The sequence below is a fragment of the Skermanella stibiiresistens SB22 genome (assembly GCF_000576635.1).
Taxonomy (GTDB): Bacteria; Pseudomonadota; Alphaproteobacteria; order Azospirillales; family Azospirillaceae; genus Skermanella; species Skermanella stibiiresistens.
Map to the genome: position 1 here is coordinate 1 of NZ_AVFL01000011.1, position 56,911 is coordinate 56,911.

54 protein-coding genes (1 of these 54 cut by a window edge) are annotated in these 56,911 nt (G+C 68.0%); 29 read left to right on the forward strand and 25 right to left on the reverse strand.

All coding sequences use genetic code 11. From position 1 onward, the window contains the following. The 9 genes from N825_RS15890 to N825_RS38930 all read left to right on the forward strand — a co-directional run. Positions 1-1,039 (forward strand): VWA domain-containing protein (locus N825_RS15890; protein WP_037453827.1); only part of this gene is annotated, 1,039 nt, incomplete at its 5' end. Between the two features lie 10 nt (positions 1,040-1,049). After that, complete coding sequence (bchO, locus tag N825_RS15895; protein WP_037453830.1) at positions 1,050-1,910, forward strand: alpha/beta fold hydrolase BchO; 861 nt, start codon at positions 1,050-1,052, stop codon at positions 1,908-1,910. 108 nt (positions 1,911-2,018) lie between these two features. Next, positions 2,019-2,942, forward strand: a complete 924-nt coding sequence (locus N825_RS15900; RefSeq protein ID WP_037453833.1) for an alpha/beta fold hydrolase — start codon at positions 2,019-2,021, stop codon at positions 2,940-2,942. Beyond that, positions 2,939-3,988: a Nal1-like putative serine protease gene (locus tag N825_RS15905; protein WP_051512438.1), complete on the forward strand. Its 1,050-nt coding sequence runs from the start codon at positions 2,939-2,941 to the stop codon at positions 3,986-3,988. Before N825_RS15900 ends, N825_RS15905 begins: the two co-directional genes overlap by 4 nt. Positions 3,989-3,997: 9 nt before the next feature. After that, positions 3,998-4,219, forward strand: coding sequence for a hypothetical protein (locus N825_RS15910; RefSeq protein WP_037453834.1), 222 nt, complete (start codon positions 3,998-4,000; stop codon positions 4,217-4,219). Between the two features lie 46 nt (positions 4,220-4,265). Continuing rightward, the gene (locus tag N825_RS15915) at positions 4,266-5,792 is read left to right on the forward strand and encodes a phytoene desaturase (protein ID WP_037453838.1); all 1,527 of its coding nucleotides are present in this window, start codon (positions 4,266-4,268) and stop codon (positions 5,790-5,792) included. Continuing rightward, complete coding sequence (locus N825_RS15920; RefSeq protein ID WP_037453840.1) at positions 5,773-6,837, forward strand: phytoene/squalene synthase family protein; 1,065 nt, start codon at positions 5,773-5,775, stop codon at positions 6,835-6,837. Before N825_RS15915 ends, N825_RS15920 begins: the two co-directional genes overlap by 20 nt. After that, on the forward strand, positions 6,830-6,970 hold the full coding sequence (locus N825_RS39780) for a hypothetical protein (RefSeq protein ID WP_198038352.1): 141 nt from the start codon (positions 6,830-6,832) through the stop codon (positions 6,968-6,970). The genes N825_RS15920 and N825_RS39780 overlap by 8 nt, the downstream gene beginning before the upstream one ends. 72 nt (positions 6,971-7,042) lie before the next feature. After that, positions 7,043-7,222: a hypothetical protein gene (locus N825_RS38930; RefSeq protein ID WP_157619275.1), complete on the forward strand. Its 180-nt coding sequence runs from the start codon at positions 7,043-7,045 to the stop codon at positions 7,220-7,222. Positions 7,223-7,244: 22 nt separating this feature from the next. Here the strand turns inward: N825_RS38930 and N825_RS15925 are convergent, their stop codons facing one another. Both N825_RS15925 and crtD read right to left on the reverse strand, forming a co-directional pair. Next, entirely contained in the window at positions 7,245-8,114 is an 870-nt protein-coding gene (locus tag N825_RS15925) for a carotenoid 1,2-hydratase (protein ID WP_037453842.1), read from the reverse strand. Next, complete coding sequence (gene crtD / locus N825_RS15930; RefSeq protein WP_063833837.1) at positions 8,111-9,691, reverse strand: 1-hydroxycarotenoid 3,4-desaturase CrtD; 1,581 nt, start codon at positions 9,689-9,691, stop codon at positions 8,111-8,113. The genes N825_RS15925 and crtD overlap by 4 nt, the downstream gene beginning before the upstream one ends. Positions 9,692-9,839: 148 nt before the next feature. On the opposite strand from crtD, the gene N825_RS15935 reads away from it, so the two are divergent. The 11 genes from N825_RS15935 to pufC all read left to right on the forward strand — a co-directional run bounded on the left by N825_RS15935 (position 9,840) and on the right by pufC (position 20,508). Next, positions 9,840-10,700, forward strand: a complete 861-nt coding sequence (locus N825_RS15935; protein ID WP_037453844.1) for a polyprenyl synthetase family protein — start codon at positions 9,840-9,842, stop codon at positions 10,698-10,700. 11 nt (positions 10,701-10,711) lie between these two features. Continuing rightward, positions 10,712-11,968, forward strand: a complete 1,257-nt coding sequence (locus tag N825_RS15940) for an acetylserotonin O-methyltransferase (RefSeq protein ID WP_245613135.1) — start codon at positions 10,712-10,714, stop codon at positions 11,966-11,968. A gap of 91 nt (positions 11,969-12,059) precedes the next feature. Next, positions 12,060-12,995 (forward strand): chlorophyll synthesis pathway protein BchC, encoded by a 936-nt coding sequence (gene bchC, locus N825_RS15945; RefSeq protein ID WP_037454148.1) that lies wholly within the window; start codon positions 12,060-12,062, stop codon positions 12,993-12,995. Further along, entirely contained in the window at positions 12,992-13,981 is a 990-nt protein-coding gene (locus tag N825_RS15950; protein WP_037454152.1) for a chlorophyllide a reductase iron protein subunit X, read from the forward strand. Before bchC ends, N825_RS15950 begins: the two co-directional genes overlap by 4 nt. After that, positions 13,974-15,389, forward strand: a complete 1,416-nt coding sequence (bchY, locus tag N825_RS15955) for a chlorophyllide a reductase subunit Y (protein ID WP_051512439.1) — start codon at positions 13,974-13,976, stop codon at positions 15,387-15,389. Before N825_RS15950 ends, bchY begins: the two co-directional genes overlap by 8 nt. Then, positions 15,383-16,930 (forward strand): chlorophyllide a reductase subunit Z, encoded by a 1,548-nt coding sequence (bchZ, locus tag N825_RS15960; protein WP_084164777.1) that lies wholly within the window; start codon positions 15,383-15,385, stop codon positions 16,928-16,930. The genes bchY and bchZ overlap by 7 nt, the downstream gene beginning before the upstream one ends. Before the next feature lie 30 nt (positions 16,931-16,960). Then, positions 16,961-17,239: a light-harvesting antenna LH1, beta subunit gene (gene pufB, locus N825_RS15965; protein WP_342666025.1), complete on the forward strand. Its 279-nt coding sequence runs from the start codon at positions 16,961-16,963 to the stop codon at positions 17,237-17,239. Positions 17,240-17,248: 9 nt separating this feature from the next. Beyond that, positions 17,249-17,440, forward strand: a complete 192-nt coding sequence (pufA, locus tag N825_RS15970) for a light-harvesting antenna LH1, alpha subunit (RefSeq protein WP_037453847.1) — start codon at positions 17,249-17,251, stop codon at positions 17,438-17,440. 98 nt (positions 17,441-17,538) lie between these two features. Further along, positions 17,539-18,363, forward strand: coding sequence for a photosynthetic reaction center subunit L (gene pufL / locus N825_RS15975; RefSeq protein WP_037453849.1), 825 nt, complete (start codon positions 17,539-17,541; stop codon positions 18,361-18,363). A gap of 10 nt (positions 18,364-18,373) precedes the next feature. Next, positions 18,374-19,348 carry a photosynthetic reaction center subunit M gene (gene pufM / locus N825_RS15980; protein WP_037453850.1) on the forward strand — a complete coding sequence of 325 codons (975 nt, stop codon included), beginning with the start codon at positions 18,374-18,376 and terminating at the stop codon, positions 19,346-19,348. Next, positions 19,345-20,508, forward strand: coding sequence for a photosynthetic reaction center cytochrome PufC (gene pufC / locus N825_RS15985; RefSeq protein WP_245613136.1), 1,164 nt, complete (start codon positions 19,345-19,347; stop codon positions 20,506-20,508). Before pufM ends, pufC begins: the two co-directional genes overlap by 4 nt. Positions 20,509-20,571: 63 nt before the next feature. On the opposite strand, the gene N825_RS15990 is transcribed toward pufC, so the two are convergent. From N825_RS15990 to N825_RS16005, 4 genes are all read right to left on the reverse strand, one after another. Continuing rightward, positions 20,572-20,964, reverse strand: coding sequence for a type II toxin-antitoxin system VapC family toxin (locus N825_RS15990; RefSeq protein WP_037453851.1), 393 nt, complete (start codon positions 20,962-20,964; stop codon positions 20,572-20,574). Next, on the reverse strand, positions 20,964-21,218 hold the full coding sequence (locus N825_RS15995; RefSeq protein ID WP_037453855.1) for a type II toxin-antitoxin system VapB family antitoxin: 255 nt from the start codon (positions 21,216-21,218) through the stop codon (positions 20,964-20,966). Before N825_RS15995 ends, N825_RS15990 begins: the two co-directional genes overlap by 1 nt. 425 nt (positions 21,219-21,643) lie before the next feature. Next, positions 21,644-23,809, reverse strand: a complete 2,166-nt coding sequence (locus tag N825_RS16000) for a S8 family peptidase (protein ID WP_037453857.1) — start codon at positions 23,807-23,809, stop codon at positions 21,644-21,646. A gap of 381 nt (positions 23,810-24,190) precedes the next feature. Beyond that, complete coding sequence (locus tag N825_RS16005; protein WP_037453858.1) at positions 24,191-26,272, reverse strand: prolyl oligopeptidase family serine peptidase; 2,082 nt, start codon at positions 26,270-26,272, stop codon at positions 24,191-24,193. Positions 26,273-26,638: 366 nt separating this feature from the next. On the opposite strand from N825_RS16005, the gene N825_RS16010 reads away from it, so the two are divergent. Further along, complete coding sequence (locus tag N825_RS16010) at positions 26,639-27,031, forward strand: GxxExxY protein (protein ID WP_051512440.1); 393 nt, start codon at positions 26,639-26,641, stop codon at positions 27,029-27,031. 30 nt (positions 27,032-27,061) lie between these two features. Here the strand turns inward: N825_RS16010 and hemA are convergent, their stop codons facing one another. The 14 genes from hemA to bchF are packed head-to-tail and all read right to left on the reverse strand — an operon-like array spanning position 27,062 to position 42,477. After that, the gene (gene hemA, locus N825_RS16015; RefSeq protein WP_037453864.1) at positions 27,062-28,282 is read right to left on the reverse strand and encodes a 5-aminolevulinate synthase; all 1,221 of its coding nucleotides are present in this window, start codon (positions 28,280-28,282) and stop codon (positions 27,062-27,064) included. Between the two features lie 39 nt (positions 28,283-28,321). Then, complete coding sequence (puhE, locus tag N825_RS16020) at positions 28,322-29,089, reverse strand: putative photosynthetic complex assembly protein PuhE (RefSeq protein WP_051512441.1); 768 nt, start codon at positions 29,087-29,089, stop codon at positions 28,322-28,324. A 17-nt stretch (positions 29,090-29,106) separates the two neighbouring features. After that, a complete protein-coding gene (gene acsF, locus N825_RS16025; RefSeq protein ID WP_037453867.1) occupies positions 29,107-30,183 on the reverse strand; it encodes a magnesium-protoporphyrin IX monomethyl ester (oxidative) cyclase in 1,077 nt (358 codons plus the stop codon). Beyond that, positions 30,180-30,482: a hypothetical protein gene (locus N825_RS16030; RefSeq protein WP_245613137.1), complete on the reverse strand. Its 303-nt coding sequence runs from the start codon at positions 30,480-30,482 to the stop codon at positions 30,180-30,182. Before N825_RS16030 ends, acsF begins: the two co-directional genes overlap by 4 nt. Continuing rightward, complete coding sequence (gene puhC, locus N825_RS16035) at positions 30,479-30,943, reverse strand: photosynthetic complex assembly protein PuhC (RefSeq protein WP_037453870.1); 465 nt, start codon at positions 30,941-30,943, stop codon at positions 30,479-30,481. Before puhC ends, N825_RS16030 begins: the two co-directional genes overlap by 4 nt. Then, entirely contained in the window at positions 30,940-31,623 is a 684-nt protein-coding gene (gene puhB, locus N825_RS16040; protein ID WP_051512442.1) for a photosynthetic complex putative assembly protein PuhB, read from the reverse strand. The genes puhC and puhB overlap by 4 nt, the downstream gene beginning before the upstream one ends. Continuing rightward, positions 31,620-32,399 carry a photosynthetic reaction center subunit H gene (puhA, locus tag N825_RS16045; RefSeq protein ID WP_037453873.1) on the reverse strand — a complete coding sequence of 260 codons (780 nt, stop codon included), beginning with the start codon at positions 32,397-32,399 and terminating at the stop codon, positions 31,620-31,622. Before puhA ends, puhB begins: the two co-directional genes overlap by 4 nt. Positions 32,400-32,438: 39 nt before the next feature. After that, positions 32,439-33,860, reverse strand: a complete 1,422-nt coding sequence (locus N825_RS16050) for a BCD family MFS transporter (protein ID WP_037453877.1) — start codon at positions 33,858-33,860, stop codon at positions 32,439-32,441. Next, complete coding sequence (bchM, locus tag N825_RS16055) at positions 33,853-34,542, reverse strand: magnesium protoporphyrin IX methyltransferase (protein ID WP_037453880.1); 690 nt, start codon at positions 34,540-34,542, stop codon at positions 33,853-33,855. Before bchM ends, N825_RS16050 begins: the two co-directional genes overlap by 8 nt. Continuing rightward, a complete protein-coding gene (gene bchL, locus N825_RS16060) occupies positions 34,542-35,468 on the reverse strand; it encodes a ferredoxin:protochlorophyllide reductase (ATP-dependent) iron-sulfur ATP-binding protein (protein ID WP_084164779.1) in 927 nt (308 codons plus the stop codon). Before bchL ends, bchM begins: the two co-directional genes overlap by 1 nt. After that, on the reverse strand, positions 35,465-39,157 hold the full coding sequence (locus tag N825_RS16065; RefSeq protein ID WP_037453883.1) for a magnesium chelatase subunit H: 3,693 nt from the start codon (positions 39,155-39,157) through the stop codon (positions 35,465-35,467). The genes bchL and N825_RS16065 overlap by 4 nt, the downstream gene beginning before the upstream one ends. Further along, positions 39,132-40,676, reverse strand: coding sequence for a ferredoxin:protochlorophyllide reductase (ATP-dependent) subunit B (gene bchB, locus N825_RS16070; protein ID WP_037453885.1), 1,545 nt, complete (start codon positions 40,674-40,676; stop codon positions 39,132-39,134). Before bchB ends, N825_RS16065 begins: the two co-directional genes overlap by 26 nt. Then, a complete protein-coding gene (locus N825_RS16075; RefSeq protein WP_037453886.1) occupies positions 40,667-41,965 on the reverse strand; it encodes a ferredoxin:protochlorophyllide reductase (ATP-dependent) subunit N in 1,299 nt (432 codons plus the stop codon). Before N825_RS16075 ends, bchB begins: the two co-directional genes overlap by 10 nt. Continuing rightward, entirely contained in the window at positions 41,962-42,477 is a 516-nt protein-coding gene (gene bchF / locus N825_RS16080; RefSeq protein ID WP_037453888.1) for a 2-vinyl bacteriochlorophyllide hydratase, read from the reverse strand. Before bchF ends, N825_RS16075 begins: the two co-directional genes overlap by 4 nt. A gap of 240 nt (positions 42,478-42,717) precedes the next feature. Here bchF and N825_RS16085 point away from each other — a divergent pair, with 240 nt between their 5' ends. Both N825_RS16085 and ppsR read left to right on the forward strand, forming a co-directional pair. Next, entirely contained in the window at positions 42,718-43,629 is a 912-nt protein-coding gene (locus tag N825_RS16085; protein WP_211098394.1) for a cobalamin B12-binding domain-containing protein, read from the forward strand. Between the two features lie 249 nt (positions 43,630-43,878). Beyond that, positions 43,879-45,279: a transcriptional regulator PpsR gene (gene ppsR / locus N825_RS16090; RefSeq protein WP_037453890.1), complete on the forward strand. Its 1,401-nt coding sequence runs from the start codon at positions 43,879-43,881 to the stop codon at positions 45,277-45,279. Positions 45,280-45,303: 24 nt separating this feature from the next. Here the strand turns inward: ppsR and N825_RS16095 are convergent, their stop codons facing one another. Beyond that, positions 45,304-46,302, reverse strand: a complete 999-nt coding sequence (locus tag N825_RS16095) for an aldo/keto reductase (protein ID WP_037454182.1) — start codon at positions 46,300-46,302, stop codon at positions 45,304-45,306. A gap of 114 nt (positions 46,303-46,416) precedes the next feature. Here N825_RS16095 and N825_RS16100 point away from each other — a divergent pair, with 114 nt between their 5' ends. The 4 genes from N825_RS16100 to N825_RS40795 all read left to right on the forward strand — a co-directional run bounded on the left by N825_RS16100 (position 46,417) and on the right by N825_RS40795 (position 50,179). Beyond that, a complete protein-coding gene (locus N825_RS16100) occupies positions 46,417-47,343 on the forward strand; it encodes a LysR family transcriptional regulator (protein ID WP_037454185.1) in 927 nt (308 codons plus the stop codon). Between the two features lie 29 nt (positions 47,344-47,372). Continuing rightward, positions 47,373-48,152, forward strand: a complete 780-nt coding sequence (locus tag N825_RS16105) for an OBAP family protein (RefSeq protein ID WP_037454188.1) — start codon at positions 47,373-47,375, stop codon at positions 48,150-48,152. Positions 48,153-48,200: 48 nt separating this feature from the next. Continuing rightward, positions 48,201-48,980: an SDR family oxidoreductase gene (locus tag N825_RS16110; protein WP_037453893.1), complete on the forward strand. Its 780-nt coding sequence runs from the start codon at positions 48,201-48,203 to the stop codon at positions 48,978-48,980. A gap of 299 nt (positions 48,981-49,279) precedes the next feature. Next, positions 49,280-50,179: a 2Fe-2S iron-sulfur cluster-binding protein gene (locus N825_RS40795; protein ID WP_037453896.1), complete on the forward strand. Its 900-nt coding sequence runs from the start codon at positions 49,280-49,282 to the stop codon at positions 50,177-50,179. A gap of 421 nt (positions 50,180-50,600) precedes the next feature. Here the strand turns inward: N825_RS40795 and N825_RS16125 are convergent, their stop codons facing one another. Beyond that, positions 50,601-52,763 (reverse strand): heavy metal translocating P-type ATPase, encoded by a 2,163-nt coding sequence (locus N825_RS16125; RefSeq protein ID WP_037453899.1) that lies wholly within the window; start codon positions 52,761-52,763, stop codon positions 50,601-50,603. 90 nt (positions 52,764-52,853) lie between these two features. Between N825_RS16125 and N825_RS16130 the strand changes: the two genes are divergently transcribed. Then, a complete protein-coding gene (locus N825_RS16130) occupies positions 52,854-53,282 on the forward strand; it encodes a MerR family transcriptional regulator (RefSeq protein WP_051512445.1) in 429 nt (142 codons plus the stop codon). Positions 53,283-53,287: 5 nt separating this feature from the next. On the opposite strand, the gene N825_RS16135 is transcribed toward N825_RS16130, so the two are convergent. Further along, positions 53,288-54,808 carry an SLC13 family permease gene (locus N825_RS16135; protein ID WP_084164781.1) on the reverse strand — a complete coding sequence of 507 codons (1,521 nt, stop codon included), beginning with the start codon at positions 54,806-54,808 and terminating at the stop codon, positions 53,288-53,290. A 293-nt stretch (positions 54,809-55,101) separates the two neighbouring features. On the opposite strand from N825_RS16135, the gene N825_RS16140 reads away from it, so the two are divergent. After that, positions 55,102-55,653, forward strand: coding sequence for a PRC-barrel domain-containing protein (locus N825_RS16140; protein WP_063833839.1), 552 nt, complete (start codon positions 55,102-55,104; stop codon positions 55,651-55,653). 117 nt (positions 55,654-55,770) lie between these two features. Here the strand turns inward: N825_RS16140 and N825_RS16145 are convergent, their stop codons facing one another. Beyond that, the gene (locus N825_RS16145) at positions 55,771-56,640 is read right to left on the reverse strand and encodes a nucleotidyl transferase AbiEii/AbiGii toxin family protein (protein ID WP_037453902.1); all 870 of its coding nucleotides are present in this window, start codon (positions 56,638-56,640) and stop codon (positions 55,771-55,773) included. After that, positions 56,628-56,911, reverse strand: the end of a protein-coding gene (locus N825_RS16150) for a restriction endonuclease (protein WP_037453906.1). It continues 805 nt past the right edge of the window; only the last 284 of its 1,089 coding nucleotides appear in the window; its start codon lies beyond the right edge, outside the window — the gene reads right to left on this strand; its stop codon occupies positions 56,628-56,630. Before N825_RS16150 ends, N825_RS16145 begins: the two co-directional genes overlap by 13 nt.

Genomic DNA, 56,911 nt, shown 5'->3' on the forward strand with positions numbered 1-56,911 from the left:
GGGTCGCGCCGAGGTCGAAGCCGCCGACGCGGCGCTGGCGGCCCGGCTGGTGCTGGCGCCTCGCGCGACGGCTCTGCCCGACCAGCCGCACGAGCAGGAACAGCCCGACCAGCCGGAGCCGCCACCACCTTCCGACGGCGACCCGGGACAGGACCAGGAGCGGGAGCTTGAGGATGTCGTGCTGGACGCCGCCCGCGCGGCGCTGCCCGACGACCTGCTGAAACGCCTTGGCGCCGCCGGCGGTCTCAGCCGGCATTCCGGCAAGGCCGCCCCCATCGCCCACCCCACCAGCGGGCGGCCCGCTGGCAGCCGACGCGGCTCGCCGCGATCGGGTGCCCGCCTCAACGTCATCGAAACCCTGCGCGCCGCGGCGCCCTGGCAGCGCCTCCGCGCCACGGGTGGCGCCGCGGCGGCGGGCCTGATCCAGGTCAGACCCGAGGATTTCCGGATCGCCCGGCTGAAGCGGCAGGGCCGCACCACCACCATCTTCGTCGTGGACGCCTCCGGATCGTCGGCCTTCCACCGGTTGGCGGAGGCCAAGGGCGCCGTGGAACTGCTGCTGGCCGACTGCTACGTCCGCCGCGACGAGGTGGCCTTGGTCAGCTTCCGGGGCAAGACCGCCGAGCTGCTGCTGCCTCCCACCCGCTCGCTGGTGCGGGCCAAGCGTTGCCTCGCCGCCTTGCCCGGCGGCGGGGGCACTCCCCTGGCGTCAGGCATCGACGCCGCCGCCGATTTGGCCGACGCGATCCGTCGCCGGGGTGGCACCCCAGCCCTGGTGTTGCTGACCGATGGCCGCGCCAATATCGGCAGGGATGGCGCCACCGGCCGAACCGCCGCCGAGAGCGACGCCCTGGTCTCCGCGCGCCGCGTCGCCGCGGCGGGGTTGCGGGCGTTGCTGGTCGACACCTCCGCCCATCCGGATCCGGCGGCGCGGCGGCTGGCCGACGGCATGCGGGCACCCTACCTGCCGCTGCCACGCGCCGACGCCGCCCTGATCTCGCGCGCCGTCCGCGCGGCCGCGCCGTCATCCTCCGCATGAGAAGGCCGGCATGAGAAGACCGGCTTGGGAGCGCGAGGGCCGGGGCTGGCCGAACCGGGAGGCGAGCGCCTTCGTCACCGCCTCCGGTCTCCGCTGGCACGTCCAAAGGATGGGGCGGGGGCCCGTGCTGCTCCTGCTCCATGGCACCGGAGCGGCCACCCATTCGTGGCGCGACGTGATGCCGTTGCTGGCCCGCGACTTCACCGTCATCGCCCCCGATCTGCCCGGTCACGGCTTCACCGATCCGCTGCCCAGCCACCGGCTGTCCTTGCCCGGCATGGCCCGTGCGGTCGCGGGCCTGCTCGACACGCTCCAGCTGTCGCCGGACCTAGCGGCCGGACATTCCGCCGGGGCGGCCGTCCTCGTCCGCATGGCGCTTGATCGCCTGATCGAGCCCCGCGCCATCGTCTCGTTCAATGGCGCGTTCCTGCCGTTCAAGGGGGCGGCCGGGCACCTTTTCGCGCCGCTCGCCCGTCTGCTGGTGCTCAACCCGCTGGCGCCGCGCCTGTTCTCCTGGCGTGCGGACGCCAAGGCGATCGACCGGCTGATCCGCAACACCGGCTCCGTGCCCGACCGGGCCGCGCTGGAGTTCTATGGCCGGCTGATCCGCTGTCCCGGCCATGTCTCCTCCGTGCTGCGCATGATGGCGAACTGGGATCTTCCCCCGCTCGCGCGCGATCTCCGCCGGCTGGGGCCGAAGCTCATCCTGGCGGCGGCGGCCGGCGACCTCGCCATCCCGTTCGAGCAGACGGAACGCCTCCGGGGCCTCCTGCCCAGCGCGATCGTCGAGCCGCTGGGCCGTCTCGGCCACCTCGCCCACGAGGAACGCCCCGATCTCGCCGCCGACCTGATCGCGCGTCATTCCAGCTAGGCGCTGTCCCCCAAACCTCTGGCGAGGCACGTTTTCATCCCCATGTTGTTGATCTCGCATGACGTTCGAGGAGAGCGCTCCGATGGGGCACGACAGCGGGTATCTTTCATGACGCGCCACCAGACATTGCCACCGGCGCTCGAGGGCGACCTGCGGGAAACCAACCGGCGGGCCGGACGGCTGGCTTATCAAGTGGCTGGAAACGGCCCGCCGATGCTGCTGATCCACAGCATCAACGCCGCCGCCTCCGCCTACGAGGTGCTGCCGATCTTCGACCGGATGAAGTCCAGTCATCGCGTCTACGTGGTGGAATTGCCGGGCTATGGCCATTCGGACCGTTCCGACCGTTCCTACGACATCCGCCTGTTCACCAACGCGATCCTGGACATGCTCGACGTGATCGCCGAGGACGCCGGTCCCGGCACGCCGGTCGACGCGCTGGCGCTGTCGCTGTCGGCCGAGTTCGTCGCCAGGGCCGCCGTGGAGCGGCCCGAGCGGTTCCGCACCCTGACGCTCGTCACGCCGACCGGCTTCAGCAAGGGCTCGACCAAGGCCCATGGCGGCATCCGGACCAAGGCGTCCCGCGAGGTGCCGGGCGTCTACCGCGCCATCAGCTTCCCGCTGTGGGGGCGGGGGCTCTACGACCTGCTGGTCAGCCGGCGCAGCATCCGGTACTTCCTGGAACGCACCTGGGGTTCCAAGAACATCGACGACGGCATGGTCGATTACGACTACCTGACGTCCCATCAGCCGGGCGCCCGTCACGCGCCGTTCGCCTTCCTGTCTGGCCGCCTGTTCAGCCGGGACATCCGCGATCTGTACGAGCGTCTGACCCTGCCGGTCTGGATGCCGCACGGCACGCGCGGCGATTTCAAGGACTTCAGCGGCGTCGACTTCATCGAGAACCGGCCCAACTGGCGCCGCCAGGCGTTCGACGCCGGCGCCCTGGTTCACTTCGAATGGCCGGACGACTTCGCGGCGTCCTACAGGGCCTTCCTGACGGAGATGGCGCGCCAGGAGGTCGCGGTTTGAAGCTCGCCTCCGTCCGGGAACTGAAGGCGGAGGTGTCCGCGGAAATCCTCGCCCCCTTGCTGAGGGAGGCGCGCGAGGCCCGCAGCTTCGGCTTGGCCGCCAGCCCGATGCGGCGCGCGGTCAAGCGGGATCGCGGCGTGGCGCTGGGCATCGCGCGGGGAGCAAGCCGCGACCAGTACAAGCTCGCGGTCCGCATCCAGCGCCGCACCTTCGAGGACGACGCGGAACTCCACCGGCGCCTGGAGGCGGCGACCCACCAGGAGATCGATATCCGCTATGTCGGGCGCATCGCCAAGCGGGCGGAAAAGGCCCCCGTCGTCCATGGTCCCCCTCCGCCCTGGTTCCGGCTGCGCCAGAGGCCGCTGCTGATCGGCTGTTCCGTGGCGCATCACGCCGTCACCGCCGGCAGCCTGGGCGGCTTCTTCCGCCAGCGTGGCACCGGCCAGCCGGTCCTGCTCAGCAACAACCACGTGCTAGCCAACGAGGATCAGGCGAAGGCCGGCGACGCCGTGCTCCAGCCCGGCGCCTTCGACGGCGGACGCCGCTTCAAGGATCGTATCGGCACGCTTTTGCAAGCGGTGCCGATGAGCGCCACCGAGCCCAACACGATGGACGCCGCCATCGCCGGTCTCGCCGAGGGCGTGCCGTTCGACCCGCGCACCGTCACCGGCTTCGGCCTGCTGCGGGGCGTGCGCGACCGGCCGATCGAACCCGGCGACGAGGTGGTCAAGCTCGGCCGCACCACCGGCCTGACGCGGGGCCGGGTCACCGCGATCGAGCTGGATGACGTCGTGGTGGATTACGACAAGGGCCAGATCAGCTTCGACCGCCAGATCGAGATCGAGGGAACCGGCACCGCCGCCTTCAGCAGCGGCGGCGACAGCGGCTCCCTGATCCTGGACGCCGAGGGCGATGCCTGCGCGCTGCTGTTCGCCGGCAGCGACCATGGCGGAAGCAACGGCAAGGGGGTGACCAACGCCAACGACCTGACGTTGGTGATGGAGGCCCTGAATTTGGAACTGGCGCTCGATGACTTGAATGCTTAGATTAAAAACATGTCGAATGTGTCGATAGATCAGGCGAGGCGCGTCAAACCAAAGGCGGGCGAATTGGCCCGCCGCTGCGGGACCGTGTCCGGCGTCGGCATCACCAAACTCGGCGACTCCTACGCGGTCAAGGTCAACCTGTGCGAACCGGTTCCCACCGCCTCGCTGCCCGACGCCATCGACGGCGTCACCGTCGTCTACGAAGTGATCGGTCGCACGGCGGCTCGGTAACTTCCCGCGTTGACACATGTCAACTTCATGTTACGCTTGATGCGTCATGAACAAGTTGACACCCTCCGCGACTCTCCCCCTGGACCGATCCAGCCCGCGCGCCGTCGTCATCGGCAGCGGCTTCGGTGGCTTGGCCGCCGCGATCCGCTTGGCCTGCCGGGGCTACAGGGTCACCGTGCTGGAACGGCTCGACGCGCCGGGCGGCCGGGCCTACGTGTATCGTCAGGACGGCTTCACCTTCGACGCCGGCCCTACCATCGTCACGGCGCCTTTCCTGCTGGAGGAGTTGTGGCGGATGTGCGGGCGGAGCATGGCCGAGGATGTCGAGCTCAGGCCGATCTCGCCATTCTACCGCATCCGGTTCGATGACGGGCGGGTGTTCGACTACTCCGGAGATGACGCCGCCATGCGGGCGGAGGTCGCCAAGTTCTCCGCCGCCGATGTCGCCGGATACGAACGGTTCCTGAAGGCCAGCGAGGCGCGTTACCGCATCGGGTTCGAGCGTCTGGGCGACGTGCCGTTCAACGACTGGACCGACATGGCGCGGGTGCTGCCCGATCTGGTCCGGCTGGCCGGCCACCGCTCCGTTTACGACCTGGTCCGCCGCCACGTACGCGACCCCCATCTTCGCGTCGCGTTCAGTTTCCATCCGCTGCTGGTGGGCGGCAATCCCTTCGCCACCACCTCGATCTACAGCCTGATCGCCTTCTTGGAGCGTCGCTGGGGCGTCCATTTCGCCATGGGCGGCACCGGCCAACTCGTGCGCGGACTGGTCGGCTTGATCGAGGGGCAGGGGGGCGAGGTCCGGTGCGGCGCCGAGGTGTCGAGGATCACCGTCGCCAATGGCAGGGCGACCGGGGTCAGGCTGGCGTCGGGCGAGGAGATCGCCGCCGACATCGTCGTCTCCAACGCCGACAGCGCCTGGACCTACCGCCACTTGATCGCACCCGAGGATCGCAAGCGCTGGACGGACCGGCGGATCGAGCGCGCCCGCTATTCCATGAGCCTGTTCGTCTGGTATTTCGGCACCCGCCGCCGTTACGAGGACGTGGCGCACCACACGATCCTGCTGGGGCCGCGCTACCGCGAACTGCTGGACGACATATTCCGGCGGAAGGTGCTGGCGCCCGACTTCAGCCTCTACCTGCACCGTCCGACCGCCACCGATCCCTCGCTGGCGCCCGACGGCCGCGACGCCTTCTACGTGCTGTCTCCCGTGCCCCATCTGGACAGCGGCACCGATTGGGCGACAACGGCGGAGACCTACCGACAAGCCATCGAACGCCATCTGGAGAAAACCTTGCTGCCCGGCTTGAAGGACCAGATCGTCACCTCGCGCGTCCTGACCCCCCAGGACTTCCACGACCGCCTGCTGTCGGTCAAGGGCGCCGCCTTCGGCCTGGAGCCGGTGCTGACCCAGAGCGCGTGGTTCCGCCCCCACAACAAGAGCGAGGATATCGACCGCCTGTATCTGGTCGGCGCCGGCACCCATCCCGGCGCTGGATTGCCCGGCGTGCTCTCCTCCGCCCGCGTGCTCGACAAGGTGGTGCCGCATGCCGCGGCCTTGGTCTGAACCAGTCTCCCCTTCAGCCGTCCCGGTCGCCACCGCGGCCGATTTCGCCGCTTGCCGCCTCGTGCTGCGCCGTGCCTCCCGCACCTTCCACGCGGCCTCGCTGCTGTTGCCGTCGCGGGTGCGCCAGCCGGCGTCGGCCCTCTACGCCTTCTGCCGCTTGGCCGACGACGCCGCCGATCTCGGCGGTGGGGACGCGGCGGCGCTCGATGGCATGCGGGAACGCCTCGATCTCGCGTACCGAGGCCAACCGTTCGATCACCCGGTCGACCGCGCCTTCGCCGACGTGGTCGACCGCTTCGCCATCCCCAAGACGCTGCCGGACGCGTTGTTCGAGGGGTTCGACTGGGACTTGGCCGGACGCCGCTACGGCGATCTGGCCGAGCTGAAATGCTACGCCGCCCGCGTGGCCGGCACGGTCGGCGCCATGATGGCGGCCTTGATGGGGGCGCGCGACGCCGACGTGGTTGGCCGCGCCTGCGATCTCGGCATGGCGATGCAACTGTCCAATATCGCCCGCGATGTCGGCGAGGACGCGCGCGCCGGTCGCCTTTACCTGCCGCTGGACTGGCTGCGGGAAGCCGGGATCGACCCCGACGCGTGGCTGGCCGCTCCCCGGTTCAGCCCGGCTTTGGGCGACGTGATCCGCCGGTTGCTGCGGGTGGCGGACGATCTGTACCGCCAAGCGGAGCGCGGCATCGGACAGTTGCCTTCCACCTGCCGCCCCGGCATCCACGCCGCCCGCCACCTCTACGCCGAGATCGGCCGCGAGGTCGAGCGCGCCGGGGGCGACAGCGTCACGCGCCGCGCCGTCGTTCCGGCAAAGCGCAAGGCCCTGCTGCTCGCCCGCGTCATGATGGGCGACGAGCAACAAGCTCGATCCCATTGGCCCGTCCGGACGGCGGGTGTCGAACAGAGCCGGTTCCTGGTCGACGCGGTCGCGGCCGCCGCCGTCCCGATCCAGCCCGCCGATCCCGTGGTCTGGCTACTCCTGCTGTTCGAGCGCCTGGAGCGGGGCCAGCGGCTGGCGCTGAAGCGCGATGCCTGACGGTTGGTTCGCGGTGGCGGAGATGCTGCTGGTGTTCGGCGGCGTGCTCGCCTTCGCGGTCTGGCAGATCGTGTCGGTCAACCGGGCATCGCGCGAGGATCGCCGCCGCCGCGACGAAGATAATCGGCAATGAAGGCCAGTCGCGGGAACCATGGACCCAAGGATCCGGTTCTCGAACGGTGTTGGTCAAACAAGGATTGGGAGAGTGACGATGGAAGACTCGGGCAGCGGCAACTATGTTTGGCTCTTGGCCGCGATGACGCTGATCATCGTGTTCGCCGTGGTGATCTATCAAGCCGTCCGCACCAAGCGGAAGCAGCAAAAACTGGGTGAGGACGGTCCCGGCAGCAGCGTGCGCATGCCGGGTGACGACCGCCGTCCCTGACCCCTTCCCGAAAGCCGCCCTGTCACCCCAGGCGCGGCATCCGGAACGGCAGCATCGCCTGCACCCATCCGGCGCGGAAGCGGTCGAGCGACAGGCTCTCATGGATCGCCGTCGCCGGTCTCGACCCGATATGGGTCGCGAGCACTGAGCGGGCGTAGAACGGCGCGTCCACCAGCGTCTCCGTCACCGTCACCGGCTGGCCCGGATCGGCGCGGGTTGGGCGGGGGATCCGCCACCACCGGCTGGCGGGCAGCGTCACCCGGGGAAGCGGTTCGAACGGTTCGACGGTCCCGTCCTGGCCGATCATCAGGGCCAGCGCCAAGTGCGACCCGACCCGGCGATCGACATTGTACAGGACGGCGCTGTCGCCGCCGAAGTCCGCCCGGCACCAATCCCATTGGCTGAAGGCATCCTCGAGCGCCTCGTCACCGGCGTTGGTGTCGAGGTACCCCGTGCCCGACCACCGCGTTCCGGGTTGATCCAAGGCCACCTCCACCCGGCACCGGGGCGAGATCGGCCACCACCGGTGCCGTCCCGCGTCGTCCAGCGCGAAGGCTCGCGGGGTGAGCGCCGGCGGATGGACCCGGATGGTTCCGCGCACCCGCGAGGGCACCGGCATGGTGGTCTCGTCCACCCGGATCGTCAGCGAGGTCCCATCCCAATTTAGCGAGCTTGGCCCGATCGTCAGCGACGAGGCGTCGCGCCGCGTCTTGCCCCGGCCGCGTTCCGTCATGCACCAGCGCGCGCCGCCGGCTCCCGTCAGCACGACGTTGACGGTGCAGTGGTTCAGCGGATCGCCTCGGCCCCGCCGTCTCGCCCAGGCGTAATAGGGCGAGAAGACGCTGCCGATGAAGGCGATCACCGTCAGTCCGTGGCGTCCGTCCTCGCTCAAGGCGTCGACATACCACCAGGCGTAGCCGTTTTGGGTGACGGGGCGGTCGAACCGGAGCGACGCGAACCCGTGAGCGGTGACGCCAAGCCCGGCGCCAAGTCGCGCGTCACCGCCTCCGCCGCCATCCGCCCGGAAAGGGCCACCATCGGCACTCCCGGCCCCGGATGGATGCCGCCCCCCGCCAGATAAAGTCCCGGTATCCGGCTGCGCGCCGTCGGGCGGCTGAACGATGTTTTCCAGCCGTGCGACGCCGGGCCGTAGAGCGCTCCTCCCGTCGCCGGAAACAGCCGGTTCCAGTCGCGCGGCGAAGCCGCCACCATCCTGTCCGGTCGGGTTGTCACGCGCAGGCCGCAGCGTTCCAGGATGCCGAATGTACGAGTCGCGCATTGGTCGATCTCCGTCGCGTCGAAGGGATGGGTGTCGCCGATGGCCGGCGCGTTGATCAGGCAAAAAAGCCGCTCCGGCCCGCCCGGTGCCGTCCCGTCATCGTCGCGGTCCTGGGCGCAGACATAGACGGTGGGCGAGCGCGGCGGTCTTGAACGGTCGAGGATGTCGGCGAATTCCGCCGCGTAGTCGTCGGAGAAGAAGACGGTGTGGCGCGCCAGCGGGAAACCCTCCGCCTCGGCCAGCAGGCTCCAGGTGATCGCCGACAGCGAGCGGGCGTTTGGATCGATCTTGGGCACCGCCCCGGCCGCCGTCCGCCCCAGCATCCCGGAAGCGAGCGCCGCCGGATCGGCGTTGACGACGACCGCGTCAGCCTCGATCCGCTCGCCGGATGCCAGCGTGACGCCGGAAGCCCTGCCGCCCGTCACCTCGACCGATCGAACCTCCGCGCCATACCGGAACACGGCGCCCCGTTCGGCGGCCAGACCGGCCAATGCCTCCGCCAGCCGCGCCATGCCGCCGTCCACCAGCCAGACGCCCTCCTGCTCGACATGGGCCACCAGCATCAGCGTGGCCGGCGCCAGGAAGGGGGACGAGCCGCAATATGTGGCGTAACGGCCGAACAGCTGGCGCAGCCTCGGATCCTTGAAATAGTCGCCCAGCGCCTTCCACAGCGTCTCGAACGGCCGGATGCGCCACAGATCGCCGAGCCCCCGCAGGCCGACCGCTCCGACCAGCCCGCCGACGCTGGGTTCGGCGCTGCGGATGAACGAGCTTTCCAGCGTGCGCCATGTCCGCGCCGCCTCCGCCTGGAAGCGGCGGAAGCCATCCGCCTCGCGGGCGCCGGCGAAGGCGCCGATCGCGTCGGCCGAGCGCTCGCGGTCGGCGAACAGGTCCAGCCGCGATCCATCGGTCCAGGCGTGGCGCGCCAGCACGCCGGCGGGTCTCAAGGTGACGTGGTGGTCCAGATCGGTGCCAGCCTCGGCGAAGATGTCGTCGAAGATCCGGCGCAGCGTGAACACCGTTGGTCCCGCGTCCAGCTTGGCGCCGCCGACCTCGATCTCCCGCATCTTGCCGCCGGGCCGGTCGGCGCGCTCCACCACGGTGACTCCGAGCCCCCGGTTCGCCAAGGACAGGGCCGCGGTCAGCCCCGCGATGCCGGCTCCCACCACGATGACGCGTTTCTGGCCCAACGCCGTTCCCTCCGCCTACCTCTTCGAGCCCCGTCAAAATGTCGTTGAACCCGACAATGATGAGTGTCAATGTTATATGACACTCAAGCGCGACAATCTACCTTTACAACAGGTTGACGGTACAACAAAGCGCGGGCGGGAGGTTGCCATGGATGTCGTGACGCGGATCGAACAAGCCCTTGATGGGGCCGTGAGGGAGGCGGAATCCTCCGGCGCTCCCCCCAGGCTGGCGGCGGCGATGCGCCACGCGGTCTTCCCCGGTGGGGCCCGCATCCGGCCCCGCCTGTGCCTGGCCGTCGCCAAGGCCTGCGGGACCGAGGACTACCCGACCGCCTTCGCGGCGGCGGCGGCGATCGAGCTGCTGCATTGCGCCTCGCTGGTCCACGACGATCTGCCCTGCTTCGACGACGCGGCGGTCCGGCGCGGCAAGCCCTCCGTCCACCGGGCGTTTGGCGAGCCGCTGGCGGTCCTGGCCGGGGACGCGTTGATCGTGCTGGCGTTCGAGACGCTGGCCCGCGGCGCCGTCGCCCAACTGCCAGCCCTCCTGCTCTGTGTCGGACGCTCGGTCGGCATGCCGTTCGGCATCGTGGCGGGTCAGGCGTGGGAGAGCGAGCCCCGGGTCGATCTCGCCCGCTATCACCGCGCAAAGACCGGCGCCCTGTTCGCGGCGGCCACCGTCGGCGGAGCCGCGGCGGCGGGCGTCGAGTCGGATTGCTGGCGCTCCCTTGGCGAGAAGCTGGGCGAGGCCTTCCAGGTCGCCGACGACATCCGCGACGTGGCCGGCGATCCCGACGATCTCGGCAAGCCGGTCGGACGCGACGCCGCCCTGAACCGCATGAGCGCCGCCCGCGAGCTTGGCATCGACGGCGCGCTGGACCGCTTGGACCTGCTGGTCGCCGAGGCGGCCGACTCGATCCCGCGCTGTCCCGGCGGCGCCGAACTCCGCACCCTGATCCGCCTGGAGGCGCAGCGGTTCCTGCCCAAGGAACTGGTGCGGGTGGCGGCATGAGGCCCACCGACATGCAACACGCACCCCCCCATTCATCCCACCATTCCACTCATCCCAGCGCGCATCACGGGACGCACGCCCGCAAGCTGTCGCGGGTCTGCGCGCCCCGCGTCGGGCTGGCCCAGATCGGCTTGGGGCTCCCCAGCGTCGATGAGATGGTCGACCGCTTCTGGTCCGTCCGTGACCGGCTCATGGCGAGCGCCAGTTTCCGCCGCTGGGCGGCCGCCTTCCCGCTGACCCGCCCGATCGCGCGCCGCCGCAGCCGCGACCTGTTCGACCTGTGCGCCGGCTTCGTCTATTCGCAGGTGCTGCTGGCCTGCGTCCGGCTTCGCCTGTTCGACATCTTGGCCGAACACTCGATGACGGCGCACGAACTGTCGCGGCGGCTTGGCATGGCGGAGGAAGCGACCGAGCGGCTGCTGCGCGCGGCGGTCTCGCTCCGGCTGCTGGCCCGGCGCGGCGACGACCGCTTCGGTCTCGGTCCCCTGGGCGCCGCCCTGGTCGGCAATCCCGGAGTCGCCGCGATGGTCGAGCATCACGCCATGCTCTACGACGACCTGCGCGATCCCGTGGCCTTGCTGCGGGGCGAGGGCAAGACGGCGCTGTCGTCCTACTGGCCCTATGCCGGAGCCGGTCATCCGTCCGACCTGACCGCTGGCGACGTGTCGTCCTACACCGCGCTGATGGCGGCGTCCCAGCCGCTGATCGCGGAGGAGGTGCTGGGGGCCTATCCCCTGAACCGGCACCGCCGGCTGATGGATGTCGGCGGCGGCGACGGCGCTTTCCTGGCGGCCGCGGCCGAGCGGGCTCCGGATCTGGAGGTCGTCCTGTTCGATCTGCCCGCCGTCGCGGAACGGGCGAAACTCCGCTTCCAGTCCGCGGGCCTTCAGGATCGCGCCACGGTGATCGGCGGCGACTTCCTGTCCAATCCGCTCCCCAAGGGGGCCGACGCGCTCTCCCTGGTCCGCGTGCTGCACGATCACGACGATTGCGAGGCGCTGACCATCCTGCGGGCGGCGCGTCAGGCGCTGGCTCCCGACGGGACGCTCCTGATCGCCGAGCCGATGGCCGAGGCTCCGGGGGCGCACCCGGTCGGGGACGCTTACTTCGGCTTCTACCTGCTCGCCATGGGACGCGGCCACGCGCGGACACCGCACGAGATCACCGATCTGCTCCAGCGCGCCGGCTTCAGCTCGGTCAGGCGTCACGCGACGGCCATGCCGCTGCTGACCGGTGTGATAACCGCAAGTCCCGCCAAGTCAGCGTAAGTTTTACTTGACGTTCAAAACTGTCAATATAAACTGACAGTAAGAATAAGGCACTGCGGTGCCATGACAATACCCTGCAATGGGAACCGGGATGGAAACGCTCGCAGTCGTGATCGACGAGCCCGAACGGCTCGCTCTGAGGACACTCGACCTGACTCCGCCAGAAGCTGGCGATGTCGTGGTCGAGACCTTGTGGAGCGGTATCAGCACCGGAACGGAGCGTCTCCTCTGGCTGGGCCAGATGCCGGCCTTTCCCGGGTTGGGTTATCCGCTGGTTCCCGGCTATGAAACGGTCGGCCGCGTCATCGCGGCGGGAGCCACTTCGGGCCGGCGGGAGGGTGATTTCGTCTTCGTCCCCGGGGCCCGCTGCTTCGGAGCGGTCAGGGGTTTGTTCGGCGGTGCCGCCGCCCAGCTCGTGGTGGCTGGCGACCGTGTCCTCCTGGTTGACGAAGGGTTGGGCGAGCAAGCCGTGCTGCTGGCCTTGGCGGCCACCGCCCACCATGTCCTCGACGTCGGAGGAACGCCCGACCTGATCGTCGGCCATGGCGTCCTGGGCCGCCTGCTGGCCCGTCTCGCCCTCGCCAAGGGCGCCGCGGCGCCGACCGTGTGGGAGCGACATCCGCTCCGCTCCGACGCGGGGGCGGGATACGCGGTGATCCACCCGGACGCCGATCCGCGCCGCGACTATCGCGCCATCTTCGATGCCAGCGGCGACGCGGGGTTGCTCGACACCCTGATCGGCCGGCTGGCGCGGGGCGGGGAGATCACCCTCGCCGGGTTCTACTCACAGCCGCTGTCCTTCACGTTTCCGCCCGCCTTCATGCGCGAGGCCCGCATCCGGGTCGCGGCGGAATGGACACCCGACGACCTGCCGGCGGTCAGGCGGCTGATCGAGGGCGGGCGCCTGTCGCTCGACGGCCTGATCACCCACCGCCTGGACGTCGCCCAGGCCGACGACGCCTATCGGACCGCCTTCGGCGATCCCGCCTGCCTCAAGATGATCCTGGATTGGAGACGCCGTTCATGACCGACACGACACTGCTGGACCGCCTGCGGACCGAGGCGTCGATCGAGCCCGACCCCGTCCCGACGGCGCCGCCCACCAAGGAGACGCAGATCATCGCGATCTACGGCAAGGGCGGCATCGGCAAGAGCTTCACCCTGGCGAACCTGTCCTACATGTTCGCCCAGCAAGGCAAGAAGATCCTGCTGATCGGCTGCGATCCCAAGAGCGACACGACATCCCTGCTGTTCGGTGGCCGGGCTTGTCCGACCATCCTGGAGACCTCGACCCGCAAGAAGCTGAGTGGCGAGCCCGTCGCTGTCGGCGATGTCTGCTTCAAGCGCGACGGCGTCTACGCGATGGAACTGGGCGGACCGGAGGTCGGCCGCGGCTGCGGCGGCCGGGGCATCATCCATGGCTTCGAGCTGCTGGAGAAGCTGGGGTTCCATGACTGGGGTTTCGACTACGTGCTGCTCGATTTCCTTGGTGACGTGGTGTGCGGCGGCTTCGGCCTGCCGATCGCCCGCGACATGTGCCAGAAGGTCATCGTGGTCGGCTCCAACGACCTGCAATCGCTCTACGTCGCCAACAACGTCTGCTCGGCGGTCGAGTATTTCCGCAAGATGGGCGGCAATGTCGGCGTCGCCGGCATGGTGATCAACAAGGACGACGGCACCGGCGAGGCGCGCGCCTTCGCGGAGGCGGTCGGCATCCAGGTGCTGGCCTCGATCCCCGCCGACGACGACATCCGCCGCAAGAGCGCCAATTACCAGATCGTCGGCCGGCCCGGTGACCGCTGGGGGCCCTTGTTCGAGGAACTGGCGCGCAATGTCGCCTGGGCGCCGCCGGAATGGCCGCGGCCCCTGACCCAGGATGGCTTGCTGGGACTGTTCAAGGGCGACGTGGTCGGACGTGGCGTCGTGCTGGAACCGGCGACGCTCGAGGACATGTGCGGCATCGCCGCCGCGGCCGCCAAACCGTCCCTCGAAGTGATCTACGACGATGTATGACGACACCGCACCCAGCTGCCATGGCGGCAAGGCGGAGCTTCGCCAAGCGGCCAAGGCGGCCGGCCTCACCGAGACGATCGAGCGCTACGCCGCCGATTATCCGATGGGACCGCACGACCAGCCGCAAAGCATGTGCCCGGCCTTCGGCTCCCTGCGGGTGGGGCTCCGGATGCGGCGCACCGCCACCATCCTGTCGGGCTCGGCCTGCTGCGTCTATGGCCTGACCTTCACCTCGCACTTCTACGGAGCCCGGCGCACCGTCGGCTACGTCCCGTTCAACTCCGAGTCATTGGTCACCGGCAAGCTGTTCGAGGACATCCGCGAGGCGGTGTTCAAGCTGGCCGATCCCGCCCTGTACGACGCGGTGGTGATCATCAACCTGTGCGTCCCGACGGCGTCCGGCGTGCCCCTGCGCCTGCTGCCGAAGGAGATCGACGGCGTCCGGATCATCGGGATCGACGTGCCGGGCTTCGGTGTCCCGACCCACGCCGAGGCCAAGGACGTGCTGGCCGGCGCCATGCTGGCCTATGCCCGGCGCGAGGCCGAGCAGGGACCCGTCCAAGCGCCGCGCGCCGGCCGGTCGGAGCGTCCAGCCGTTGCCCTGCTGGGGGAGATGTTCCCGGCCGATCCCGTCGGCATCGCCATGATGCTGGAGCCGATGGGCCTGGCGGCGGGCCCCGTGGTGCCGACCCGCGAATGGCGCGAGCTTTACTCGGCACTCGCGTGCCCGGTGGCCGCCGCGATCCATCCGTTCTACACCGCCTCGATCCGCGAGTTCGAGGCGGCGGGCCGCGCCATCGTCGGCTCCGCCCCGGTCGGCCATGACGGCACGGCCGATTGGCTGGATGCGATCGGCGCCGCCTTCGCGGTGCCGCGCGCCGGGATCGACGCCGCCAAGGCCAAGGTCCTGCCGGCGATCCGGGGCGCCTTGGAGCGCGCGCCCGTCAAGGGCCGGATCACCCTGTCCGGCTACGAGGGCTCCGAATTGCTCGTGGCGCGCCTGCTGGTCGAAAGCGGCGCCGATGTCCGCTATGTCGGAACCGCCTGTCCCAGGACGCGCTGGTCGGAGGCCGACCGCGACTGGCTGCAGGCGCGCGGCGTCATGGTCCAGTACAGGGCCTCGCTGGAACACGATCTGGCGGCCCTCAAGGAGTTCCGGCCCGACCTCGCGATCGGCACGACCCCGATCGTGCAGCGCGCCAAGGAGATGGCGATCCCGGCGCTCTACTTCACCAACCTGATCTCCGCCCGCCCGCTGATGGGCATCGCCGGCGCCGGGGCGCTGGCCCAGGTGGTAAACGCCGCCCTGTCGAACACGGCGCGCTTCGACGAGATGCGGGACTTCTTCGATCCCGGCCCAGCCCAGTCCCTCGCAGATCAGGCCATTGGGGAGCGCGCGGCATGCTGATCCTCGACCACGATCGCGCCGGTGGTTACTGGGGCGCCGTCTACGCCTTCACCGCGATCAGGGGATTGCAGGTGATCATCGACGGCCCCGTCGGCTGCGAGAACCTGCCGGTGACGGCCGTCCTGCACTACACCGACGCGCTGCCGCCACACGAGTTGCCGATCGTGGTGACCGGCCTGGCCGAGGAGGAGTTGGGCCGTCACGGCACCGAGGGCGCCATGAAGCGCGCCCACGCCACCCTCGACCCCAAGCGCCCCAGCGTCGTCGTCACCGGCTCGATCGCCGAGATGATCGGCGGGGGAGTGACGCCCGAGGGCACCGGCATCCAGCGCTTCCTGCCGCGCACCATCGACGAGGACCAATGGCAGAGCGCCGACCGCGCGCTCAACTGGCTGTGGACCGAGTTCGGTCCCAAGCGCGGCGTCATGCCGAAGCGGAAGCCCCGCGCCGCCGGCGACAAGCCGCGCGTCAACATCATCGGGCCGATGTACGGCACCTTCAACATGTGGTCCGACCTGGCCGAGATCCGCCGGCTGGTGGAAGGCATCGGGGCCGAGATCAACCTGACCTTCCCGCTCGGCAGCCACCTGGACGACGTGACCAAGCTGGCCCAGGCCGACGCCAACGTCTGCCTGTACCGCGAGTTCGGCCGTCTTCTGTGCGAGACGCTGGATCGGCCCTATCTCCAGGCGCCGATCGGCCTGCACTCGACCACCCGCTTCCTCCGCTCGCTCGGCGAAATCCTGGAGCTGGACCCCGAGCCATTCATCGAGCGGGAGAAGCTGACCACCATCAAGCCGGTCTGGGACCTGTGGCGCTCGGTCACCCAGGACTTCTTCGGCACCGCCAGCTTCGCGATCGTCGCCAACGACACCTACGCCCGGGGCGTCCGGCATTTCCTGGAGGAGGAGCTGGGACTGCCCTGCACCTTCTCGGTGTCGCGCCGCGCCGGAGCCAAGACCGACAACGAGGCCGTCCGCGAGATGGTCCGGACCCGCACGCCGCTGATCCTGTTCGGCAGCTACAACGAGCGCATGTACCTGGCCGAGATCGGGGGCAGGGCGGTGTTCGTCCCGGCATCCTTCCCCGGCGCCATCATCCGCCGCCACACCGGCACCCCGTTCATGGGCTACGCCGGGGCGACCTGGCTGGTGCAGGAGGTCTGCAACGCCCTGTTCGACGCGCTCTTCCACATCCTGCCGCTGGCGACCGAGATGGACAAGGTCGAGGCGACACCCGCTAGGCTGGAGCCCGAACTGCCCTGGGACGACGAGGCCAAGGCCGACCTCGACCAGATCGTCGAGGCGCAACCGGTCCTGATCCGGATCTCCGCCGCCAAGCGCCTGCGCGACGCCGCCGAGCGGCATGTCCGCCGGCTGGGCGACGCCCGCGTCACGGCGGCCCACGTCGCCGAGGCGGCGCTGGACGAGCGGATCTCCGGGCAGCCCGAAACCAACTTTTCCCATTCCCCTCAGCGGGAACCCGAATTCGCCGGCGCGCATGACGTCCGGCGACCGCCGCGCGGTCCTCGCGCTGTATAGGCCGAACGGCTTTCATAAGGAGGTACATGAATGTCTGACACCATGAATGAGGGTCGGCGCACGCCCAGCGATAGGGGAACGCCCGACGTTTCCCTATCGGGGCTCACCGACCCCGAGGCCAGGGAGTTCCACAAGATCTTCATGCAGAGCTTCGCCATCTTCGTCGGCGTGGCGTTGCTGGCCCACATCCTCGTCTGGCTGTGGCGTCCCTGGCTGCCGGGTCCGCAGGGCTACTCGTCCCTGATGGACGGCACGTTGCGCGACGGCGTGACGGTTGCCCTCGAGTCCTTCAAGAGCTTTGTCGCATAGGAGGTTGGCATGTGGCGCGTATGGCTTCTTTTCGATCCGCGCAGGACGCTGATCGCCTTGTTCACGTTCCTGTTCGCCCTGGCTTTGCTGATCCACTTCATCCTGCTCAGCACTGACAGGTTCAACTGGCTGGAAGGCCCAAGCTCCGCCCGCGTCGGAGCGATGAGCCAGCAGATGGCCCCCCTTCCCGCGGCCAAATGACCGCATCGGGAGCTTTGCGCGGCGGGTGAGGCCGGGTTGGAACCCGGCTCCACCCGCCGCGGGTGGGGCTCGCGTTTCCTGACCTGGGGGATCCGACCATGGCCATGCTGAATTTCGAGAAAAAATACCGCGTTCGGGGCGGGACGCTGATCGGGGGCGATCTCTTCGACTTCTGGGTCGGGCCGTTCTATGTCGGCTTCTTCGGTGTCACGACGATCTTCTTTTCGTTCCTAGGAACGGCCCTGATCCTCTACGGCGCCGCCATCGGGCCGACCTGGAACGTCTGGCAGATCAACATAGCGCCCCCCGACCTGAAATACGGCCTGGGCGCCGCACCGCTCAAGGAAGGCGGATTGTGGCAGCTGATCACGATCTGCGCGCTGGGAGCCTTCATCTCGTGGGCGATCCGGCAGGTCGAGATATCCCGCAAGCTGGGCATGGGCCTCCACGTGCCCGTCGCCTTCAGCTTCGCGATCTTCGCCTACATCTCGCTGGTCGTGATCCGGCCGGTCCTGCTCGGCGGCTGGGGGCACGCCTTCCCCTACGGCATCCTCAGCCATCTGGATTGGGTGTCGAACGTCGGCTACCAATACCTGCACTTCCACTACAACCCGGCGCACATGCTGGCCGTGAGCTTCTTCTTCACGACCACCTTCGCGCTGTCGCTCCACGGCTCCCTGGTGCTGGCGGCGGCCAACCCTCCCCACGGCGAGCGCGTCAAGACGGCCGAGCACGAGAACACCTTCTTCCGCGACACCATCGGCTGGTCGATCGGCACGCTCGGCATCCACCGGCTCGGCCTGTTCCTGGCGCTCAACGCCGGGTTCTGGAGCGCGGTGTGCATCATCATCAGTGGCCCCTTCTGGACCCGTGGCTGGCCGGAATGGTGGAGCTGGTGGCTCGACCTGCCGATCTGGCGCTAAGGAGGCCGCGATGGCGGAATATCAGAACATCTTCACCCAAGTTCAGGTCCGAGGGCCCGCCTATGCCGGCGTGCCCCTGACGCGCGGACCCTGGGTCCGCGCCTGGAAACCCAAATTCGTCCACCTGCTCGGCCGCATCGGCGACGCGCAGGTCGGGCCGGTCTACCTGGGTTGGACGGGACTGGCGTCGCTGCTGTGCGGCTTCATCGCGTTCGAGATCATCGGCCTCAACATGTGGGCCTCCGTCAACTGGGACCCGGTCCAATTCCTACGGCAGCTGCCGTGGCTGGCGCTGGAACCGCCGGCGCCCGGCTATGGCTTGCGGATACCGCCGCTCAACGAGGGCGGCTGGTGGATCATCACCGGCTTCTTCCTGACCACCTCGATCATGCTGTGGTGGCTGCGCACATATCAAAGGGCGCGGGCGCTCGGCATGGGCACACACGTCTCCTGGGCCTTCGCGGCGGCGATCTGGCTGTACCTGGTGCTGGGCCTTATCCGTCCGGTGCTGATGGGAAGCTGGGGAGAGGCGGTGCCGTTCGGGATCTTTCCCCATCTGGATTGGACGGCGGCGTTCTCGATCCGCTACGGCAACCTGTTCTACAACCCGTTCCACATGCTCTCGATCGTCTTCCTCTATGGATCGACGCTGCTGTTCGCGATGCACGGCGCCACCGTCCTGGCGATCAGCCGGTTCGGCGGCGAGCGCGAGGTCGAGCAGATCACCGACCGCGGCACGGCGTTCGAGCGTGGCGCCCTGTTCTGGCGCTGGACCATGGGCTTCAACGCGACGGCGGAATCGATCCACCGCTGGGCGTGGTGGTTCGCGGTGCTCTGCCCCCTGACCGGTGGCATCGGCATCCTGCTGACCGGCACCGTGGTCGACAATTGGTACCTGTGGGGCGTCAAGCACGGCTTGGCTCCGATGTATCCGCAGGTCTTCCCGGTCGTGCCCGATCCCGCACTCCTGCCAGGGAGGCCATGATGGGAAAGATGACCCACCGGGAGGCTTTCTGGGACCTGATCCTCCGGATCGGATTGGTGGCGGCCGCGGTGTTCGGCGTTGGCATGCTGTTCACCATCGAATACCCGCCGGTCGAGACGATCCAGCGCGGTTTCCGCGGTGTTGGCTTGGTCCAGAACTACCATCCCGACACCGTGGAGGCTCAACTCGCCGCCAACCAGGTGCCCGAGGCGATCGAGCCGGCCGACCCCGACAGCGGGCCCGCGACGGAGGTCTATCAGAACGTCCAGGTCTTGGGCGACCTGACGGACGCGCAGTTCATCCGGGTGATGACCGCCATGACGGAATGGGTGTCTCCGGAACAGGGCTGCACCTATTGCCACGCCGAGGGCGAGGAGTTGTCGTCGGACAGCCTCTACACCAAGGTGGTCGCCCGCCGCATGCTCCAGATGACCCGGGACATCAACACCAACTGGCAACCCCACGTCGCCCAGACGGGAGTCACCTGCTACACCTGCCACCGCGGCCAGCCGGTTCCCGCCAACATCTGGTTCACCGATCCGGGCCGTCCGCACACGGCGGGTCTGCTCGGCAATCCCGCCGGCCAGAACGGTCCCGCTCCCGCCGCCGGTCTGGCGTCGCTGCCATCCGATCCACTGACGCCCTTCCTGATGGGCGGCGGCAAGGACGCCGGCATTCGGGTCAATTCCGACACGGCGCTGCCGTCCGGCAACCGCCAATCGATCAAGCAGGCGGAATGGACCTACAGCCTGATGGTCAACATGTCGGATTCGCTGGGCGTCAACTGCACCTACTGCCACAACAGCCGCTCCTTCCGCGACTGGGAGCAAAGCTCCCCGACCCGGGCCTCGGCGTGGCACGGCATCCAGATGGTCCGCGACCTCAACGCCAGCTACCTGGAACCCTTGCAATCCGTCTTCCCGCCGCACCGCCTGGGCGCGCTGGGCGACGTCGCCAAGGTTAACTGCTCCACCTGCCACGCCGGCGTCTTCAAGCCCCTGTTCGGCGTCAGCATGCTGAAGGACTATCCCGAACTGGCGAAAGCCGGCGGCGTGACCGGCGTCCCGGTCGACCCGGCCCCCGCGGCGGTCCCCGAACCCGGCCCCGCCCAAACTCCGGGCGCCGCGCAACCGCCCGGATCGGGCCAACCGGCCCAGTGATGTTCGGCTGCGGAGGGTAGTGTAAGGGCCGGAGTCTCGGACTCCGGCCCAAACCATTTTCAGTCAGTTGATCGACGAACACAGGTCCGTCCGACTGAAGTCATCGCCCTTGAACACGAGGCTGGCGCCGCGGACCTTCGCCAGCGCATAGGAGAAGCAGTCGCCATAGTTCAGGCCAGCCGGATGGCGGCCCTTGCCGTATCGACGCCAAGCGGCCCTGGCCATTTCCGCCTGTTCCTGATCCACCGGCACGATTTCGATGCCCGCACGGTAGATGAACAGGTCCAACTCCCGCCCTCCAGCCTCGCCCTTGCGGGTTTCGATCACCATGGAGGCTTCGAGCAGGCTCGCGGCGGACATCAGGCGAGGCGATCCGCCCGCGATCGTATCGGCCAACAGCGCCGCTTCAGGTTCCTTCAGCAGAATGGCGATGACGGCCGAGGTGTCGATGACCATCAGCCCGGCAATCCGTGTTCGTCATAACCAAGGATCTCTTCGGCACTTCTGGCGTCCAGATCGGGTAGGGCGCTGCAACGATCACCGATAGCCAGCATCTCAGCCGCCAGCCTACGGCCCGACTTATCGCGTTGAACCCGCTGAAGCCGCTCTTCGGCAGCCTTTCGGACGGCGGTCGTGACACCTTCACCCGTGACGGCCGCAAGCTCGCGGACGATCTTCTCGGTGTTTGGATCCTTGATGTTCAACGGCATTCCGGCACCTGGGCAGAATTTATCCACCTTTAAAGATAACGCACGTTTGGAGTTGCCGCAACCGCATGTGTCTCGATGGGAATTTCCTGGTCACGATGAATATATCTGACGTCGTTTTTGCTCGATATGAAACGGCAAGAACTTGTATCCGCCAAAGCTCATTCATGCGAAGTATTTTTTATCACAGATGAAGAGGATATACAGGATGCACACAGATCCCACGACGTCGATTCTGATCGGCTTCGCGGGAGTTCATGAGGCTGACTGGATCTGTGTCCATCCTGTGAATCCTCTTTATCTGTGTTGAATTAAACGCTCCGGATAAGCCCTTCCGATGCTGGCGAAAGCGCGGGCGAGGGAAGACCGATACCCTCGCCCAACCGCACCCTCCGGCCCATCGACTGGGTGAGGCGGGGTGGTGGATCTCAGAACCTGACCAGATACCTGACCGCCGTGGCGAAGGCGGGGCCGGCGCCATCATCATGGCCGGGGGAGGTTTGCATCAGGCCGCCGAAGTTCAGCTCGCTATCCTCGTCCAGCATGATCCGGTACGCCAATTCGATGTCGATCTGGCGGCCGCTGGGCGTCAGGCTGGCTGATGTGGTTTCGCGGAGCACCTGACCGTCATCGGTCCTGCCGACGGGAGCGTCGATCCCGGCGCTGCCGGACGAGACGCGGAGCGGCTGGGCGACACTCAGCGACAGCCTGTCCCGGTCGGCCAGCACGTCGTTCCGGGCCAAGCCCAGCTGCCAGCTATCGCTCCGCACGCCGGACAGGCTCCGGATCAGTCCCGATCCCAGCCGGGTATCCGCCGTCACGCCGTATTGCCACGTCCCGAAGGCTTCGACCGGCCCCAGGTTGGCGGCGGCGAACAAGGCGGTGAAGCGCGTATTGACCGGCTGGCCGAAGGCGAAGGCGGAATCCCCGCTGCTGTCCAGTGCCGAGCCGCGCTCGGTCAATTCACCGAACTGCACGCCGACATGTCCGGCGCCCCAGGTCTTCCTCATCTCCGCCATCACGACCTGCCGGTCACCGTGGTCGCCCCAAGCTCGGTCGGCGCCGCGGCGCCAGCCATCGCCCTCCTGTCGCAGAGCCACGCCGGCGGCCATCGACAAACCGTCACCCAAATCCGTCCGCAGCGAGACGTTCCGCCCGGCGTCGGCGATGCCGAGGAAGGCCGACCGCGCTGGATCGCCGGAGATCGGATCTACCGTATTCCCCTCGACGGCGGCCAGGCCGAAGCGCGCCGCCATCGGCCGGCCAGAGGCGATGCCGATCTCGGTCCCCGGTGTGACGCTCGATGTGAACGCGAAACTGCGGCCCGATCCCGCCCGCTCCGGAACCTGGACTCCCCGATCGGCGCCCCGGTCGGCGAAGCTGGCGTAGCCGCCGGCACCCACGGGGGCGCCGACGAAATCCATGCCCTTGTCGCCCCCGACCCAACCCTCCAGCCCGTGCCCTGGCTGGGCGCGGGCGATCCGCGCCGTCACGTCGGCGGAATAGGCCCGCTGGTACTCGTCCAGCATGATCGTCCGGCCCAAGGTGGCGTTGGCCGACAGCGCGTCGCCGAACGCCGCCCCCAGCCGCAGGGTCGTGGCGGTCGCCTCGGCCCCCGTCGTCGCGGCCGCGGCCGTGGTCGTGCCGGTCGGGATCGAACTGGTGCCGACGGGCGCCATGGCGCCGGCGACGTTGAGCAGGCCCCTGCCATAGACGGCGTCGGTTCCGGGCGCTCCCAGATCGGTCGCGGTGCGGAGGATCAGATCGACGATTTGCGTCCCGGTCAGGTGCGGGAAGGCTTGCCTGAGCAGCGCGGCGGCTCCGGACACATGGGGAGCCGCCACCGACGTTCCGGTCGCCGTGACCGCGTCGCCGTCATTGTCGACGGCCCGGATCATCTCGCCGGGAGCCACCACGTAGGAGTTCGCCAGCGCGCCCGCCCGGTTGGAGAAGCTGGAGATCGTGTTGGACGCTCCGACCGAGCCCACCACGATGCCGTGGCCGGTGGTGGCGTCGCCGGTGACCCCCAGCGCGATCAGGTTCGTCACGGTGTCCTTGCCGTCGTTGCCGGCCGAGGCCACCAGGATGATGTCGCGGTTGGCGGCTTGCTTGAAGGCGTCGGCGAGACCGATCGGCACGAACCCCTCGCCCCCCAGCGAGTAGTTGATGACCCCGACGCCGCTCTCGGTGGCGTGGCGCGTCGCCGCCTCGATGTCGGAGGTGAAGAACTCGTTGGCGGCCTTCCCCGTCGCGGAATAGGCATCGGCGCGGATCGCCAGGATCTTCGCGCCGTAGGCGACGCCCTGGGTCTGGACACCGTTCTTCCGCGCCCCGATCACCGCGGCCACGACGGTGCCATGCCCGTCGGCGTCGGTCAGCGACTGGCCCGCGCGCTCCTTGACGATATCGGTCGACCGGCCGTCGATCGCGCCGGAGAACTCCGCCAGACCGGTGTTGACGCCGGTATCGACGATCGCCACCACCTGTCCCGTGCCGTCGATGTTCTTGGCATAGGCGGCGCCGGCCCCGATCTGCTGGAGACCGGGATTGAGCCGGTATTCGGAGGTGTCATACGCGTTGGCCGGTGGTGTCACCGGGGTTTGCGGTGGGGTGGAACTGGTGGTCGTTGGACCCGGCCCACTGCCTCCACCACATCCCGCGAGTAAAAGTAGGGCGGCGGTCGCCATTCCAGAGCGAGAGCTGATCACGGAACTCTCCCAGAACTATGTTTATGGTTATCGGACGAGTCCGAAATCTATAGTCCTGGGAGGAAATGCGCGTATTGGCAGGCGGATTATCGTTGTGGATATTGCGCGCGCTGAAAGCGCGCGCCTGACGATTACCGAGTGCTGATTTCAGTGATTATCCGAACGATAAGACAGGCCGGATTTAGCTGGTCCGAATACTTTCGGAAACCCCATCGCGTCAATCGGGCCAGAACGAAGCAGACCGGCCCGGTTGTCCAAAGGAGTTGATCAGGCCACCCGCCAGCCGATCCTGTCGCGCAGGAACCGGTAGCCCAGCGCCGTGAACGCCGCCCGCTCGGTGTTGTCCTTGCCATAGCCATGGCCGCCGGCCGCCGGCTCGTAGAAGCTGGCGTCATAGCCCATGGCCAGGAGCTTGGCCGCCATCTTGCGGGCGTGGCCGGGATGGACGCGGTCGTCGCGGCGGCTGGTCGCGATCAGGATCGGCGGATAGGCTTGGCCCGGAACGGCGGCGTGGTAGGCCGACATCGGGCCCAGGAAGGCCCAATCCGCCGGATCGTCGGGATCGCCGTATTCCGCGACCCAGCTGGCTCCCGCCAGCAACTTGGAGTAACGCCGCATGTCGATCAGCGGGATCGTGCAGAACAGCGCGCCGAACCGCTCGGGATAGCGGGTCAGCATGTTGGTGATCAGGATGCCGCCGTTCGAGCCGCCCTCCGCCGCGATCCGCTCCGGCTTGGTGACACCGCGCCGCACCAGGTCGGCCGCGACCGCCGCGAAGTCGTCATGTGACAGCCGCTTGCCCTCGCGCCGGCCGGCGTCGTGCCAAGCCGTGCCGAACTCGCGCCCACCCCGGATGCAGGCGGTGACGCTGGTGCCGCCCTTCTCCAGCCACAGCTTGCCGATGGCGGAGTTGTAGGACGGCAGCATCGAGATGCCGAACCCGCCATAGCCATACAGGTGGACCGGCGCGTCGCCTGTGCCGCCCTCCGCCGGCCCGGTCTGGACGTAGGGGATCAGCGTGCCGTCCGACGACACCGCCTCGTGCCTGGTCACCACCATCCCCGCCGGATCGAACCCGCGGGGGGCCCGCTTCAACAGGTCCGGCGCTTGGCCCGGCTTGATCAGGTACAAGGACTGCGGCGTCAGCGGGTCCTGCGCGTTGGCCAGCAGGTCGCCATTGGACTCGTCCTCCTCGACGTCCAGCGGCCAGACGCTGGCGACGCCCAAATCGGGCAAGCCGGTGATCCGCGTGTGGGTCCAACTCTCGCCCGACTCCGGAGCCGGTGGTGTCCAGACCTCGAACACCGGCTTCAGGTCGTCCAGGATCGACAGCACCAGCGTGCCGCCCGACAGGAAGTAGCCCTGCATCGCCCGGCGCGGCGCCGGCTCGAACAGGATCGCGAATGTCCTTCCGCCCGCCAGGAACTCGTCCAGCCGGATCGCCACGACGCTGTCGGCGGCGAAGCTCGATCCGCCCACGTCCCACGGCACGCGCGGCTTGATCACCAACCATCCCGCGTGCCACTGCACCCAGGCGTCGGTCGGCAGGTCCAGCTTGGTCCGCGCCCCATCACGGTCGCCGATCCACTCCGTGGCGTTGAAGAAGTCGACCTGCTCGGTGAACCAGACCCTCTCCCCGGCCTCCGAATGATCGATGGCGCCCCAGACGCTCATGGACTCCCTGGGCGTCTCGAAGATCACCGGTGCCGCCAGCGGATCGGTGCCACGCGCCCAGCGCCGCACCGCCCTGCCATAGCCGGAGTTGGTCGCCATGCCGTCGCCCAGCGCCGAGAAGATCAGCAGCGTGTCGCGGTCGAGCCACGCGGCCCCGCTCTTCGCCTCCGCCAGATGGAAGCCGCCCTCGACGAAGCCGCGGGTGGTCAGGTCGAACTCCCGCAGCACTGTCGCGTCGCCACCGCCCCGCGACAGGCTCAGGATGGCGCGGTCGTGGCTGCCGGGCAGGGTGACCGGCGCGCCCCAGACCCAATCCTCGCCCTCGGCCGCCGCCAGCGCGTCCAGGTCCAGCAGGATGTCCCAGTCGGGCTGGTCCGTGCGATAGCTTTCCAGGCTGGTGGTCCGCCACAGCCCGCGCGGGTTGGTGGCGTCCTTCCAAAAGTTGAACAGCCGTTCGCCGCGCCGCGCGATGAACGGGATGTTGTCCGGCCGATCCAGGATGGCCGCCAGCGCGTCCCGGTCCCGCTCGAACTCGGTGTCACCCAATTGGGCCAGGATCTCCGAGTTCCGAGCCTCCACCCAAGCCACCGCCCGCTCCCCATCGACCTCCTCCAGCCACAGCCACGGATCATCATCGGGCGCCGCGAGGGTAGGGCGGGGGTCGGGAAGTGTCATGGTGTGCTCTCTCGCGTTGATTGGTATCGGGGGCGTTCCTGTTGTTGGAGATTCTTTTAACACAGATAAAGAGGATTTACAGGATGGACACAGATCGGACAGAATTTGATCTCTACCGTTGAGTTTTTGAAAGAAGCGCAGTGTACCTAATAATAAAAATAGAAAGTTTCGTAATCACTTACTTACTGGGAAATCATAGATGATGTGAGATCTGTGTCCATCCTGTATATCCTCTTTATCTGTGTTAAGAAAAACTGCTCAAGCATCAAACCCATCGATTAAAATTTATTTTACAATAATTTTAATAAATACTATATTAATTGTCTAATATACTGCTTCTCAGCACGGATATGGAGGATACACAGGATGGGCACAGATGATCGAGCCAAAGCCGATCCCAGTCTCACAGCCTTGACCGAGAAGATCATCGGCTGCGCCTTCGCCGTATCAAATACATTGGGTCACGGATTTCTCGAGAACGTGTATAAGAATGCCCTCGCGCTTGAGATCGAGGCGGCTGGCCTGTTCGTCCGAAAGGAACAACCCTTTCCAGCCCACTACAGGGATAATCAGGTTGGCTTGTATATCGCCGACCTCGTGGTCGACAACACCGTGATTGTCGAACTCAAGGCGACAGCCGTCCTGACCCCAGTCCACCTCTCCCAAGTCCTGAACTATCTCAAGGCGTGCCGCCTTCCCGTAGGATTGATATTGAACTTTGGACAGCCAAGGCTCGAGGTCAAGCGGGTGATGCGGTGAGCTCCGCGTCCATCTTTGCCAACGCTTGACTCAAGCCGCCCGCCGCAGCCCGATCTCGCTCCAGATCGCCGCCAGGGCACCAACCAAGTGGTCGATATCAGCGTCGGTGTGCAGCGGGGACGGCGTGATCCGCAACCGCTCGGTGCCGCGCGCCACGGTCGGGTAGTTGATCGGCTGGACATAGATGCCGAAGCGGTCCAGCAGGGTGTCGCTGATCTGCTTGCACAGGACCGGGTCGCGCACCATCACCGGCACGATGTGGCTCGGGTTGTCGAGCATCGGGATGCCCACCGCCTCCAGCCGCCGGCGCACCGTCGCGACCCGCTCCTGGTGCCGGGTCCGCTCGGCGGTGCTCGCCTTCAGGTGCCGGATGCTGGCCAGCGCGCCGGCCGTCACGGCGGGGGGCAGCGAGGTCGTGAAGATGAAGCCCGACGCGAAGCTGCGGATGAAGTCGCACAGCGCGGCGGACGCCGCGACATAGCCGCCGACCACGCCGAACGCCTTGCCCAGCGTGCCCTCGATCACCGTCAGCCGGTGGTCCAGCCCGTCCCGCTCCGCGATCCCGCCGCCGCGTGGCCCATACAGGCCGACCGCGTGGACCTCGTCCAGATAGGTCATCGCGCCATGGGCGTCGGCCACGTCGCACAGCTCGGCGATCGGCGCCACGTCGCCATCCATGGAATAGACGGACTCGAACGCCACCAGCTTCGGCACTGCGGGGTCGAGCATCGAAAGCTTGCGGTCCAGGTCGTCGGCGTCGTTGTGCCGGAAGATGTGCCGTTCGGCGCGGCTGTGCCGGATGCCCTCGATCATCGAGGCGTGATTGCCCTCGTCCGACAGCACGACGCAGCCGGGGATGCGGGATGCCAGCGTGCCCAGCGCCGCCCAGTTGGAGACATAGCCCGAGGTGAACAGCAGCGCCGCCTCCTTGCCATGCAGGTCGGCCAGTTCCCGCTCCAGCAGCACGTGGTAATGCGTCGTGCCCGAGATGTTGCGCGTCCCGCCGGCCCCGGCGCCGCAGCGGTCGATCGCCTCGTGCATCGCCGACATCACGGCGGGATGCTGGCCCATGCCCAGATAATCGTTGGAGCACCAGATCGTCACCGTCCCAGCCCGCTCGCCATCGACGAAATGCGCGGCCTTGGGGAACTCGCCGACGCGCCGCTCCAGTTCCGCGAAAATCCGGTAGCGTCCCTCATGACGGAGACCGTCGAGTTGGTCGCGGAAGTAAGTCTCGAACTCGAAAGTCATCGTCGCCTCCAGTGGGTCTTGTCCGTTATGTTGATTTCTTCAGGCGTCGTCGCGCGCCGCCAGGTACCACGACCACAGCGCCACCGCCGGCAGCGGCAGCACCATCAGCCAATGCTCCAGCAGCGCCAGGGCCATCAGGGTCGCGAGGAAGGTGAAGCCCGCCGCCGTGAATCCGTCGGCCGCCGTGTCGCCGGCCGCTTGGATCAGCGGGACCAGGACGAGGGTGGAAGCCGTCACGGAGAGGGGGAAGAACGCGTTCATCGGCCGCTTGCGGAAATAGCTGGCCAGGTATTTCAGGTGATCCGGCAGGAACTCCTGCCCCAGGTTCGCGACACCCAGGTAGACGTTGATCTTGGCGCTCAGCCGCATCGCCCACAGCAGCAGGAAGGTCCACAGCCCGATCTGGTTCTCGCCGCCCCAGGTCAACGCCGCCACCAGAACCGCCGACACCGCGATCGAAATCTCGTGATAGGCCACCGCCCCGACCGCGTGGCGCAGACGCTCCCAGCCGGCGGCGCCGGGCGGGCAGGGCAGCCGGCGCGGTCCCGTGACCAGCCCCATCAGGAAGCTGATCTCGTTCCAGCCCCAGACCGCGAGCGCCGCGGTGAAGGCGATATAGGCGCCCGACACCGTCGTGTCCGACCGGCCCGCCGCCAGGACGTAGAGCGCCACCGCGGCGATGGCGCCCGCTCCCATCAGGCTCCAGCGGAAGGTTCGCGTGGGCAGACCGTCGAGATAGACGATCAGCCCCGTGCTGAACCACCACAGGAACAGCGTGTGGAGCACGGGAAAGGCGTGTTCGGACACGGGCGCCAACTCCCCTTTTACCAGGCCGGCGCCAGATGGACGTCGCGCGGCAGGGTGTTCGACCGGGCCGGCAGCATGTACAGCCGGGCGAAGGTCGCGACCCCGGCCGCTCCCAAGGCCAGCCGCTTCAGCCCGGCCAAGGCGCCCCCTTGGGCCGCCGCGGCGGCGCGCGCGTTGGAGATCGCCATCAGCCGTTCCAACCCCGCGCGGAACTTCGGGTTCTCGATGTCGAGCGTCAGCGGGAAGACCTGCTTGGAAATCTCCGACGTGATCCGGAACACGGTGAAGTCGTATTCGGTCGGATCGACGCCCAGCGCCTTGTGGAATTCCGGCCTGAGATGGTCGCGGACGAACATCGTCGCGAAGACCGCCAGCAGGAAGAACTTGATCCACAGCTTGTTGCCGCCGCTCAGCAGCGACGGATTGGCCCGCATCAGCAGGGCGAAGGCCTCGCCATGGCGGAACTCGTCGTTGCACCACTTCTCGAAGAACTTGAAAATCGGGTGGAACCGCAGTTCCGGGTGCCGTTCAAGCTGCCGATAGATCGTGATGTAGCGGGCGTAGCCGATCTTCTCCGACAGATACGTGGCGTAGAAGATGAACTTGGGTTTGAAATAGGTGTATTTCTTGGCCTTGGTCAGGAAGCTCATGTCCACGCCAATGCCGAAGTCCTTCAGCGTGTCGTTGATGAAGCCGGCGTGCCGGGACTCATCGCGGCTCATGAAGCTGAACAGCTCGCGGATATCGGGGTTCTTCACCCGCTTCCGGGTCTCGGCATAGAGCACGCAGCCCGAGAACTCCGCCGTCAGCGAGCTGATCAGGAAATCCACGAACTCCTGCCGCAAGCCTTCCGGCAACTGGTCCAGGTTGTTGGTGAACTCCGGCGTCCGGGTGAAGTGCTTCTTGTTGTCGTCGCGCCGCAGCTCGGCCATCACGGCGTCCCACTCGGTCCGGACGGCGCTGATGTCCAGCTTGTCCATCGCCTCGTAGTCGGTGGTGTAGAAGCGCGGGCTCAGCATCGTGTCCTCGCGCGCCTTGCTCGTGCTCTCGTTGGGCGCGCGCGTGCCGGCGCCGCCACCTTCCATGGGGATCATTGTGCCCTCCCTTCGGAAAATCCGACTTCGTACAGTTCGGTGAGTTCGAGATAGCCGGCCAGCCGCGCCTTGAGGCGTTCCACCGCCGTGGCGCGCACCACGGTGGCGCGGCGGTAATAGAAGTGCTGGGTGCCGAACGGAGCGTCCGCCGGCGCGTCATGCACGATCACCTGATCGCCGGGCCCGACCTCGACGCCGTCAAGCTCGACATAGGCGTGGACGCTTTCCGGCGTGTTCTCGATGTCGACGGTGCAGGGCACCTCGACGACGCGGGGACCGGATTGCCAACCTGTCATCATGACGCTCTCCCTTCGGTGCCGAGGAGCCGGGCGAAGGCCTCGGCGTTGGTCGGCCCGAAGGCCTCCAGGTTGATCACCCTGCCGGTCGCGGGATCGGTCAGCGACAGGCGCCCGTCGGCCCAGCGCGTCAGGACGAAGGGAGGCTCGATCCCGACGCCCTGGCGCTTCCGCTCGCGGGCGAGGCCGCGCAGCGCCCCCCGGACGAAGCCGTTGGTTCCCGGATCGACCACAGCGGCCGTGCCGCCGGTCCGGGCGTCGGTCACCTCGATGGCACCGTCCGCCCGGTCCGCGAACCGCAGCTGGCGGCTCTCGACCGAAACCGCCTCGGGCATCTGGACGGTGCCGAGACCGCTCAGCCGGGCGACGGCGGCGGACGACACGGTGAACAGCAGCAGGGCGGCGGCGCCGAGCAGGGCTCCGCGTGGAAAGACCGGATCGGTCATGCCATCATGCGCGCTCATGTCGAGGCGCTCCCCAAGGCATGCGACGGCGCGCGGCGCGTCTTGCGTTCCGCCGCGCCGATACGCGCCGGCTCGGCGTTGGCCGCGATCCCGACGCCCGCCGTGGCGGCGGTCAACGCCTCGGCCAGGATGCCCGCCACCCGCGCCGCTTCGGGAATGGCGCGCAGCATCGGCTCCGGCTGGCTGACCCGCCAGGCGCGGGCGTGCGGCCATAGCACCAGCCAGGCGACCCGGTTGCCTCCGGTCAGCGCCAAGGGAATGTCGCCGGTGCCGTCGGAATTCAATTTGACGGCCGCGGAGGTCACCAGCTTGAACGGCAGGTTGATCGCCATCGGCAGGGCGATGCCGAACCGCAGCACCACCCGCTTGTCGGTGATCGTGTAGACCGTCGTCCGCGCGACGCCCCAGGCGAACAGCAGCACCAGCATCAGCGCACAGATCGCCCAAGGCGCGAAGCGCAGCGTCGACAGCGCCGCTTCCAGCACCGTCGCGCCATCGTAATGGACGCTGAAGCCGCGCCACGCCAGCAGCACGCCGAAATAGATCGCCAGCGTGTCGAGATGCATCCCCCGCCTCGCCAGGGAAACCCAGTCGGGGCTTCCCTGCCATAGCATGGTCTCGCCTGGGGGGAGGGGGGTTGGCAGCCCCCGCACCGGCTCGACCTCGTGTTCCGTCATCATATCAGGGGCTCCTGACGGCTGGGCTTGGCGTAGAGGTGGCCGCTGGCGAAGTAGGCCATGATCCGGTCCTCCTCCCGCTTGGTCACCTGATCCGGGTCCTTGGTCGTCGGGACGTCGGCGAACTGGTGGGCCAGGATCGACGCGACCTTGACCTTGCGGTTCCAGGCGTCGATCCGCGCCATTCTCATCGGCAGCAGCACCATGCGCGTCCCGCCACCGGAAGCCGGGACCTCGACCTCCAGGTATTGGACGGCGGGTTCGGACCGGTCGACCCAGATGTCGCGGATGTCACCGGCCACGTAGCCGTCCGCCGCGACCACCTCCATCCCGATCGGATTGGGATCGCGCTCCGGGATGAAGAAGTTGTAGGCGACCCGCAGCGGCGCTATCCGGTTGTCGTCCTCGGCCGTCAGCTCAGGCACGTCCTCGCGCATCGCCCAGGCCGCCGGACCGACGCCGTCCACCATGGGATTGCCGGTCGGGACCAGCGGAGCCCCCAGCCACAATCCGGTCGGGACCGCCGCGATGTCGCGATCGTCGGGATTGCCCGGCGGGGCGGAATATCTGGTTCCGTCGCGCAGCAGGAAGACCTTGGGAGCGGGGATCGGTGGGAACCCCTGGACCGTGACCTTGTCCGACCGGTCGGACAGCAGCGGATAACCTTCCCGCTTGTCCTCCTGGTGCAGGTAATAGATCAGGCCGGCGAAGAAGATCCAGAACGCATATAGGACGACCTGGGCCACGTCGATGTAGCTCGTGATGGCTCCTGTTTCCATCGGTGACCTCCGCGGGTGTGGGCGGTTGAAGGGTGGGTCTTAGCCGGGGAATTCGGCGAGGCCGAATGCCGGGGCGGGTGCTTCTCTTCTCACTGGTCTCGACCGGACCAGGGGTCCGATCGCGGCCAGGGTCGCGAACAGCAGGATGATTTCCAGGTAATAGACGGCGCCGTAGCCGACCGACGGGTCCGCCAGCGCCGGTCCCAGCGCCCCTTGGGCGCCCAGGCTCGACACGATGTCGCGGATGCCGCCGCCGGCCGCGATGGCGACACCGGCGGCCGTCGCCTGCACCGCTCCCCAGGCGCCCAGCGCCAGCCCGCTCTCGCCCTCGCGGGCCAGCGCCATGGCGGCGGTCAGGGTTCCGACGACGAACAACCCGCTGCCGAAGCCGATCAGCACCGTGCCGATCCGGCACAGCAGCGGTGAGTCCAGCGGAGCGGAGAAGATCACGGCGGAGAAGGCGGCCAGCCCCGCCAGCACGCCCAGCGCAGCGAGGCGGTAGGGATCGGCTCCCCGGCCGAGCCGCCGGGCCGCCAGCGCGAAGCCGGCCAGGGTGCCGCCCGCCAGCAACGCCGTCAGCGCGGTGGTCTCGCCGACGCTCAGGCCGAGGATCTGGCCGCCATAGGGTTCCAGCAGGATATCCTGCATGCTGAAGGCCGCCGTGCCCAGGCCCACCGCCACCAGCACCCGTCCGGCCCGGCCCGATGCCTGGAAGGCCCGCCACGATTGGCTGAAGCTCGGCCGGGGCAGGCCCGGCGCCGTCGCCGCCGGATTGCGCGGCTCCTGCTTCCACAAGGCGATGACGTTGAGGACCATGGTCGCGACGGCCGCCCCCTGGATCACCCTGATCAGCCGAAGCTGCGAGAACTCCGCCAGCAGGGCTCCGAACACCAGGGCGCTGACGACCATGCCGACCAGCAGCATCACGTAGAGCAGCGCCACCACGCGGGGACGCGTCTCGGGCGTGGCCAAGTCGGTCGCCAGCGCCAGCCCCGCCGTCTGGGTCGTGTGCAATCCGGCGCCGACCAGCAGGAAGGCGAGGGCGGCGGCGACATGGCCGACGAAGGCCGGGCCTGTCGTGTCGCCCGACAGGATGATCAGCGCGAACGGCATGATCGCGAAGCCGCCGAACTGTAGCAGCGTGCCGAACCAGATATACGGTACCCGGCGCCAGCCCAGCACCGAGCGGTGCGTGTCGGACCGGAAGCCCACAAGTGCCCGCAGCGGCGCGAACACCAACGGCAGCGAGACCATGCCCGCGACCAGCCAGATCGGCACCCCCAGTTCCACCACCATGACCCGGTTCAGAGTGCCGTTGAGCAGAACCACCGCCATGCCGACGGAGACCTGGAACAGCGCCAGCCGCAGCAGGCGGCCCAGCGGCAGTTCCGGGGTCGCGGCGTCCGCGAAGGGCAGGAACCGCGGCCCCAGATAGGTCCAGACCCGGTGACGCCTAGCCATGGGGAACCAGCTCCATCGCCTGCGACGTGTAGAAGCCGCTGGAGATCCTGTGGGTTCGCGCCGCCCTCCAGCCCGCGATCCCGGCGGTCAGCAGGCTTCGCAGCCCCTGTTCCCGAACCGGCTCGATGGCCGGCGCCCTGTTGCCGCGCGGGAACAGCTTGCCGACCGCGTGCATCGCCGTCAGCGCCGGGGTGCGCGGCGCGAAGGTGAACAGAACCGAGCCCTCGGTCCGGGCCGCCAGGGCGGCCACCGCCCGGCTCATGTCGCCGGCGTGATAATGGATCAGGGAGTCCATCGCGACCACGTGGTCGAACCGGCCAAGCGCTGGGTCGAGCATGTCGCCGACCCGGAAGTCGATGTCGACGCCCGCCGGCATCCGCTCCCGCGCCAGTCCGACCAGCTTGGGCGAAAGGTCGATCGCGACGACCTCGGCGCCCCGTCTGGCCGCCTCCAGCGCCAGCATGCCGGTGCCGCATCCGGCGTCCAGCAGCCGGCGCCCGCGCAGGTCGTCCGGCAGCCAGCCCAGCAGCGTGCCGCGCATTCCGTCGCGCCCGGCGCGGACCGTCGCCCGGATGCGCCCGACGGGAGCGTCCGAGGTCAGGCGCGACCACGCCTCCACGGCGGTGCGGTCGAAATAGGTTTCCAGCCGGTCGCGGCGTTCGAGGTATGAGATCGTGTCCATCAGTCGAACCCCAGCAGATCGAAGATGTCGCGATCCTTCATCGGCACCGGCGCCAGCGGCGGCGTTCCAGCCCACAAGGTCGCGGCCAGCCGCAAATACTCGGTCTGGACCGCCTCCAATTCGGGGGAGGGTTCCATTTCGAACAGCGTGGCCTTCTTCAGCCGGCTCCTGCGGATCGCGTCCAGGTCGGGGAAGCGCGCCAGCGTCTCCAGGCCGACCACGTTGTTGAAGCGGTCGATCTGGTCGGTCCCGGCGCTGCGGTTGGCGATCACGCCGCCCAGCCGCACGTCGTAGTTCTTCGCCTTGGCGTGGATCGCGGCGACGATGCGGTTCATCGCGAAGATGCTGTCGAAGTCGTTGGCTGTGACGATCAGCGCCCGGTCGGCGTGCTGGAGCGGGGCCGCGAAGCCGCCGCACACCACGTCGCCCAGCACGTCGAAGATCACCACGTCGGTGTCGTCCAGCAGGTGATGTTCCTTCAGGAGCTTGACCGTCTGGCCGACCACGTAGCCGCCGCAGCCAGTCCCCGCCGGCGGCCCGCCGGCCTCGACGCACATCACGCCGTTATAGCCCTCGAACACGAAGTCCTCGGGACGCAGCTCCTCGGAGTGGAAGTTCACCGTCTCCAGGATGTCGATCACCGTCGGCACCAGCCGCTTGGTCAGCGTGAAGGTGCTGTCGTGCTTGGGATCGCAGCCGATCTGGAGCACCCGCTTGCCCAGCTTTGAGAACGCGACCGACAGGTTGGACGATGTCGTGCTCTTGCCGATGCCGCCCTTGCCGTAGACGGCGAAGACGCGGGCTCCCTCGATCCGGACGCTGGGGTCCAGTTTGACTTGGACGCTGCCTTCGCCGTCCAGGCAACCGCCCTTGTGGTGCGATTGCCCGAAATCGGGACGCCGCGTGAGTGTCGTTGTCGTGGTCATGCCGCCGCCTTTTCGCTGATGCCTTCGAGCCGGTCCTCGAGCGCGTCGCCAGCCCTGCGCAGGGCCGCGAGCATGGTCTCGTCCGGTGACCAGTAGCGCCGCTCGTGCGCCTCGATCAGGCGGTTGGCGACACGCGCCGACGCCTTGGGATTGAGTTCGGCCAGACGCTCGCGCATTTCGTCGTCCAGCAGGAAGGTCTGGGTCATTTGCTGGTAGACCCAGGGCGCCACCTGGCCCGTAGTGGCCGACCAACCCAGGGTGTTGGTCACGTGGGCCTCGATCTGGCGGACACCCTCGAAGCCATGCTCCAGCATGCCCTCGTACCATTTCGGATTCAGCACGCGGGTGCGGACCTCCAGGGCCACCTGTTCGGACAGGGTCCTGACGGTGCCCTCGCCCCGTGTCTGGTCGCCGATATAGACCGGCACCGTGGCGCCAGTGACGCGCCCGACCGCCCGGCTGATGCCGCCGAGATTGTCGAAGTAGTGGTCGATCGTCGTGACGCCCAGCTCGACCGAGTCCAGGTTCTGGTAGGCGAGTTGGACGCCCGCCAGCAGCGTTTCCATCAGCTCCGCCTGCTTGACCGGCACGCCGGCGCGGCCATAGGCGAAGCATTTCCGCTTGGTGAAGGCCTCCGCCAGCTCGTCCTCGTCGGTCCAGGCGCCGCTGTCCACCAGCTGGTTCAGGTTGGAGCCATAGGTGCCGTCGGCGTTGCTGAAGACCCGCAGGGCCGCCGTCTCGAAGTCGCAGCCATGGACGCGCTGATGCTCCAGCGTGTGCTTCCGGATGAAGTTCAGCTCCAGCGGCTCGTCGGCGCTGGACGCCAGGAACGCCGCCTCCGCCAGCAGCTTGATCTGGAGCGGCAGCAGGTCGCGGAAGATGCCAGACAGGGTCAGCACCACGTCCGCCCGCGGCCGGCCTAGTTCCTCCAGCGGGATCAGCGACGCGCCGCACAGCCTGCCATAGCTGTCGAACCGGGGCAGGGCGCCCATCAGCGCCAGCGCCTGCGCGATCGGCCCGCCCTCGCTCTTCAGGTTGTCGGTGCCCCACAGGACGAAGGCGATCGTCTCGGGAAAGCCGTTGCCCTCCGTCCGATGGCGCTCCAACAAGCGGGTCGCCTGCCGCGCGCCGTCCGCCACCGCGAAGGCGCTGGGGATGCGATAGGGGTCGAAGCCGTGGATGTTGCGGCCGGTCGGCAGGATCTCCGGCGTCCGCAACAGGTCGCCGCCGGGAGTGGGCCGGATGAAACCGCCATCGAGCGCGTGGATGATCGCCGTCAGCTCATGGTCCTCGGACATCAGCCTGTCGCTCTCCGCCAAGCTCTTGTAGAGCGTCAGCGTCGCCTCCTCGGCCGTGATCTCCTCGGGCTTCCGTCCGGCGACCAGGGCCTCGACATCCGCGCGGGGTGAAATCACCCCCTGGGTCGATTCCGCCATGGCCAGCAGCAGGTCCACCCGTTCCGGCGCCGATGGCGGCTGGCCGACCACGTGGAGGCCATGGGGGATCAGGGTGTATTCCAGTTCCAGGACGGCGGTCATCAGCCGCGCCACCTCGGCGTCGGCGTCGTCCCAAGCAGGCTCCGGCTGGGCCAGATCGACGGCGGCCGCCTGCGCCTGGATGACTGTGGCGAGCGCGCCGCGGTCGGCCTGGATCTCGGGGGTCAGGGCGCGCCAGCTCTCGATCGACGACTTCAGGTCCAGCAACCCACGATACAGGCCGGCCTTGGTGATCGGCGGCGTCAGATAGCTGATCAGGGTCGCCGCCGCGCGACGCTTGGCGATGGTGCCTTCCGACGGGTTGTTGGCGGCGTAGAGATAGAAGTTCGGCAGGTCGCCCAGCAGCCGGTCGGGCCAGCAGGCGCTCGACATCGCGGTCTGCTTGCCCGGCATGAACTCCAGCGCGCCGTGCGTTCCGAAGTGCAGGGCGGCATGGGCCCCGAAATCCTCGCGCAGGTAGCGGTAGAAGGCGGAGAAGGCGTGGGTCGGCGCGAAGCCCTTCTCGAACAGCAGCCGCATCGGATCGCCTTCATATCCGAAGGCGGGCTGCAAGCCGACCAGGACGTTGCCGAACCGCTCGCCCAGCACCAGCAGGCTGGACCCGTCCGTCTGTTGCCGGCCCGGTGCCGGACCCCACTCGGCCTCGATCTCGCGCAGCCAGCGCTCCCGCCGGACATGATCGTCGACCGGCACCCGGGCGTGGACATTGGCGTCCGATCCGAACCGCGCGGCGTTGCCCTGGATGATCCGGGTCCGCAGGGCGTCGACCGTCTCGGGAACCTCGACCGTGTAGCCCGCCGACTTCAGGGCCTTCAGCGTGTTGTGCAGCGAGGCGAAGACGCTGAGATAGGCCGCGGTCCCGGTGGCGCCGGCGTTGGGCGGAAAGTTGAACAGCACGACCGCGATCCTGCGGTCGGCGGCCGGGGTCCGGCGCAAGGTCACCAGCTTTTCCACCCGCGCCGCCAAGGCCGCCGCCCGCTCGGCGTGGACCTGCATGTCGCGCGCCCGCTCCAGGGGGGCGGCCGCGGACCGGCCGCCGAACAGCATCGCCCCGGTGCCGCCGTCCAGTTCGGGGATCGCCACCATCATGGTCGCCTCGACCGGCATCAAGCCGCGGCCCGAGGCCTCCCATTCCTCCAGCGTCTGGAACTCGACCGCGTGGGCCGCGACATAGGGCACGTCCAGCCCGGCCAGCATGGTCTCGGCCGCCTTGGCGTCGTTATAGGCGGGGCCACCGACCAGCGAGAACCCGGTCATGGAGACCACGGCATCGACCACCGGCTTGCCATCGTTCAGGAAGAACTTCTCCACCGCCGGCCGCGCGTCCAGCCCGGTCGCGAAGGCCGGGATGACCCGCAGGCCCTTGGCCTCCAGCGCCGCGATCACGCCGTCGTAATGCGCGGTGTTGCCCGGCAGCAGGTAGCTCCGCATCAGGAGCAGCCCAACGGTCCCCCGGCATCCGGCGAATGCTGCCGGCAGCTTGGCGGCGTTGTCGGTCATGCGCGGCGTCAGGGCGGGGTGATAGACGCCGACCTCCGGGTATTCCGCCGGAGGGGCCGCCCTCAGCGTGCCGCGCAGGTGGCGCCGCTCGCCGTCGGCGTAGCGGTCGACCAGGAAGCGCAGCATCTGCGCCACGTTCTCGTCCGACCCCGCCAGCCAGTATTGCAGCGTTAGGAAATAGGCCCGGACATCCTGGGCGGCGCCGGGGATGAAGCGCAGGATCTTCGGGATCCGCCGCAGCATCGCCATCTGGCGGGCGCCGGAACTGCCGCCCTCCTTCTTGGCGCCGCGCAGCCGCTTCAGGAAGGCCAGCGGGCCGCGCTCGTTGCCGGTCATGGTGAAGCGGCCGATCCGGGTCAGCCGGATCACGTCGCCGGCCGACATGCAGGCCACCATCGCGTCGCAATTGTCCCGCCGCGCCTGGAGCGCTGGGAGGACGGCCTGGATGTGGTCCTCCATGAACAGCATGTTGGCGATCACGATGTCGGCCTCGGCGATATCGCTCCGGCAGCGCTCGACCGAGCCTGGGACGGCGCCCCATTCCGCCGCCGCGTGGAGCGTGACGGTGAGGTTGGGAAGATCGCGGGCGACGCTCAGCCGTGCCCGTTCCGTGGCGCCCGCCAAGTGATTGTCCATCGTCACGATGACGACGCGGACTGGGGTTTGGTCAGGAGCTGAAATGGGCTTTGGCATGGTACAGCGTCTCGACGGTGATGAGCGCGATGCCACGGTCGCGGGCGAAGCGCTCGGTGTTGCGGCGGGCCTTGCCGCGGACGAAGAACGGCACCTTCCGAAGTTCCCGCTCGGCGTCGGGCGCCCAGTCGGAGGTGTCGGATTCCGGTGCCGATTGGGGTGTGGCCGGTTGAAGAGTGGCCGGTGAGGCGGCCGCGGCATGGCCGAGATGCGACGGCGCCGCCTCGGCGGAGAACTCGAAGTCGTCGCGGAACATCGTCAGCAGATGCTCCTCCAGGCCCATCATCAGCGGATGGACCCAGGTGTCGAAGATGACGTTGGCGCCCTCGAAGCCCATCTGGGGCGAATGGCGTGCCGGGAAGTCCTGGACATGCACCGGGGCGGAGATCACCGCGCAGGGGATGCCCAGCCGCTTGGCGATGTGGCGCTCCATCTGGGTGCCCAGCACCAGGTCGGGCTGAAGCTCCGACACCAGCGCCTCGACCTCCAGGTAATCGTCGGTGATCAGCGCCTCGATGCCGTACAGGGCGGCGGCCTCGCGGACTTCGCGGGCGAACTCGCGGCCATAGGTGCCGAGACCGACCACGGTGAAGCCCAGCTCGTCCTTCGCGATCCTGGCCGCCGCGATGGCGTGGGTGGCGTCGCCGAAGATGAACACGCGCTTGCCGGTCAGGTAGGTGCTGTCGACCGAGTGCGAGTACCACGGCAGCCGGGACGCGCTGGCGGCGAGTTCCGCCGGAACCTCGATCCCGGCGACCCGGGCCACCTCGGCGATGAAGTCGCGGGTGGCGCCGACGCCGATCGGCACGGTCGCGACGGTCGGCTGATGGAATGTCCGTTCCAGCCAGCGCGCCGCCGTCGACGCGATCTCGGGATACAGCACGATGTTGAAATCGGCCTCGCCCAGCCGGGCCATATCGGCCGGTGAGGCGCCCAGCGGCGCCACCACGCCGACATCGACGCCGATCCGGTCCAGCAGATCCGTGATCTCGGTGATGTCGTCGCGGTGCCGGAAGCCCAGCGCCGCCGGGCCCAGCACGTTGCAGCGCGGGCGGCCTCCGGTGTGGCGGGCGCAGGCAGGATCGGCCAGCGCCCGGACCAGCCGGTAGAAGGTCTCCGCCGCTCCCCAGTTCTCCTTCTTCTGGTAGGAGGGCAGTTCCAGCGCCACGACGGGGATCGGCAGGTTCAGCGCGCGGGCCAAGCCGCCCGGATCGTCCTGGATCAGTTCGGCGGTGCAGGAGGCGCCGACCATGATCGCCTGCGGCTGGAACCGCTCGTAAGCCTCGGCCACGGCGGTCTTGAACAGGACGGCGGTGTCGCCGCCCAAATCGCGCGCCTGGAAGGTCGTGTAGGTCACCGGCGGGCGCTTCGACTGACGCTCGATCATGGTGAACAGCAGGTCGGCGTAGGTGTCGCCCTGCGGCGCGTGGAGCACGTAGTGGACGCCCTCCATCGCGGTGGCGATCCGCATGGCGCCGACATGCGGCGGCGCCTCGTATGTCCAGAGCGTCAGGCGCATGAGGCCAAATCCCTGTGGCGGCGCAGCGGCCGGGCGAACAGCCCCGCCAAGTCCGTCGCTTGCTCGTAGCCATGGATGGGAGTGAACAGCAGTTCGATCGACCACTTGGTCGTCAGCCCCTCCGCCTCCAGCGGGTTGGCGAGACCAAGCCCGCAGACGGTGATGTCCGGCTGGGCGGCGCGGCAGCGGTCCAACTGGCGTTCCACGTGCTGGCCCTCGCTCAGCACGGTCCCGGCGGGCAGCAGCTCCAGCTCCTCCGCCAGATGGGCGCGGTGCAGATAGGGTGTTCCGACCTCGATCAGCTCCATTCCCAGCTCGGTCGCCAGGAAGCGGGCCAGGGGCACCTCCAGCTGGCTATCGGGAAAAAAGAAAACGCGCTTGCCCGCCAATTCGGCACGGAAGCGGGCAAGCGCGCCCCGCGATCTTTCGCGGGAGGGGGAGATCGTGGAGAGGAAACGGGCGTTGGGGACGTTCCAGGCGGATGCCGCCGCCGCCAGCCAGGCGGTGGTGCCCTCGGCGCCGAACGGGAAGGGGGCGGGCAGCCGGGTGGCGCCACGCTCCTCCAGCACCCGAGCGGTTTCCGCCAGGAATGGCTGCGCCAGCAGGAACGATGTGTTGGGGCCGACAGGGGGTAGATCGGCGGCCCGGCGCGGCGGCAGGAAATGGACGGGGCCGATGCCGAGATCGTCGAAGATCCGCCGGAACTGGTCCTCGACCACCTCGGCCAGCGAACCCACCACCAGCAGCGAGCGCGAGTCGGTCTCCTGGGGTGACCCAGAGGGCGCTGTGGGAAGCTCCGGCACCAGGGCCGCCAGGCAGGCGTCCTCACCCTGGGTGAAGGTGGTCTCGATCCCGCTGCCGGAATAGCTGAGGATGCGCACCCGCGGCGCGTGCTCCCGCGACAGCCGCGCCGCCGCCCGGCCAAGATCCAGCTTGATCACCTCCGACGGGCAGGAGCCGACCAGGAACAGCATCTTGATGTCCGGGCGCCGCTCCAGCAGTTGGCTCACCGCCAGATCCAGCTCGGTGTTCATGTCGGCCAGCCCGGCGAGGTCGCGTTCCTCGATGATGGCGGTGGCGAAACGGGGTTCGGCGAAGATCATGACGCCCGCCGCCGACTGGATCAGGTGCGCGCAGGTCCGCGATCCGACCACCAGGAAGAAGGCGTCCTGGATTTTGCGGTGCAGCCAGATGATGCCGGTCAGCCCGCAGAACACCTCCCGCTGGCCGCGCTCCCGGATGACCCTAGGGGCGGTAGCCGCGATCATGCCGTCCAGCGCCGCCGTCATGAGGCGGCTCCGACGGGGCCGAGTCGCGGCGCATTCGCGGCGGCCTCGTCGCGCCGGGCGGCGCGCAGCTTCAGCAGGAACTGGGTGGCGTTGATGACGTAGGTGGCGTAGGCGGCCAGCGCCAGGAACATCCGCTCCCGCGCGCCCAGCCCGTCGGTGGCCAGCGCCACCAGATAAGCCGTGTGGAGGGCCAGCACGAGGATGCTGAAGACATCCTCCCAGAAGAAGGCGCGGGCGAACAGGTATTTGCCGAACACGACCTTCTCCCAGATCGAGCCGGTAATCATGATCGCGTAGAGCGTCAGCGTCTTGACCACCACCGAGGCGTCGGCCGCACCCTCGCCGGAACCGGTCGAGAGGTAGCGCAGGACCAGCGCCAGGCTGACCAGGAAGACGACGAATTGGACGGGAGCCAGGATGCCTTGGACCAGCGTCCAAGGCGACTGGTCGCGTCTCCGTCGTTCCTCGGGTGTGTAGAGGGCCTGGGGTTTCCGGACCGCGGTCTGCCGCATTGCGTTTCTCCCTGTCGGCCCTTGGCGTGGGCCTTGGTGAAAACGCTAAACCTTCTTCTTGACACCGTCAACACGAATAGACGTCAATTAAACATGACACTTACGGCGGCGTTAGCCTCCTGGGGAAGCCCTGGTATCTTATGGGCGTATCCGGTGTCGGATGTGATAGGCCCACCGGATTTGTGGTTGAGGGGCATTAATCATGAGCGTAGGCTCCCCTCAATCCTCAGGGAGCAAACAATGAATGACTCGCTAGAACGGGTCGTTTCAGGGAGGGCCTGGGAAGAGGTCGAATGTGCTCAGGTCACGGAGAGCACTGTCATCGACTCTCGGGTCGCCACAAGGCACGGCCAGTCCGGCCAGTTGTTGGCCGGTTTGATTGACACCGTCGAGGCGGAGATTGTTCCCCGCCTTGTCCTCGCCCGCCGATCGGCTCCGCGGCTGCTTCAGGTCTCGGAGCTTCGGCAACCAGTTCCGGCGCCCGCTCCGCACCCGGATGACGTGCTGGAATTGTCCTCGCTGCTGCTGAACGAACAGTTCCAGCGGGCGTCCTCCTTCGTCCAGACCGTGCGGGCGCGCGGCGTGGAGTTGGACACCGTGTACCTGGACTTGCTGGCGCCGGCGGCGCGGCATCTGGGCGACCTGTGGACCAACGACGTCTGCCACTTCGCCGACGTGACGATCGGTTTGTGCCGCCTGCAACAGGTGCTCCGTGACTTCAGCCCGGCCTTCCTCCGCGAGTCCTCCATCCGCGACGACGGCCGGAGAGCCTTGCTGATGAGCGTCCCAGGCGGCCAGCACACCTTCGGGACGCATATGGTCGCCGAGTTCTTCCGGCGCGCCCGGTGGGACGTCACGACCGGGGCTCCCGTCGCCCGTGACGAGTTGATCAGGATCGTCCGCAGCCAATGGTTCTCGATCGTCGGCCTGTCGGTCAGCTGCGAGGTCCAGATCGACATGCTGGTCAAGACGATCCGCCTGATCCGCCGCGCGTCGCGCAACCAAGCCGTGGGTATCCTTGTCGGCGGTCCCGTTTTCATCGCACATCCCGAGATGGTGGCGCTGGTCGGAGCGGACGCCACCGCCGCCGATGGCCGCCAAGCCCCGGTCCAAGCTGAAAATCTTCTTGCGCTTATCGCAAAACAAAGCTGAAACTGTTTCTATGGACAGCGTGTTGATAGAACCAAGGTTGTCCAGAATTCATGTGGTGCGCGAGGTCTGATTGTGGCGTCTACTGTCAATGAATTTTTACGTCAACCTTACTTGACAAATTTACCCAGGAAGCCCTAGATGGTGAGATCCAAGGCGTCAGCCGAACTCGCTGGACAGCTTGACAACAAAGCAGGCCTGAAATCCGCGGGAGCTGACCTCCATCCTTCGGCCCCGAAGGTCTCGCCTCCCGTGAAGCACTTCAAAGCTCCAAAGGAGTCATTTGAACATCTTGACGCCGAGGCCGTCGCGGCCCTGGTGGCATCCGCTGGCGACGTGGCTCTTGTCATGGACGCCAAGGGTGTCATCCAGGACCTGACACTCGGCAACGCCGACTTGCCGCGCGACTGGCATGACCAGTGGGTCGGCCGGTCGTGGCTTGACACGGTTACCGTCGAAAGCCGCATCAAGGTCGAGTCGATGCTGCGCGACGCGGAGGCTGGGTCGCCGCCGCGCTGGCGCCATGTCAACCACCCGATGCCGCGTGGCGCCGACATCCCGATCCAATATTCCGTCGTCAAGCTGGGCGCCGAGGGCAAAATGGTGGCGATCGGCCGCGATCTCCGCCCGTCCGCCGCCCTCCAGCAACGACTGGTCGAGGCGCAGCAGACGATGGAACGCGACTACGCGCGCCAGCGCCATGTCGAGATGCGCTACCGCCTGCTGTTCCAGATGACCCACGAGGCGATCCTGATCGCCGACGCCTCGACCCACAAGATCCTGGAGGCCAACCCCGCCGCCGAGGCCTTGCTTGGCCAAGCGGTTGGCGAGGCCACTGGCCGGCCTTTGCCCGACGCGCTCGATCCCGCCGACATGCCCGCCCTCCAACTGCTGCTGGCGGGAGTGCGCGCCACCGGCCGGGCGGACGAGGCGGAGGCGCGGACGAACTCTGGCCGCGAGTTGCGCGTGTCCGCGGCATTGTTCCGCCAGGACACCGCTTCGCTGTTCCTGATCCGCCTGATCCCGCTGGCAGTGGAGCGGGGAGAGGAAACCCGTTCCGAGCCGCAGCACTTTCAGATCGTCGAGGGCATGCCCGACGGATTCGTCGTGACCGACGCCGAGGGCAGGATCATCGACGCCAACGCGGCCTTCCTCGATCTGGCCCAGCTCGCGGCGGAGGAGCAGGCGCGGGGCCAATCGCTCGAGCGCTGGCTCGGCCGTCCCGGCGTCGACCTCGGCGTACTGATGGCGAACCTGCGCCAGCACGGTTCCGTCCGCCTGTACGCCACCACCCTACATGGCGAGTACGGCGCCAGCGCCGAGATCGAGGTCGCGGCCGGCGCCGTGCCCAGCGCTGGTCAACCCCGCTTCGGCTTCTCGATCCGTGACGTCGGCCGCCGCCTCGCCACCGAGACCCGTAAGAAGGAGTTGCCGCGCGCGGTCGAACAGCTCACCGAGCTGGTCGGCCGCGTGCCCCTCAAGGACCTCGTCCGCGAGACCACCGACGTGATCGAGCGTCTGTGCATCGAGGCCGCCCTGGAGCTGACCGGCGACAACCGCGCGTCGGCCGCCGAGATCCTCGGTCTCAGCCGCCAGAGCCTCTACGTCAAGCTGCGCCGATACGGTCTTGGCGACCTGGAGGCGGGCGAGTAGGGGAGCGCGCCCAGCGCCGATCCGTCACGCCTTCTCGCTGTCGATGTGGGCCAGTTGCTCGCGGGTGTAGCGGTCGCCTGATGCCGCGCCGGGGGGCAGGGCGCGATCCAGTTCAGTCAAGTCGTCCGCCGACAGCGTCAGTTCCGCCGCTCCCAGCGCTTCGGTCAGCCGGTCGCGGCGCCGGGCGCCCACCAGGGGAACGATGTCCTTCCCCTGTGCTGCCACCCAGGCGATCGCCACCTGGGCGACTGCGGCGCCAATCCGGTCCGCGATCGCGCGCAGCCGTTCCACCAGCGCCAGGTTGGCATCCAGGTTCTCCCCCTGGAAGCGCGGGCTCATCAGGCGGAAGTCGCGTCCGGCGGCGGGCCGCTCCTTGGTCCAGTGGCCACTGATCAGCCCGCGCGACAGCACGCCATAGGCGGTGATCCCGATGCCAAGCTCGCGGCACGCCGGCAGGATGGCGGTCTCGATCCCGCGCGAGATCAGCGAGTATTCGATCTGGAGGTCCGCGATCGGATGGACCGCCGCCGCCCGCCGGATCGTCTCGACGCCGACCTCGGACAGCCCGACATGGCGGATGTATCCAGCCTTGATCAGGTCACCGATCGCGCCGACCGTCTCCTCGATCGGAACGGCGGGGTCGAGCCGCGCCGGCCGGTAGATGTCGATGTGGTCGACGCCCAGCCGCCGCAGCGTGTAGGTCAGGAAGTTCTTGATCGCCGCCGGCCGCGAATCATAGCCGATCCAGTCGCCCGCCGGCCCGCGCAGCGCGCCGAACTTGACGCTGATCAGCGCCTTGTCGCGGTCGCGGCCCTCCAGCGCCTCGCGGATCAGCAGCTCGTTGTGGCCCATGCCATAGAAGTCGCCGGTATCCAATAGCGTCACGCCAGCGTCCAGCGCCGCGTGGATCGTGGCGATGCTCTCGGCGCGGTCGGCGGGACCGTACAGGTCCGACATGCCCATGCAGCCCAAGCCGATCATCGAGGTGTCCGGGCCGCTTGTGCCAAGTTTGCGATGTTCCATGATCCTCATCCTTCATCGGGTTCCGTTGGCGCGGATGATGACTCCACGCCACTCCCCCGATAAGCTGGATAATCCCGCACGTACTGTTCACTCCAGAGAACAATGGACTCGAAGATGGAAGAAGCGGATCTTCGCGACCTGCACGCCTTCGCCGCCGTCGCCCGCCTGCGCAATTTCCGCCGCGCGGCCCTGGAACAGCGGATGTCCGTCTCCAGCCTCAGCCAGCGCCTCCGCGACCTGGAGGAGCGGCTGGGCGTCCGCCTGCTCAACCGCACCACCCGCAGCGTCGCTGCCACCGAGGCGGGGGAAAACCTTTTGCGCCGGATCGCCCCCGCCTTGGCGGAGATCGCCGAGGCCGTCACCGAGGCGCGCGGGCGGCAGGGCGTCGCCACCGGCCGCCTGCGGATCAACGCCCCGGCCCCAGCGGCGCAACTGGTCCTGGCGCCCATGGTGGCGCCGTTCCTCAAGCGCCACCCCGGCATCGACCTGGAGATCGCCGTCGACACCTCGCTGATCGACATCGTCGCCGAGGGCTACGACGCCGGCGTCCGGTTCGAGGAGCACTTGGCCCGTGACATGATCGCGGTTCCGTTGGGCGGTCCCCAGCGCTACGCCGTCGTCGCCTCGCCGGAGTTCCTGGCCGCCCATGGCACGCCCACCGAGCCCGAGGATCTGCTCGGCGCCCCGACCATCACCACCCGCTTCCGGAGCGGCGCCATCCTGTCGTGGGAGTTCGAACGGGACGGGCGCGTCGTCCGCATCGTCACCGACGGCCCCTTCACCTGTTCCGACATCCGGACCCAAATCCAGGCGGCGCTCGACGGGCTCGGCTTCATGCTGACCTTCGAGGGTTACGTCACCGCCGCCGTGGAGCGCGGCCGCCTCGTCCGCGTCCTCGACGGCTGGAACCAGAGCTTTCCCGGCCCCTTCCTCTACTATCCCAGCCGCCGCCAGCCACCGGCCGCGCTGGAGGCGTTCCTGGCCTTCGTCCGGGAATGGCGGCGCGACGATCGGGGGGCCAAGCCTGTTCTCCAGGGGTGACCAGCCACCGCCCCGACAAGAGTCTTCCGATGACCCAGAGAAATCCCGGCCCGACAGCCCTCGCGCTCACCGCCGCGCTCGCGGCCACCGCCTGCACCAGTGCCGTGACCTCGCCGGTCAGCCCGCCCGGACAGGCGGAGACGACCAAGACCAACGTCCTGGAAGCGGGCGCCGCGGCGCTCCAGACCAGCGCGCCCCTGAGCGGAATGGACATCCACCTCGTGGGCTTCCACCCCATGAAGGACGATCCGACCCACCAGATGGAGGCCCATCACTTCTGCCGGCAGGTCAACGAGGACTTCGCCCAATGCTCCCTGTTCGACGGGAACACGGCGGCCGCCAACCTCACCGGCGTCGAGTACATCATCTCCGAACGCCTGTTCGACCAGCTTCCGGCGCATGAGCGCCAGTATTGGCACCCGCACAATGGCGAGATCCTGTCCGGCCAGCTCACCGCCCCCAATATCCCCGCCGTCGCGGAGAAGGAGCTGATGCGGACCAAGATGAACAGCTACGGCAAGACGTGGCACACATGGCAATCGGAACACGGCACCGAACCCGGCGACACGCTGCCGCTCGGGGCGCCGAAGCTGGCGTGGTCGTTCAACCGTGACGGCGAAGCCCAGCCCGGTCTGGTCGAGGCCCGCGACCGCGCGTTCGGCGTCTCCACCGACGAAATCCGCCAGGACCGCCAGGATCTGCTCCCACTCGCCCATCCGCAATCGGGCGTCGACGCGCTCAAGGGCAAGTTCCCCGGCAGGACCCAGCCGATCCCCGGCGTGGTCGACAAGACGGCCGCCAGCCGATAACGTCGGCGCCCTAAATCGAACAACCCAGGGAAGGGGAGGGACACCACCATGGATCTCGGATTGAAGGGACGCAACGCCATCGTCTGCGCCTCCAGCCAAGGGCTCGGCCGGGCCTGCGCCATGGAACTGGCGCGCGCCGGCTGCACCGTCGTGATCAACGGACGCGACGCCGACAAGCTGGCCCAGGCGGCGGCGGAGATCAGGAAAGAGACGGGGGCCACCGTCCACGCCGTCGCGGCCGACGTCAGCACCCGCGAGGGCCAGGACGCCCTGCTCGCGGCCGTGCCGACCGTCGACATCCTGGTCAACAACAACGGCGGTCCACCGCGCGCCGACTTCCGCGACATCGACCGCGACGCCATGCTGAAGGGCGTCGTCGGCAACATGGTGACGCCGATCGAACTGGTGCAGCGGGTGATCGACGGCATGACCGAACGCGGTTTCGGCCGGATCGTCAACATCACCTCTTTCTCGGTCAAGATGCCGCTGAACGGGTTGGACCTGTCGAGCGGCGCCCGCGCCGGACTGACCGGGTTCCTCGCCGGCGTCGCCCGCTCGGTCGCAGGGTCGAACGTGACGATCAACTTCCTGTTGCCCGGCTCGTTCGAGACCCGCCGGCTCCAGTCCGGCCAGGAGGCATCGGCCAAGCAGCAGGGCATCCCGTTGGAAACCCTGAGGGACCAGACCCGCGCCCAGATCCCCGCCAAGCGCTTCGGCGATCCGGCGGAGTTCGGCAAGGCCTGCGCCTTCCTGTGCTCGGCCCATTCCGGCTACATCACCGGCCAAAGTCTTGTGATTGATGGCGGCGCCTATCCAGGGATCCTGTGAACGCTCCATCGCCAAGACTATCTTGTCACCAAAGCCACGTTTTGTCGGGTTTCCCTCCATCGGAAACCAGCGTTCGTCCCGTTCTCGCCTAATCTTCAACCAAATCAGCTAGTTGTACGGCTAGCACGGAAATTGCTTAAGGCTGATCCAACCGGTTTTCGACACCGTCGAAGACATGGTAAAGCCGTTGGTTATTCATCAAACCGTCACGTGACTTGGAGCGATCCAGGGAAAGGGGCGGGATGACCGGCGGCTTTTCAGCACCTGTTCTTGCAAATTCCGAGATAAGGAACGAAGTCGTGGCAAACGTGACTTTCCGCTCTCCGTCCATGGCCAAGGATATCACCTTGTACGCCGTGGCGGGCGACCGTGGCACCCTGCTGGCCCTCGCCAAGGCGCACAAGATTCCCATTCCGTTCGATTGCGGCGACGGCAATTGCGGCTCCTGCGTGGTCGAGGTCGAGCACCTGACCAAGAACGCGCCCTATGGCATCGCCCTGACCGAGAAGGAAAAGGAGATGCTCCGCCAGCTCGGCAAGATCACGGCGGCCGAGATCGAGAACGCAGAGACCAACGACATGCCGCCGCGTCATCGGCTGGCCTGCCAGTGCTTCGTGCGCAACGAGGACATCGCGGTGATCTTCCCCGGCGACGAAGTGCTGCCCAAGGCCAAGCCGGCGCTGTCCACGGCGGTCAAGTCCTACAAGGGCGGGCTGGAGATCGCCTCGGTCGCGGAATTCCTCGGCTACGCCGTCAAGGTCGAGGAGGACGCCGCGATCCACTTCGAGGAGCTGGCGGTCGAGATGGCCAAGGTCGGCAACACCGAGGTCGCCGCCCTGTTCACCCAGCTTGGCGAGTATTCGCGCCTGCATCTGGCCCAGGCCAAGGAACGGGCCGGCGGCGCCGTCGATGAGCTCGACATCCCCGGCGACCACGTCTGGCCGACCCTGGCGACGCCGGAGCGCACCGCCCTGTGGGCCGGTGACCCCTCGCTGTCGCGCCTCGACGCCCTGCGGGCCGCCCTCCAGGGCGAGAAGCTCGGCTTCGAGTTCTACTACACCGTCTACGGCCACACCAAGGACCCGGAGATCGCCGAGCTTGCCAACGAGTTCGTCAAGGAGGAGGCCGAGCACGTCGCCATCCTGGAGCGCTGGATCGAGCGCGAGGAAGCCGCCCGCAAAGCCGCCGCCCAGGCGTAAGCAAAAAACGCCGGGGGTTCACTACTCCCGGCGTTATCTTTCTAGTATTAATAAGTATTCCTTGTAGGTCGGCTAGAGCGAAGCGGCAGCCGACAAGCAGGCGCGTCGATGTCGGCTGCCGCTTCGCTCTAGCCGACCTAAAAATTACTTGACAGTAGCGGATATGATATCCTAGTTTCGTCGAAAATTGTCGGATATGCTCGCCATGGTTCCTTTCCACCAAGACACTAAAAAGGACACCTTCGCGGATGAAGTGTCGCGGACGCGACGCGCCATGCCGCTTAAGGATCGACTGGTGCGTTTCAAAGCGCTTGCCGAAGCACTCGGGCCAAGTGACCCAACCTTCGACATGAAGACCTACACCGATGGGATGTGGGAGGGGGGTTGACGTTCGTCGCCGCCAAGGCGCGGACCAGAAACCTTAGGATCCCGCAGACACCCCCGGCCGGCGGAGCAGGCGGAGCGCGTTGAGCGTGACGAGGACGGTGGCGCCGGTGTCGGCCAGGATGGCGAGCCACAGGTCGGTGACGCCCAGCACGGTGGTGACCAGGAACACGGCCTTCAGGCCCAGCGCCACCGCCACGTTCTGGTGGATGTTGGTCATCGTGGCGCGGGACAGCGCCACCAGTTCGGCGACGCCGCCCACCCTGTTTCCGAGCAGCGCCGCGTCGGCGGTCTCCAGCGCCACGTCGGTGCCGCCGCCCATGGCGATGCCGACATCGGCCGCCGCCAGCGCGGGGCCGTCGTTGATGCCGTCGCCGACCATCGCGACCGGGGCCGCCGACTTCAGCGCCGCGATCTCGGTCAGCTTGTCCTTGGGCAGCAGCCCGGCCTTGACCTCGACGCCCAGCGCCCGCCCGATCGCCGCTCCGGTCCGCGCGTTGTCGCCGGTCAGCATCACGGCGCGGACGCCAAGCTGTCCCAGCGCCGCGATGCCGGCCAAGGCGCCGGGCCGGGGCTCGTCGCGCAGCGCCAGCAGCCCGATCGGTACGCCGTCGGCCACCACCACCACCACGGTCTTGCCGTCATCCTCCAGCGCCGCGACGCTGTCGGCGGGAATGGACGCCGCGCCGCACCGTTCGATCGCGTGACGCGGCGAGCCGACCTCGACCAGCTTGCCGCCGACCACCGCGCGCGCAGCCCTTCCGGGCAATGCTTCCTGTGCCCGCGCCGGGCGGACCGGCACGCCCTCATCGGCGGCCCGCTCCACGATGGCGCGGGCGAGGGGGTGGCTGGAACCACTCTCCACCGCCGCGGCCAGCCCGAGCAGTGCTCGGCCGGTGCCCGACAGCGGCACCAGATCGGTCACGCGAGGCCGCCCCAGGGTCAGCGTTCCGGTCTTGTCGAAGGCCACGGCGCGGACCTTGCCGATCGTCTCCAGCGCGGCACCTCCCTTGATCAGCAGGCCGCGCCGCGCGCCGGCCGCGATGCCGGAGGTGATCGCCGCCGGGGTGGAGAGCACCAACGCGCAGGGGCAGCCGATCAGCAGCAGCGCCAGCCCGCGATAGATCCAGGTGTGCCAGTCCGCCCCGAACCCAAGGGGAGGCACCACCACCGTCAGGACCGCGGCCAGGATGACGAACGGGGTGTAGCGCGCGCTGAACCGCTCGATGAAGCGGGCCGTCGGTGATTTGGACGCCTGCGCCTCCTCGACCAAGTGGATGATCCGGGCGATGGTGTTGTCCGCCGCCGCCCGCGTCACCCGCACCCGCAAGGCGCCGGTCGCGTTGATGCCGCCCGCGATGACCGGCGAGCCGACCCGCTTCGGCACCGGAACAGACTCTCCCGTCACCGGCGACTCATCCACGTCGGACTCCCCATCGACCACCTCGCCATCGGCGGGCACCCGGTCGCCGGGCCGGACCAGCGTGACCTGTCCGATCTCCAGCCTTGAGGCCGGAACCTCGCGAGCGACGCCGCCCTCGATCACCAGCGCGGTGCGGGGCACCAGCGCCGCCAGAGCCTGGATGCCCGACCGGGCCGAGCCGGCGGCGATGCCTTCCAGCAACTCGCCGGCGGAGAACAGCAGGACCACGACCGACGCTTCCGCCGTCTCGCCGATGATCAGCGCCCCCAAGGTGGCGATCGACATCAACATCTCGATGCTGAACGGCGATCCGGCGCGGGCCAAGGCGACGGCCCGCCGCCCGAACACCCACAGCCCGACCAACGCGGCAGGCACCAGGGCGCCATCCCCCAGCGCCGGGACCAGCGCCGAGATCGCGAAGCCCGCCGCGGCCAGTACCGCGATCAACCCCGTCAGCCGGGCCTTCGGCGCCTTCCACCAAGCCTCCCTGGCGGCGCCGCCGGCGTCAACCTCCGCCTCGCCCTCCGCCACCACCTGGATCAGGTCCATGTCCTCGACCTGGAAGCCGAGGCTCCGGATGGTGCCCTCCACCCGGTCGCGCGACGTCCCGGTTTCGTCCACCCGCAGCCGCAGGACCTGGGAATGATAGCTGACGCCGACATCCGTCACGCCGGGCAGCCGCCCCAGCGCCGTTTCGATCTTGGTGGCGCAGCTTGGGCAATCCATGCCCGCCACCTTGTAGCGCAAGGCACCGCCACCATCCGCACCGTCACGCATGGAAATCCCCTTCGACCCTCGGGCGAGGGATGCCTCCATCCCCCGCGAGTGCTAGAGATGCACCCTGTAGCCACTACAGGGTCAAGGGCCATGTCCGGAAAAATTCCATCCTCCGATCACACGATCGGCCCCCATACGATCGGGGCGCTCGGCAAGCTGACCGGCGTCAATGTCGAGACGATCCGATACTACGAGCGGATCGGACTGCTGGCGGGCGCCGCGCGCAGCTCCGGCAATTACAGGATCTACGACGACCGCCACGTCAAGCGGCTGACCTTCATCCGCAAGGCGCGCGACCTGGGATTCCCGCTCGAGGCGGTTCGCCGCATGCTGGCCCTGTCGGATCAGCCGGACCGCCCCTGCGCCGAGGTCGACGACCTGGTGGTGGAGCAGATGGGCGAGGTCGAGCGCAAGATCGCCGACCTCACCCGGCTCCGGGACGAACTCGCCCGGCTGGCCCATCAGTGCCGCGGCGGCCTCGTCTCAGATTGCAGGATCATCGAGGCCCTATCGCCCTGAACCCCTCAGCCGACCCGGAACAGCGTTCCCACAGCCAGATAGGTCAGCCCCGTGATCAGGACGGTGCTGATCAGGTTCAAGTAGACGCCCGCCTTCGCCATGTCCGCCACGGTCAGGTTGCCGCTGCCATAGACGATGGCGTTGGGCGGCGTCGCCACCGGCAGCATGAAGGCGCACGACGCGGCCAGTGCCACCGGCACCGTCAGCATGAACGGGTCCAGCCCGATGCCGACCGCGACCGATCCGACCAGCGGCAGGAAGGCCGCCGCCGTCGCGGTGTTGCTGGTCAGCTCGGTCAGGAAGATCACGGCCAGCGTCGCGACCAGCATGACCAGGATGACCGGCCACGAGCCCAGCAGTCCCAGCATCTGGCCCAGCCATTCCGCCAGACCGCTGTCCGAGATCGCGGACGCCAGCGACAGGCCGCCGCCGAACAGCAGCAAAACCCCCCAAGGCAGCTTGCGGGCGGTGTCCCAATCCATCAGGAACCCGCCCTTGTCCGAACCGGACGGGATCACGAACAGCAGCAGCGCCGAGGCGATGGCGATCACCGTATCGTCGATGCCGGGAACCACGCCGGACAGCAACGGCCGCAGGATCCAGGCCGCCGCCGTGACGATGAAGACCAGCCCCACCAGCTTCTCCGGCCGCGTCATCGGCCCCTGGCCGGCGATCTCGCCGGAGACGGCGCTCATGGCGCCCTTGATCGCCCCGGCCGGCGTCCGGAACACGACCTGCGTCAGCAGCAGCCAAGCCAATCCCAGCATGACCACGACCAGCGGCACGCCCACCACCATCCACTGGGCGAAGCCGATCTGCACCTGATACGTCCGCGCCATATAGGCCGCCAGCAAGGCGTTGGGTGGCGTGCCGATCAGGGTCGCCAGACCGCCGATGCTGGCCCCATAGGCCACCGCCAGCAGCAGCGAGACCGCGAAGTTCCTGCGCCCCACCGCGTGTTCGGGAGCCTGCCCGCCGGCGCTCCGGTCACGCTCGATCAAGGCGATCACCGACAGGGCCACCGGCAGCATCATCACGGCGGTCGCGGTGTTGCTGACCCACATGCTGAGGAACGCGGTCGCCAGCATGAACCCGCCGACCAGCCGTGACGGCTGGGTGCCAACCCACGAGATGATGGTCAGCGCGATGCGCCGGTGGAGGTTCCAGCGCTGCAATCCCAGGCCGAGCACGAAGCCGCCGAGGAACAGGAAGATCAGCGGATCGGCGTAGGGAACGGCGGCCTCCCGCGGCGTCGCCACGCCCAGCAGCGGGAACGCGACCAGCGGCACCAGCGATGTCGCGGCCAGCGGCAAGGCTTCCGTCACCCACCACGCCGCCATCAGCACGGCGACCGCCGCCACGGTCCACGCCGGCTCCGACATGCCCGCCGGGGCCGGCAGCATCAGCATGACCGCGAATAGCAGGAACCCCGTGGTGATCCCCAGGAGTGGACGCCCGACCGGTGTCTTCCCGATCTGGTCGTCTTCCGCGCTTTCGGCGTTCGCCGTTCCTTCAGATGTGGCCATCTCTCGGCTTCCTCCCGCGTCGTCCCAAGGGGGCATGGCTCCCACACCCCCGCACGGGCGCTATGTGTGCGTCGGAAGCCGGAAAACGATCCTCGATGTGCCGTCCAGAGTGATTTTCATGAAAATAAGTCGATCTTCCCACATAATCCCGCAGTGCTAAAGAAGCTGCGCGCTACGCGTGAAGTCTAAATTTAATCCGTGATTATTTTTACTCGCGCATGGCAAATCAACGTTTGAATTCATACGTTCAAGCTCGATATCTGAATTCGAAATCATACACCGAGGAGGATATCATGCGTTCACCATTGCTGTACACCGCCTCCATCCTTACTCTCCTGGCTGGCCCTGCGCTGGCCCAGACGACGGAAAGCAACCCCCCTGGCCATCCCGCCAGCAACGCGCCGGCCTTCGCGGTCGAGGCGCCATCCGGCGGCCCCGCCATGGGAACGGCGCCCGACACCTCCGCCGAGGCGCTTCGCGAACAGCCGACCGAAACCGCCGCCCCGGGTGCCGTCAGCGTCTCCGACATGATGGGCAGGACGGTGCGCGGCAGCGACGGCGAGTCCCTGGGCTCGGTCGAGGATGTCATCATCGATCCCCAATCGGGCGAAGCGCGCCAGCTCGTGATCTCCAGTGGCGGCTTCCTGGGGATCGGCGCCAAGCAAATCGCGGTCGATCTCGCCAGCGCCAACCTCGGCACCCAGGAGAACGACCTCCTGCTCCCCAACATGGCGCAAGCCGACATCGAGGCGCTGCCCGAGTTCGAGATGGAGGAGGGCATGACCACCTTCAACACCCGCCCCACCACCGAAACCGAAGCCTCCGACACCACCACGACCCAGTAATCCCCCCAAAGCCCCGGCACCACCCGAGCCGAGCCGGCGTCACACCGAAAGCGGATCACCCCCGCTCCGGCCGTGGCGCCGGCTTCGGCGTGCCTGATGGGCGGGGCAGGGGCCTCGTCAGTCCCGCAGGCCGAGGGCCCGTATCCACGCGTCGACTTGGCCGAAGGCGTCCTGCTGCCATTGTTCGGCGGTGCGTTCGCCCAAGAACCGGGTTTCCTCCACGAAACGCCGGACGCAGGTTGGCCCATAGCCATCTGGATCGTTGAACTTGTCCGCTATGTGACGATAGCCCCGCTCACCACTCGCATCCGCCAGCAGGGGGCGGCATGCGTCCGCCAGTGCCTCCACTCCCTCCGGCCAGTTCCGGATACAGTAGTAGATGTCGTAGGAGTCCTTCTGCTTATGCCGCCCGTGAAGCGCGTGGCCCTTCATGGCCAGAAGTGCCGGAATGGAGGCGACGGCGATTTCGACCCGGTTGGTCCCACCACCCGGCATCGCTCCGTCGATCACGACCATCTGGCGATACCGTAGGGCCAGATCGGCACCCGACGCGCGCTGCACCGCGAACTCACCGATGAGGGGAGGAACATTCCTCACGATCGCGGCATCGCGCGGCATCAGGAAGTCGACGATCACGTCGATCGGTCCATCTCCGGAGCCGCCGATCACCCGGCGCACCAGCTGAAAGCGTCGCAGTTCCTTCCGCTGTTGATAGCCATGGCTCATCAACGACTGGACCAGCGTCGCATACTCACCATCACCCAGCGCTTCGGCGTCCAGGCTCAGATCCACGTCGATCGTGCCGACATGGGGCATGTCCTCGTTCGCCAGGAGCAGCCACGGCACCGCGCCGCCGATCACGGCGAACTTGCCCCGGAAGCTGCCAAGGATCTGGCCGATCTCCATCAGGACCGCCTTGACGGCGGCGGATGTCCGGTCGTCGTAGTCGGCGGCCGTTCGCGGTTCGGGGAAAGCTACCGGCTCCATGAAAGCGTCTCCCGCCGCAGGTGTTCGGCGGCCGCGCGCCCATGTTCACCGGCGATGGACAGGTCGAGATAGGTCTGGACCGGGCTGGTGCAGCCGATGCCCTGGACGGGCTCGACCCTGTCACGGAAGATACCCGGGTCGCGCGGCACGGTGACGATCACGTTCTCGCCTTTCGAAGCCGGCGCCAATTTCAAGAATTCGCGCAGCCGGTCGAGCCCGGCGCCGTCGGCAAGGAGGAACTGGCTTCCCGCGCGGGCGTAGGGAGCCAACC

Coding starts and splice junctions, on each gene's coding strand:
- bchO (WP_037453830.1), top strand. CDS start 1,050: ATGAGAAGACCGGCTTGGGAGCGCGAGGGCCGGGGCTGGCCGAACCGG.
- N825_RS15900 (WP_037453833.1), top strand. CDS start 2,019: ATGACGCGCCACCAGACATTGCCACCGGCGCTCGAGGGCGACCTGCGG.
- N825_RS15910 (WP_037453834.1), top strand. CDS start 3,998: ATGTCGAATGTGTCGATAGATCAGGCGAGGCGCGTCAAACCAAAGGCG.
- N825_RS15915 (WP_037453838.1), top strand. CDS start 4,266: ATGAACAAGTTGACACCCTCCGCGACTCTCCCCCTGGACCGATCCAGC.
- N825_RS15920 (WP_037453840.1), top strand. CDS start 5,773: ATGCCGCGGCCTTGGTCTGAACCAGTCTCCCCTTCAGCCGTCCCGGTC.
- N825_RS39780 (WP_198038352.1), top strand. CDS start 6,830: ATGCCTGACGGTTGGTTCGCGGTGGCGGAGATGCTGCTGGTGTTCGGC.
- N825_RS15935 (WP_037453844.1), top strand. CDS start 9,840: ATGGATGTCGTGACGCGGATCGAACAAGCCCTTGATGGGGCCGTGAGG.
- N825_RS15940 (WP_245613135.1), top strand. CDS start 10,712: ATGCAACACGCACCCCCCCATTCATCCCACCATTCCACTCATCCCAGC.
- bchC (WP_037454148.1), top strand. CDS start 12,060: ATGGAAACGCTCGCAGTCGTGATCGACGAGCCCGAACGGCTCGCTCTG.
- N825_RS15950 (WP_037454152.1), top strand. CDS start 12,992: ATGACCGACACGACACTGCTGGACCGCCTGCGGACCGAGGCGTCGATC.
- bchY (WP_051512439.1), top strand. CDS start 13,974: ATGTATGACGACACCGCACCCAGCTGCCATGGCGGCAAGGCGGAGCTT.
- bchZ (WP_084164777.1), top strand. CDS start 15,383: ATGCTGATCCTCGACCACGATCGCGCCGGTGGTTACTGGGGCGCCGTC.
- pufB (WP_342666025.1), top strand. CDS start 16,961: ATGTCTGACACCATGAATGAGGGTCGGCGCACGCCCAGCGATAGGGGA.
- pufA (WP_037453847.1), top strand. CDS start 17,249: ATGTGGCGCGTATGGCTTCTTTTCGATCCGCGCAGGACGCTGATCGCC.
- pufL (WP_037453849.1), top strand. CDS start 17,539: ATGGCCATGCTGAATTTCGAGAAAAAATACCGCGTTCGGGGCGGGACG.
- pufM (WP_037453850.1), top strand. CDS start 18,374: ATGGCGGAATATCAGAACATCTTCACCCAAGTTCAGGTCCGAGGGCCC.
- pufC (WP_245613136.1), top strand. CDS start 19,345: ATGATGGGAAAGATGACCCACCGGGAGGCTTTCTGGGACCTGATCCTC.
- N825_RS15990 (WP_037453851.1), bottom strand. CDS start 20,964: ATGGTCATCGACACCTCGGCCGTCATCGCCATTCTGCTGAAGGAACCT.
- N825_RS15995 (WP_037453855.1), bottom strand. CDS start 21,218: ATGCCGTTGAACATCAAGGATCCAAACACCGAGAAGATCGTCCGCGAG.
- N825_RS16005 (WP_037453858.1), bottom strand. CDS start 26,272: ATGACACTTCCCGACCCCCGCCCTACCCTCGCGGCGCCCGATGATGAT.
- N825_RS16010 (WP_051512440.1), top strand. CDS start 26,639: ATGGGCACAGATGATCGAGCCAAAGCCGATCCCAGTCTCACAGCCTTG.
- hemA (WP_037453864.1), bottom strand. CDS start 28,282: ATGACTTTCGAGTTCGAGACTTACTTCCGCGACCAACTCGACGGTCTC.
- acsF (WP_037453867.1), bottom strand. CDS start 30,183: ATGATCCCCATGGAAGGTGGCGGCGCCGGCACGCGCGCGCCCAACGAG.
- N825_RS16030 (WP_245613137.1), bottom strand. CDS start 30,482: ATGATGACAGGTTGGCAATCCGGTCCCCGCGTCGTCGAGGTGCCCTGC.
- puhC (WP_037453870.1), bottom strand. CDS start 30,943: ATGAGCGCGCATGATGGCATGACCGATCCGGTCTTTCCACGCGGAGCC.
- puhB (WP_051512442.1), bottom strand. CDS start 31,623: ATGATGACGGAACACGAGGTCGAGCCGGTGCGGGGGCTGCCAACCCCC.
- puhA (WP_037453873.1), bottom strand. CDS start 32,399: ATGGAAACAGGAGCCATCACGAGCTACATCGACGTGGCCCAGGTCGTC.
- N825_RS16050 (WP_037453877.1), bottom strand. CDS start 33,860: ATGGCTAGGCGTCACCGGGTCTGGACCTATCTGGGGCCGCGGTTCCTG.
- bchM (WP_037453880.1), bottom strand. CDS start 34,542: ATGGACACGATCTCATACCTCGAACGCCGCGACCGGCTGGAAACCTAT.
- bchL (WP_084164779.1), bottom strand. CDS start 35,468: ATGACCACGACAACGACACTCACGCGGCGTCCCGATTTCGGGCAATCG.
- N825_RS16065 (WP_037453883.1), bottom strand. CDS start 39,157: ATGCCAAAGCCCATTTCAGCTCCTGACCAAACCCCAGTCCGCGTCGTC.
- bchB (WP_037453885.1), bottom strand. CDS start 40,676: ATGCGCCTGACGCTCTGGACATACGAGGCGCCGCCGCATGTCGGCGCC.
- N825_RS16075 (WP_037453886.1), bottom strand. CDS start 41,965: ATGACGGCGGCGCTGGACGGCATGATCGCGGCTACCGCCCCTAGGGTC.
- bchF (WP_037453888.1), bottom strand. CDS start 42,477: ATGCGGCAGACCGCGGTCCGGAAACCCCAGGCCCTCTACACACCCGAG.
- N825_RS16085 (WP_211098394.1), top strand. CDS start 42,718: ATGAATGACTCGCTAGAACGGGTCGTTTCAGGGAGGGCCTGGGAAGAG.
- N825_RS16095 (WP_037454182.1), bottom strand. CDS start 46,302: ATGGAACATCGCAAACTTGGCACAAGCGGCCCGGACACCTCGATGATC.
- N825_RS16100 (WP_037454185.1), top strand. CDS start 46,417: ATGGAAGAAGCGGATCTTCGCGACCTGCACGCCTTCGCCGCCGTCGCC.
- N825_RS16105 (WP_037454188.1), top strand. CDS start 47,373: ATGACCCAGAGAAATCCCGGCCCGACAGCCCTCGCGCTCACCGCCGCG.
- N825_RS16110 (WP_037453893.1), top strand. CDS start 48,201: ATGGATCTCGGATTGAAGGGACGCAACGCCATCGTCTGCGCCTCCAGC.
- N825_RS16125 (WP_037453899.1), bottom strand. CDS start 52,763: ATGCGTGACGGTGCGGATGGTGGCGGTGCCTTGCGCTACAAGGTGGCG.
- N825_RS16130 (WP_051512445.1), top strand. CDS start 52,854: ATGTCCGGAAAAATTCCATCCTCCGATCACACGATCGGCCCCCATACG.
- N825_RS16135 (WP_084164781.1), bottom strand. CDS start 54,808: ATGGCCACATCTGAAGGAACGGCGAACGCCGAAAGCGCGGAAGACGAC.
- N825_RS16140 (WP_063833839.1), top strand. CDS start 55,102: ATGCGTTCACCATTGCTGTACACCGCCTCCATCCTTACTCTCCTGGCT.
- N825_RS16145 (WP_037453902.1), bottom strand. CDS start 56,640: ATGGAGCCGGTAGCTTTCCCCGAACCGCGAACGGCCGCCGACTACGAC.